We start from the raw sequence: 57,671 nt of genomic DNA, 5'->3' as shown, positions 1-57,671 counted from the left end.
CATGTGCCAGCGCGTGATGGTGGCGATTGCGATTGCCTGCAATCCCAAGTTGCTGATCGCCGATGAGCCAACCACCGCGCTCGACGTCACGGTGCAGGCCCAGATGCTGGACCTGCTGCTGCAGTTGCAACGCGAGCGCGGCATGGCCCTGATGCTGATCACGCATGACCTGTCGGTGGTCGCGCAGACAGCACAGCGCGTGGTGGTGATGTATGCTGGTCAGGTGGTCGAGACCGGCCTGGTGCCGGACATCTTTAACGCACCTAAGCATCCCTACACCCAGGCACTGCTGGCCTCGCTGCCGGAACACAATATCGGTCGCGACCGCCTGCAAACCATACCCGGCGTCGTGCCCGGGCAATACGACCGGCCGAGCGGCTGCCTGCTGAGCCCGCGTTGCGCCTATGCCACCGACAAGTGCCGCGAGCTGCGGCCGGCGCTGGAAGGCGATGCCGTCGCCAAGGTGCGCTGCCATTTTCCGCTGGACCGTGCTGGCCACCCAACCAACCAGTGGTCACAACAGAAGGCTGCATGATGAGTAATCCGAACATTCTGCTGGAAGCGAAGAGTCTCGCCAAATACTATAGCGTGTCGCAAGGCTGGATGAAGCCGAAGGCCACGGCGCGCGCGCTCGACGGTGTCTCGTTTACGCTGACGCGCGGCAAGACATTGGCCGTGGTGGGCGAATCCGGCTGCGGCAAGTCGACCCTGGCGCGCCAGATCACGATGATCGAGCCGCCCAGCGGTGGTGAGCTATGGATGGACGGCGCCAATATTGCCCGCGCCAGCAAGGCCGAGCTGAAAAAAGTACGTCCACTGGTACAGATGGTGTTCCAGAATCCATATGCCAGCCTGAATCCGCGCAAAAAAGTCGGCGCGATGCTGGAGGAGCCGCTGATCATCAATACCAGCCTGAGCAAGACTGAGCGTGCCGCCAAGGCGCAGGCGATGATGGCGAAGGTCGGCTTGCGCCCGGAATTTTATGGCCGCTATCCGCACATGTTCTCCGGCGGCCAGCGCCAGCGCATTGCAATTGCGCGCGCGCTGATGCTCGATCCGAAAGTGATCGTCGCCGACGAGCCGGTTTCGGCGCTCGACGTGTCGATCCAGGCCCAGGTGCTGAACCTGCTGATGGATTTGCAGCAGGCGTCAGGCGTTGCCTATCTGTTCATTTCGCACAATCTGGCGGTGGTCGAACATATTGCCGACGAGGTGCTGGTCATGTATCTTGGCAAGACCGTCGAACACGGCAGCAAGCAGGAAATCTTCAGCCGCCCGCTGCATCCTTACACCAAGGCACTGCTGGCGAGCACGCCGCGCATCAACCCGGCGCAACGCCAGCAGAAAATCATGCTGAAAGGCGAACTGCCGTCGCCGCTGGCACCGCCGCCCGGTTGCGCGTTCAACAACCGCTGCCCGTATGCGATCGAGCGCTGCCGCCACGAGATTCCGGCACTGCTGCCATTTGAAGGCCGACTGGTGGCCTGTCACCGGGTGGCCGAGATTTCCTGATATTTCGTAATCGTGGCAGACTGACGCCAGTCTGCGACGATGGTCGCCGTTGTATCTGTAACATTGCTGCATTCATTCAGGACCAGGCCATGTTTTCATACTGCATCAGCGACCGCCATCGACTCCGGCTACTGGAAGCGCATCATGCAGCCGAGCTGTTCGCGCTGGCCGACGCCAATCGCGATCATCTTCGCAACTGGTTACCCTGGCTCGATCTGACGCGTACGCCGGCCGATTCGCTGGCGTTTATCCAGTCCGGCTTGCGCCAGTTTGCCGACGGCAGGGGTTTCATCGCCGGGATCTGGATCGACGACAAGCTGGCCGGCATAGTCGGGCATCACCCGATCGACTGGTCCAGCCGCACTGCGGCGATCGGTTACTGCTTGGCCGAGTCGCACCAAGGCCAAGGTTTCGTCACGGCATCCTGCCGCGCCGTAATCGACCATGCCTTCAATACCCTGGAATTGAATAAAGTCGTGATCCGCTGTGCGCCGCTCAATGGCCGCAGCCGCGCGATTCCGGAGCGGCTTGGCTTCGTGCATGAAGGCACCCTGCGGGAGGCAGAGCAGCTGTACGGACGCTATATCGACCTTGCCGTCTATGGCTGTCTGCGTCGGGAATGGGATGGCGGAACACTGACTTAATTGCCGGTCGGCACATCAGACAGGACATCCGGAGAATTCCCCGACACCGATCCCATGACCGATTTGAGACTCTCACTGCGCGCCGCCCGCGCGCTCCATCTCGCGGCGCAGGGTTTATTGCAGCCGCGCCGGAAAATGGCGGTCAAGGCTGACGTGCTGGCCGCGATCCGCAACATGGGCGTGCTGCAAATCGATACCATTCATGTGGTCGCCCGCAGTCCCTATCTGGTACTGTGGAGCCGACTCGGTGCGTATCCGCAGGTCTGGCTGGAAGAATTGCTGGCCGAATCGAAATTGTTTGAATACTGGGCACACGAAGCCAGTTTTGTCCCGATCGAGGATTACGCACTGTATCGACACCGCATGATCGACCCCGGCTCGCTGGGCTGGAAATATTCGGCCGAATGGATGATTGAGAGGCGCAAGGAAGTCGATGCGGTCATCGCCCACATCCGTGCCAATGGCCCGGCCCGCTCGGTCGATTTTGAACGCGCCGACGGCGCGGGCGGCGGCTGGTGGGCGTGGAAGCCGGAAAAGCGTTCGCTCGAAATACTGTTTACCGCCGGCCACCTGATGATTGCGCGCCGGCAAAATTTTCAACGGGTCTACGACCTGGCGGAGCGCATCTTGCCCGATTGGGACGACCAGCATTTGCCGCCGCTGCCCGAGACCCGGCGCCGATTGCTGCTGCAGGCGGTGAAGGCGATGGGCATCGCCAAAGCAAGCTGGATCGGTGATTATTTCCGCACTGCCAAAAGCCAGCCGACACCGAATCCGGAGTCGTTGGTGGCCGAAGGTGCGCTACTGCGGGCGCAGGTTGATGGCTGGAACGCGCCAGTGTATATCCACCCGGATCACGCTGCACTGGCACTGGCAGCCGCCGCCGGCACGCTCAAGCCGAGCGTGACCAGTCTGCTGTCGCCGTTCGATCCGGTAGTATGGGACCGGCGTCGCGCGCTGGAACTGTTCGGTTTCGACTACCGCCTGGAATGCTATACGCCGGCCGAGAAACGCCGTTACGGCTACTTCACGTTGCCGATCCTGCATCGCGGTGCGCTGGTTGGCCGTCTCGACGCCAAGGCGCACCGGCGCGATGGGGTGTTCGAAGTCAAGATCGTGCATCTGGAACCGGGAGTGCGCGTCAGTCAGCGCCTGACCGATGAACTGGCCGCGGCGCTATTACGTCTGGCCGGCTGGCACGGCACGCCGCAGGTACGCGTGCTGCTGAGCGATCCGCCGACGTTTCGCGCCGCGTTGACAGCGGCAGTCGACAAGAAAACAGAAATCGCCAGATGAAGCAAAAAATGCTGTCCGCCGGTGTGGTCATACTACGGCGCGGGCCGGACGGTTGCCGGTATCTGTTGTTGCGCTGTTATCACTACTGGGATTTTCCCAAGGGGCGGGTCGAAGCCGACGAAACGCCATTTGACGCGGCGCGCCGCGAGGTGCTTGAGGAAACGGCGCTGGACGCCCTCGATTTTGCCTGGGGCCAAACCTATTGTGAAACCCCGCCCTACGGCGCTGGCAAGGTAGCGCGTTATTACCTCGCAGTCGCACACGATCCGGTAGTGCAGTTGATGATCAACCCGGAACTGGGTTTTCCCGAACACCATGAATATCGTTGGCTGGAATACGCCGGCGCCCGCGCGCTGCTGGCGCCGCGACTGTTGCCTGTACTCGACTGGGCCCACGACACCAGTCTTTGCTGATCCCTCAGCGGGTCTTGTTTTTCTTGCAAATGTTTTGCGGACAATCGGAACTTTTGTCAAAAGTTCTACTCCCAAGATTGCGATGGCGCAAACATCAATTGATTGTGCCTTCTATACTTCTTCCACGTCTTGATTTTCGGTATCAAAAACAACGATTATTTGTTGCTTATGAATGCACTGCTCCATCGATGCATATATTTATAAGGGCAGCAATACCATGAGGAGAAAAGATGTTGACTGCAACTTATGCCTTGGTTGCCTTGTCTGTTGAACAAGCCAGCATACGCAAAAACTTAACCACCTTCCGCGATAGTATTTCGAATAATGACAACGATCGGCGAGCGACCGATCAGGCCACCCTGAAATCCTTGCTCAGTAAAATTAACCAGCTGCATCAACGCTGCCACTGGCGCAAAGTGGACATCTACCTCATCCCCGCGATACGCAAAGCGACCAAACAGGCCGATTTGCTATTGGCGGAACTTGAATCGCTCAGCCTGCTGGGTCTGAGCGTGCTGAGATCGATTCGCGATCGATTGCAGCAGGGCATCACACACAGCGCCGTCAAAATTGAAGAATTGGGTGCATCGGTTACGCTGTACTGCAACACGATGCTGAAAAAAATGGACCGGGAAGAGGGAGAACTCTTTACCGTGGCGCGCCATGCGATACCGTCCGAACAATGGTTCGATATGGCGCAACAGTTTCTGGTGCATGATCGCTTGGTGTTCGAGCATGATGCGTTGATGATGGCGCGAGCGAGAGCCGAGGCGGGCCCGGCAATGCAGGCACAAGCATTTTTTGCAGAGCAACTGTGCGATCCGTTGCTGGCATTGAATCGCAGCAACTGGAACGATGACCTGAGCGACATCGAGCCCGTTCGTGCTGCACCACCGGCCTTGATGCAGGCGCAGACGGCAGCGGACGGTGGTCGACGGGGCAGGTAGCCGCGCGACACGGGCGATCAGTCCTGAGTGCGTAGAGTGTAAGAATTGGCACAACATGGTTGTGCCATTTTTTTGTCCATTTTTGAGAAAAATTGCCAGTATCTTAATTAGTCTATTAATATCATTGCGGAATTGGCGTATCACCATATGAGTATATGGTGGATTCCATCTCTCGCATCGAACCGTAAAATCCTGGGCGGACCGGCAACCGCACATCACTGTCAACACCAAGGTCAACAAGATGACGGCGAATTGATATGATGGCTGCCTCGACCAAACCACTGACCGCCACTCCATGTTCGACTTCCTGTTCAAGCGCACTTCCAAAAACACCGCCACCAAATTAAATCCATCGCGCGGCACGCAGCAAACCGCCCAGCCGCAACAGTCGATCGTGCCGGCCGTCGCGGACAGCGCAAAGCAAGCCGCGCTGGCGCAAGCGCAACACTTCGAAAACGACGAGGCCGCCGCGGTCGCCTTTATCCAGCAAAATGAATTCGCCGACGCCCGGCTGAAAGCGGCCCAGTATGTGCATAGTGAGCCGATGCTGGAGCAGCTGTACCAGGCGATGCGCAACGCCGACCGACGCGTCGCCAAGCTGATGCAGACGCGGCTCGACGCAATCAGACACCAGAGTGCAGTCGCGAGCAAGGCGCAGACCTGCATCGCGCGGGCACAGGCCTTGATCCAACTGCCGTCGCTGATGCCGAATCAGGTCGCACAGCTGGATCGTGACTGGCAATCGGCCGGCGCCGCAACACCAGTCCTGCAGGAGTCATATCAGGCGGTCCGTACGCAACTGGCACAGCGCCTCGCTGCGCAGGCCGGCTTGCAGCGCGCCGTCATCGATGCACGCGTTCGATTGCAGCGGCTGATTGAGAACATCGAGGGCATCGACACACTGGCGCCGGACGAGCTGGCGCGGCAAAGCGCGCAGATCGAAGCAGAACTGGCACAGCATCGGGCTTCACCGGAAGCGCCGTCGTTGCCCCAACCCTTATTGACCGAACTGACGAATCAGCAACAGCGGCTGGCAGGGTTGCAGCTTGCACATGAGCAGCGCTTCGCCGCACGCATGGCGCGACAACAGGCGCTGACGGACTGGGAGGCGGCGGATGATCAACTCGATGTCGACAGTTTGCATCGCAACTGGCGTGCATTGCCCGCGCCTGACGACGCGGTGCTGCAGGCGCGTTTCGATACGCTAATCGCGCGAGTGGGCAGATCGAGCGGACTGTCAGCCAACGCGTCGCCGGTGCTGCCGGCATTGCGACCGCAGGCAAGCGCCGACCAGCAGCGCCAATTTTCCAGCGCGCTCGATGCCATGGAGCAGGCACTGCAGGACGGCTTGCTGCATGCCGCCGCCGACCAGGACAAACTGCTGCGCTCAAACGATCTGAAAGCGTTGCGGCCGGCACCGGCACAGGCCACGCGCCTGGGCGTGGCGCGCGCCGAATTGAGCCGCCTGCAGGATTGGGCCAAATGGGGCGGCAACGTGTCGCGCGAGGAATTGATCAAGGCGGTGGAAGACTTGGCAGGACAAAACTTGCCGGTCACCGAACTCGCCAAGAAGGTCGGCAGCTCGCGCGAGCGTTGGCGCGCGCTCGACACGGCTTCCGGTGCGGCGCCGAAAAATTTATGGGAGCGTTTCGATAGCGTCTGCACGACGGCCTATGCGCCGGCCGCCGCGCATTTCAAACAACTGGCCGAACAGCGTCAGGAAAATGCCGGCAAGGCGCGCATGCTGATTGCCGAGCTGGTGAAATATGCCGATGACCACAAATTGTCCGCGACGGTCGATGCCGATCCTGATCCCGATTCCTCCTCGTTTGACTGGAAGGGCATAGCCGCCTATTGTCAGCAATACAGCCAGGCCTGGCACCAGGTCGGCCCGCTCGATCGCAAGGAGAAAAGGACTCTGCAAGCGGAGTTTGACTGCGCGTTGCGGCGGCTGATGGGGCCGCTGACGCAGCAACGTCAGCACGAATCCGCGCAGCGCGAAAAATTGATCGCCGAAGTGACACGACTCGACCCCGACCAGCGCAGCAGTGTCGACCAGCTGCGTGCGCTGCAGGAGCGGTGGCAGCAGCATGCCAGATCCCTGCCGCTGGATCGACACGAAGAGCAAGCGTTGTGGCAGCGTTTCCGTAGCGCCTGCGATGCGGTTTTTGCCAAGCGCAAAGCGTCGTCCGACGCGGCCGATGCCGAACGGCGCCAGAATCTGCAGGCCAAGGAAGCGCTGTGTGGCACGCTGGAGGCGACCGGCCAGGGCGGCCCTGACACTGATGCCGGGAGCCTGGCCGCCGCATTGCATGATGCCACGGCCGCCTGGAACCGGATCGGTCCGGTGCCGCGCACCGCCGAACGTCAGATCGAACAGCGCCATCAGGTCGCAGTGGCGGCGCTGCAAGCGAAAATCGATGCCGTAAAACGGGCCGCAGCTCAGGCCCAAGCCAATGTATTGCGCGACAAAATCATGTTGTGTCAACAATTGGAAGCCGCCTTGCAGCAACCGGTTGAGCGGAACTGGGCGGACAGCTGGCAAGCGCTGCCCGCCATGCGCTCGCCATGGGAGGCAGCGATGCGCAATCGCTTCGACGCCGCGCTGCGGGCCTTGCAAGCCGGCGACGCTGACTATGTACGAACGCTGCAAGACAACCAGACGCCGTTGGCGCAGCAACTGCTGCGACTGGAAATTGTGTGCGGTCTGGCCAGTCCGGCGGCGCTGTCCGGCGAGCGTCTGAAGATGCAGGTCGAAGTGTTGCAGTCGTCCTTGAAGTCAGGGCAAAGGGAAATGAGCCGGGAGCAGCTGTTGCAGGATCTGTTCAGCCTGCCGGCCCAGGCCGATGCGCAGACGACCAGTCGCATGACGGCTGTGATGAACACGGTTAACGGCAGCGAACCCGGTAACTAGTGGTGTGCTCAGCAAGGGCGGCCGGCGGAACTCTTGGCTGCCCGCATCAACTTCAACAACCGTGACAACGCCATGCATCACCATCAATTGTTCGACGAAAAATCCGATTGGTACGCCAGCAGCCGGCCGGTCTATCCGGATGCGCTGTTTTCCTGCCTGGTGGGGTTATGCCCCGCAACCAGGCAGGCGTGGGACTGCGCTACCGGTGCCGGCGTGTGTGGCTCGTCGGAGTGCCAGCGGGCGGTACAGATGGATCAGAGGTTACTGGCGGGACGCAAACCGCCAGTGGCCGGCGACTTGACGGATTTCACCGCGTAGCAAGTCAGACTACATAAGGAGATTTTCATGCAATTTGTTTTTCCATCACCCCCGACGGTTGTGGTTCCGGTCGCCGCTAGTAATGATTTTTTCCCGGTGCATTGTATCTACTGCGTCGGTCGCAATTATTCCGAGCACGCGAAGGAAATGGGCGGTAGCGGCCGCGAGGCGCCATTCTTTTTCATGAAACCTGCAGATGCGGTGCTGCCGGTGCCGGCCGGTACCGTCGGCGAGTTGCGCTATCCATCGATGACGCAGGATCTGCATCATGAAATCGAACTGGTGGTCGCGATTGGCAAAGGCGGCAAAGATATCGCCGCTGCCGACGCGTCGCAGCACATCTGGGGTTATGCGATCGGACTCGACATGACGCGGCGCGACTTGCAGGCGGAGGCCAAAAAGACCGGCCGGCCGTGGTGCACCGGCAAGGGTTTTGAACAGTCGGCACCGCTGGGGCCGATTTATCCAGTGGAGGCTACCGGCCAGCTGCACCAGGGCGCCATCGGGTTGCAGGTCAACGGCGCGCCGCGCCAGCGCGGCAATATCGACCAACTGATCTGGAACGTACCCGAAACCATCGAACATTTATCGCAGTATTTTGAACTGCAAGCCGGCGACCTGATTTTCACCGGTACGCCAGCGGGCGTTGCCGCGGTGGTGCCGGGCGACTTGATGGAGGCGACCATTGATGGCCTGGGAGAATTAAAGCTGCGTGTGTTGTCGAGCTGAGGCGGGCTTGATGAAAAAATTGCCGGGACTACCAACATCATCGTTGTTATGGAAAACAATATGCAGCTCTACACGTATTTCCGCAGCTCGGCATCGTATCGGGTGCGCATCGCGCTCAATCTGAAGGGTTTGTCGTATGAGTCGGTGCCGGTGCACCTGCTTAAACACGGCGGTGAACAATTATCGCCCGATTATCGGAAACTGAATCCGGAAGCGCTGGTACCGGCGCTGGTCGATGACGGCATGGTGCTGACCCAGTCGATGGCGATCATCGAGTATCTGGAAGAGACCCATCCCGCACCGCCGCTGTTGCCGGCGACGCCGATCGACCGCGCCTATGTGCGCGCCATCGCACAGGCGATTGCCTGCGACATTCATCCGATCAACAACTTGCGCGTACTGCGCTATCTGGTCAGGGAATTGAAGGTCAGTGAAGACGACAAGAACGCCTGGTACCGCCACTGGTGTCAACTGGGGCTGGCAGCGATCGAAGCGACGCTGGCGCGGGATCCACGGGTTGGAAAATTCTGCTTCGGCGATACGCCGATGCTGGCTGACTGCCTGCTGGTACCGCAGCTATTCAATGCGCAGCGTCTGAACTGCGACCTGTCGCAGATGCCCACCATCATGCGCATCAATGCGGCCTGTTTGCAGCTCGATGCGTTCCTCAACGCGGCGCCGGACCAGCAGCCGGACGCCGAGTAACTCGACCGTTTGTCCGCTGGGGGCGGCCTAGCTGTGTCGGCCCGACTCCTGGCCGACTTCCTTGTTGCATTCGCGCCGGTTATTTGCGATGCGCAACCACAGCTTGCTGCTGTTCGCCCAAACCGGCAATCCCCAGCGTGATCTGGTCACCCGGCTGCAGGTAGCGCGGCGGCTGCATCGCCATGCCCACGCCTGGTGGCGTACCGGTGCAGATGATATCGCCCGGCATCAGCGTCATGAACTGACTCAGGTAACTGACAATCTGGGCGACCGAAAAAATCATGGTTCGGGTACTGCCGCCCTGCATCCGTTCGCCGTTCACGTCGAGATATAAGTCGAGCCGCTGCGGATTCATCACCTCATCGCGCGTCACCAGCCACGGTCCGACCGGGCCGAAGGTATCGCAACCCTTGCCCTTGTCCCATTGCGGGCCGCGCTCGAGCTGAAACTCGCGTTCGGATAGATCATTGACCACGCAATAGCCGGCCACGTGCAGTAGCGCATCCTTGACGCTGACATATTTTGCCTGGGTGCCGATCACGACGCCGAGTTCGACTTCCCAATCGGCTTTTTTCGATCCTTTTGGCAGCACCACGTCATCGTCCGGGCCGGACAGGGAGGTGATCGCTTTCATGAATATGATCGGCTCTTTCGGAATCGGCATGCCGGCTTCCTTGGCGTGGTCCGAGTAATTCAGGCCGAGGCCGATGATTTTTCCAACCTGTGCGATCGGTACGCCAAAGCGAGGATTGCCGCGCACCAGTGGCAGTGACGCCTCCTTTATTTTGGCCAATTTGGCCAGCGCCTTGTCGGACAGTTGCAGCGCGCCGATGTCATCGATCACGCCGGACAGGTCGCGTAGCTTTCCTTCTTCATCGATCAGGCCGGGTTTTTCCTTGCCGGGGCGGCCATAGCGGACCAGTTTCATGCTTTCTCCTTGATTGATCAGATTTTGATGCGCGCTGCCGCGCAGCGTGTCATGTGTGGTGGTCGGCGCCACACTGCGTCGTGCGAAGCAGGCGCCTGAAGTGCGCAATTGTACTTGAGCGCCTTCAGCCCACGGGCTGGCTAGCCCGCCAGTTCGTCCAAAATCGCGCGCCAAGGCACCAGTTTTTCCTCAAACGACCATTGCGCGTTGGCCGGTGACGACGACGGCAGCACCAGCGTGTCGAACCCCGCAGCGGCAAACTGCGGCGCGAATTTGCCGGAGGTCTTGCCGTTGAAGCAGACGCGCTGCAAAGCCGGGCACAACCGGCGCAACTGATCGAGATCGTTGGCGCGAGGCTGACGTATCGCCGCATCCAGGCTGCCGTTGCGGTGACAGGCGCCGATCACGTCCCACACGCCGATCCGATGCGCGAGCAAAATCGCCAGCCGCTGCGGGTACGGCAGTCCGGCCAAGTCCTCGCCGATCACCGCCGATAGCAAGCGCCAGAACTGGTTGCGCGGATGTGCGTAATATTGCTGCGCCACCAGGGACGCCTGGCCGGGGAAGCTGCCGAGGATCAGAATGTGGGTATCGCTGGCGATGACGGGCGGAAGTCCGATTAATTGCATAGCGGCGGTCGCGGCGGACGGAGTGGAGACAGGCATGGCGCTATTCTAATGCGTGACCGGCGACTTGGCGTTGGCGCTTGCGGGCACGGCGGTATCGGCATCAAAACATATACTCGTTGCATGGTAGCCAGGCGCTGCTGGTAAGAATTACGGAAAGTTAATATACTCCGCCACTCCTGGTCCGAACTACACTCAAGGGCGGACCAGCTGATCCGGCCCGAAAAGGTATGCGCGCCTGCAGCCGAGCGTTGCAAACCCTGATATTGTGAGATCAATCCCAACCATAAATACAACATTGATACGACATTCCAGGAGGCAGACATGCATCAAGACACCACCCACAGCGCAGCCAAACCCAGGACAATCGACATCCTGCTCGCCAACTATGCCGACAGCCATCGCAACCAGACCAACGAAATCATCCATTGCGTATGCGTGCCCGCCATCGTGTTCAGCGTACTGGGTTTGATCTGGGCGCTGCAGCCTTGGCTGGCACTGGCGGCAGCGGTGCTGGCATTGATTTACTACTGCACGCTGTCGCTGTTCTTTGCGGTCGGCATGCTGCTGATGTCGGGCCTGTTCCTGGCGCTGCTGTATGCGTTGCCGGTGGGACTGGTGCTGCCCGTGTCGATCGGGGTGTTCGTGCTGGCGTGGATCGGGCAGTTCATTGGTCACAAGATCGAGGGAAAAAAGCCATCGTTTTTTGACGATTTGCGCTACCTGCTGATCGGGCCGCTGTTCGTGCTCGGCTTCTTGTACCGACGTTTGGGGATCAGTTATTGAGCTCGCATGTACACGCATCTAATCAGGTATGGGTACTGACCGAACTGAGACACACTAACCGGCTACCGATGAAAAAAGAGCGACCTCGGTCGCTCTTTTCGTTTGAACCGGGCGCGCAATCTTGCCCGATCTGTGCCGTTTATTTGGACGACAGTCCCAGCAACATCTCGTTCAGACGCCGCACGAATCCGGCCGGGTCGGCCAGCGCGCCGCCTTCGGCCAGCATGGCCTGGTCGAACAGGATGTTGGACCAGTCGCCGAACTTCGCATCCTCGTATTTCAGGCGCTGGACCAGCGGATGGTTTGGGTTGATTTCGAGAATCGGCTTCGATTCCGGTGCGGCCTGACCAGCGGCTTTCAGCATCCGCAACAGGTTGCCGGACAACTCATTCTCATCGGCCACCAGGCAGGCCGGCGAATCGGTCAGGCGGAAGGTGACGCGCACTTCCTTGGCCTTGTCGGTCAGCGCATCCTTCATCTTGGCGACCAGATCGTGGTATTCGGTCTCGGTTTCCTGGTGCTGCTTTTTCTCCGCCTCATCTTCCAGCGCACCGAGGTCGAGGCCGCCTTTGGCCACCGACACCAGTTCCTTGCCGTCGAAATCCTGCAGGAAAGACAGCATCCATTCATCGACGCGATCGGTCAGCAGCAATACTTCGACACCTTTCTTGCGGAAGATTTCGAGGTGCGGGCTGTTCTTGGCGGCGCCGTAGGATTCGCCGGTGGCGTAGTAAATCTTGTCCTGGCCTTCTTTCATGCGCGCCACATAGTCGGCGAACGACACGTTTTGTTGGTCGCTATCGTCGCGGGTCGAGGCAAACCGCAGCAGCTTGGCGATGCGTTCCTTGTTGGTCGCGTCCTCGCCGATACCTTCCTTGAATACCTGGCCGAATTCCTTCCAGAATGTGGCGTACTTGTCCTTCTTTTCCTGCTCGTCGGCATTGGCCAATTCTTCCAGCATGCCCAGCACGCGCTTGGTCGAGCCTTCGCGGATCACCTTGACGTCGCGCGACTCTTGCAGGATTTCGCGCGAGACATTCAGCGGCAGGTCGTTGGAGTCGATCACGCCCTTGACGAAGCGCAGGTAGACCGGCATCAATTGGTCGGCGTCGTCCATGATGAACACGCGCTTGACATACAGCTTGAGTCCGCCGCGCTTGTTGCGATCCCACAGATCGAACGGTGCGTGCGCCGGCACGTACAGCAGTTGGGTATATTCGCTGCGGCCCTCGACCTTGTTGTGGGTAAGCGTCAGCGGCCCCTGGAAATCGTGCGACACATGCTTGTAGAACTCGTCGTACTGTTCGGGGGCGATGTCGGCCTTGTTGCGGGCCCACAATGCGCTGGCCTGATTGACGGTTTCAAACTCGTCCTTCAGCACCGTTTCTTTTTTCTCTTCGTCCCATTCCTCTTTCTGCATCAGGATCGGCAGTGAGATATGGTCGGAATATTTGCGGATGATCGATTTCAGCTTCCAGCCGGACAGCAGCTCGTCCTCGCCTTCGCGCAGATGCAGGATGATCTCGGTGCCGCGGGTCGGTTTGACGATAGGCTCGATGCTGTACTCGCCTTCACCGGTCGACTCCCAGCACACCGCGTCTTCCGGTGCGGTGCCGGCACGGCGGGTATTGACGGTGATCTTGTCGGCCACGATGAAGCCGGAGTAAAAGCCGACGCCGAACTGGCCGATCAGCGCCGCATCCTTTTGCTGGTCGCCGGACAGCTGGCCGAAAAATTCCTTGGTGCCGGATTTGGCGATCGTGCCCAGATGCGAGATCGCCTCGTCGCGGCTCATGCCGATGCCGTTGTCGGCGATGGTGATGGTGCGCGCCGCCTGGTCGAACGACACATTGATCTTCAACGCATGGTCATTGGCATACAGCGCATCATTGTTGATTGCCTCGAAGCGCAGCTTGTCGGCCGCGTCAGATGCATTTGACACCAGCTCGCGCAGGAAGATTTCCTTGTTGGAATACAGGGAATGGATCATCAATTGCAACAGCTGCTTGACTTCAGCCTGGAAACCCAGGGTTTGCTTTTCGGTTTTGTTGTCGGAAACGGTCATGTTGTCCTCGTGGAGCGATGTTGTTGACGATGTTGTGGAATGCGTGGGACGGAGGTGGGGGCGGTTAAGATGATTTCAAGACTGAAATGAGTTTGCGCCGACAGCGGCGCGGTCCGCGTCGAGAGCGGCATCATCGCGCATGTTGACCCGTTATTGACGCAATTTCGCGCTTTCGCGCTCTAAAAACTGCAATAGTCCCGGGTCCGACATGGTCGCCACATTGACCCGCATGCGGGTAGACGGCAGCTGGTTCGGGGAAAACAGGCTGCCCGGCGCCAGCAGATAACCTTCGGCCATCGCCCTTTCGGTCAATACATTGGTATCGCAACCGGTATCGACCCACACGAACATGCCGGCCGGGGTCGGCGCGTCGATGGTGAGGCCGGCCCGTTCCAGCTGCCTGATGGCCTTGCCGCGCATGGTGTCAAGCTTGGCGCGGATGCGGTCGACGTGTTTGCGGTAGTGGCCCTCGGACAGGATCTTGTAGACCACGCGTTCGCCGATTTCGGTCGTGGTCAGGGTGGTCAGCATCTTGCGATCCGACAATCGCTGTGCCAGCTCATGCGAGGTGGCAATAAAGCCGACCCGCAGGTTGGCGGCCAGGGTCTTGGAAAATCCGCCGAGATAGATCACGCGCTGCAACTGGTCGAGCGTCGCCAGCCGGGTCGCCGGCTGCACCGCGGGGCCGGGATGCATGTCGCAATAAATGTCGTCCTCGACGATCGTGATGTCATGTTCGGCCGCAATGCGCAGCACCTGGAACGCCTTGGCGGCCGACAGCGAGGTCGAGGTCGGGTTGTGCAATACCGAGTTGACCACATACAGCCGCGGTTTGTGCAGCGCCGCCAGTTCCGCCAGCTTGGCGACGTCCGGGCCGTCGGCCAGGCGCGGGATGCCGACTACCTTGGCGCCAAGGGTGGCAAACGAGCCGAACATCAGGAACCAGGCCGGATCGTCGACAAAGATCGTGTCGCCGGGCTGGGTGAACTCGCGCGCCACCAGGTCCAGCGCCTGCGTCACGCCCGAGGTGGTGACGATCTGGTCCGGCGTGGCGGCGATTTCCAGCTCGGCCAGTTTCAGCTGCAGTTGCTGGCGCAGCGGCAAGAAACCTTGCGGCGTGCCATATTGCAGTAGCGGATTCTGGTTCTGCCGGCTGACTGCGCGCAGACCGTTGGCAATCAGTTCGCCATCCAGCCAGTCGTTGGGCAGCAGACCGGTGCCCGGCATCTTTTGCGGCGGCAATTGCCGGAACATATTGCGGATCAGCCAGACCACATCCAATTGCTGTGTCGGGCGCGGGTCCGTGTCCTGCCCGGAGCGCGATGCAGCCATCATCTGCGCGCGTTCGCGCACGAAAAAGCCGGAACCGCGGCGCGATTCAAGATAGCCGTTCGCGACCAGCCGGTCGTAAGCCTCGACCACAGTGAAGCGCGACACCTTGTACTGCTCGGCGAACTGGCGGATCGATGGCATTCGCGCTGCGGTGCGCAGCAGCTTGTCGTCGATGCGGGAGGTGATCGAGCGGACGATCTGTTCCACCAGCGATTCGCCGGAGCCGCGCGAAATAAGTGCAGTCGGTTGGGTAGGGGGCAAGGTCATTGTGTATTGGTCGCGTCGCCGTGACAGTCTATTCAATTATATGGTGAATTGTACTGGTACTGTATTGGTTTTGTCGATTAGCATACATCAAACAAGCTCATCAATTCAATCCGGAGTCGTCATGAAAAATATCGCCGTCAATGATTCTCTTGTTTTGCAGCCGGGGCAGGTAATTTCTGTGACAAGCGATGCCGGACAGTTGATGCGTATCGATTGCGGCCGCGTCTGGGTCACGATTGAGGGGGATTCTGACGATCACTGGCTTTTCGGCGGCGACAGCTTGCTGCTGGCGTCGGCACGGCATGTGGTGATTGAGGCGGACAAAGTGTTTAGCCGTATCGATTTCCTGCCATCGCCGCAACCTGGTGATCGGCAATCCATGCAGGTAGCGTCGTCAGAAGGCGGTCGCTTGGCGACTGCTAATTTCGCCGTTGAATAATCCATTCTGAGGTATTTATGACAATCGCACTACCGAACAAAGCCGAACTCGACACTGCCGTGGCCATCGTCTATGCGGCGATGCCGCCGACCCCGCAGTATTCCTGGCCCTTGCTGAACGAGGCGTTGGGCACCGAAGTCTGGGTCAAGCACGAGAACCACACGCCGACCGGCGCCTTCAAGGTGCGCGGTGGTCTGGTGTACATCCATGAACTGGTGCAGCGGTCGCCGGAGGTCAAGGGCGTGATTTCGGCCACGCGCGGCAATCACGGCCAGTCGGTCGGCTTCGCAGTGCGCCGCCACGGTTTGCAGGCGACCATCGTGGTGCCGAAACACAACAGCAAGGAAAAAAATGCCGCGATGCGCGCGCTCGGCGTGCATCTGATCGAACATGGCGAAGAATTCCAGGACAGCCGGGTACATGCGGCCCAGCTTGCGGTCAGCCAAGGGCTGCACATGATTCCGTCGATGCACCGCGACCTGGTGCGCGGCGTGGCGACCTACTGGGTTGAATTACTGAATGCACAGCCGGATCTGGACGTGATTTTTGTGCCGATCGGGCAGGGGTCCGGCATCTGCGGCGCAGTCGCCGCGCGCAATGCACTCGGCTTGTCGACTAAAATCATCGGCGTGGTGTCGGCCCATGCGCTCAGCTACAAGCTGTCGTTCGAGGCCAAGCGCAAGCTGGAATCGCCGGTCACGGCCCAGATCGCCGACGGCATGGCGTGCCGGGTACCGGATGACGAGTCGCTCGCGATCATCCTGCGTTATGTCGACCAGGTGGTCGCGGTCACCGATGATGAAGTGTCCGCTGCGATGAAGCTGTATTACGTCGCCACCCACAACTTGGCGGAAGGTGCCGGCGCGGCGCCACTGGCCGCAGCGATGCAGATGAAGCAGCAATTGAAAGGCCAGAAGGTTGGCCTGCCTTTATGCGGCGGCAACGTCGATCATGACCAGTTTGCGCGGATTTTGAGCGCGTGTTGAACATTACGATCACCTGAAGGGGTACCAATGGCTGCGGATCAAGCAATCACCATGCAAATGAGCAATGAAACCCGCGGCATGTGGCTCGGCGCGGTCGGCGTCGCGTTGTTCAGCCTGACCTTGCCTTTTACCCGCCTGGCGGTGGCTGAACTCAATCCGGTGCTGGTGGCGCTGGGGCGCGCGGTGGTCGCCGCGCTTTGCTCGGCGCTGCTGTTATGGCGCAGCGGCGCGGTACGCCCGAGCACTGGCCAGTGGCAATCGCTGATCATCGTCGCGCTCGGTGTGGTGGTCGGGTTCCCGGTGTTCTCGTCGGTGGCGATGCGCTATGTGCCGGCGTCGCACGGCGCCATCGTGCTCGGGATCCTGCCGCTGGCAACGGCGTTGTTTGGCGCACTGCGCTTCGGCGAGCGGCCGTCGATCGGGTTCTGGCTGGCGGCGCTGGTCGGCAGCGGCATCGTGGTCGGGTTTGCGCTGCAGCAGGGCGGCGGCCAGTTTCAGCTGGCCGATCTGGCATTGTTGGCAGCCGTGCTGGCGGCCGCCATGGGCTATGCCGAAGGCGCCCGCCTGTCGCAGACGATGGGCGGCCAGCAGGTGATCTCGTGGGCCTTGATCGTGTCGATGCCGATATTGCTGCCGGTCACGATCTGGCTGGCCTTGCGCTACGGCATGTCCGCGTCACCGCAAGCCTGGTTCGGCTTTGCCTATGTGTCCTTGTTCTCGATGTTCATCGGTTTCTTTTTCTGGTACCGGGGGCTGGCGCTGGGCGGCATTGCGCGGGTGGGGCAGGTGCAACTGATCCAGCCGTTCTTGACACTGCTCGGCGCCGCCCTGATCAACGGCGAATTGTTGGAAATGCGGAACATCATGTTTGCGCTGGCGGTGATCGCGGTGGTGGCAATCGGCAGGCGGATGGCAATCCGGCGTTGATTTCAATTACTTTATTGGCGCCAATATTATCCATGGTCACGGATTTGGTTCATCGTCGGTCGCCGGCGGTGATACGGCATCGGCGCTGGCCGCTGGCTACCCGGTGATCGCCAAGGCCAATTCGGCGCATCCGGGCACATCTGAAGATGTCGGACGCGCGATCCAATAAGCGGTCAAGGATTGCGCTTTGCCGGAACGGGCGTTTTTCCCTTCTTTTCGAGAACGGACGAACCATTGGGCTAGGCCAGGTGTCCGACCGTCGCATCGAGGGGGCGGCTTTACCGGATCGGGTGACGGCGCTTGGAGCGGCCCGTTAATGGCACACCGTGACCGCGAGACCCCCACCTATTGCACAACTGCATGGCCAAAATTTGACATGCACCCCTAGTTCACAGTCTGCGTTAAATGCGCTGTATCAGTCGTGTTTTTCCTTGGCGCGCAGTTTATCTACATAATCGCGTCACGCACCAGGTTCCGCGCCAACTCGCCGCCATCACCGCGCCAGAATTCGCGATCGGCCTGACGCACCCGCTCGGCGGCATGCGCCATATGCTCAGCCGCTGCGATACGGGCCAGTTCCGGGTCGCCGGCGGCAATCGCGCTAACGATTTTCTCGTGTTCCTGGCGTACCTGATTGGAAAAATCCGCGCGCCGCGCCTCGTTGGCGCGCGTCACCTTGACCGCAGAGCGGGTCGGCTCGGCGAACATTTCCACGAATTTGACCCAGTAGGGATTGCCGGTCGCTTCGGCAATGCTCAGGTGGAAGCGCACGTCTTCCTCGACCCCGCTGACGCCGGCCGTCACCGCTTCCTCGATGCGCCGTAAGGCATGCTCGATTTCCGCCAGTTGCCCCGGCGTGCGGCGCACCGCGGCCAGCGCCGCCGTTTCCGACTCCAGCCCGCGCCGCACTTCGATCAGGTTCAGCAGCGATTGCACCGACTGCTCGGTCAGCTCGTCATCCTTGGCGACATGCGGACCCTCCATCTTGCAGATGAAGGCGCCACTGCCCTTGCGGGTGCTGAGTATGCCCTCGGCCTTGAGCAACGCGATCGCTTCCCGCAACACGGTACGGCTGACGCCGAAATGCTGGGCCATCGCCTGCTCGGATGGCAGACGGGTACCCGGCGCCAGGCCGTCGCCACGGATTTTCTGCAGCAGCTTGTCGGCCACGCGCGAGCCCAGCGTGCCTGCGGCAAAGCCACCATTGTCGGTATCCGGATCGGGCAGGGTAAAAATCATCGTTTGGTCCATGGGGTCCATCCTTTCTCGCAGCCAACTGGGAAAACCGCTGCAAGTGCATTGATCTAGCTAAACCTAATTATACAAACATACAGCTTGATACAGCTTGACATGCGTTAGTTCGACACATAATATACATCTACACATCTTTTATACAACTTGCCAACCGCACCCTGCGGTCAATAAAAATCAGGCGAGAGAGATATTCATAACCGATATCAGGAGACAATGATGGCGATTTCCGGAACACGCCCAGCCGATCTGGGCGGCATTGCTTCACCCCATTCGAGCGCTGACGAAGCCTCGGTCTATCGCAAAGTAACCTGGCGCATCGTGCCATTTCTGATGCTTTGTTACGTCGTGGCTTACCTTGACCGTGTCAATGTCGGCTTCGCCAAGTTGCAAATGCTGACCGACCTGAAGTTCAGCGAAACCGTGTTCGGCCTGGGTGCCGGCGTCTTCTTCCTCGGCTATTTCCTGTTCGAAGTGCCCAGCAACGTCATCCTGCACAAGGTCGGCGCGCGCGTCTGGATTGCCCGCATCATGATCACCTGGGCCCTGATTTCCGGCTCCTTCATGTTCGTCACCACGCCGACCACCTTTTACGTGATGCGTTTCCTGCTCGGTCTGGCTGAAGCGGGCTTCTTTCCCGGCATTATTCTGTATCTGACCTACTGGTATCCGGCCGAGCGCCGCTCGCGCATCGTCAGCACCTTCATGACGGCGATCCCGTTGTCGGGCGTGATCGGCGGGCCGCTGTCGGGCTGGATCATGGAGTCGTTCGCGGGTGTCCAGGGCTGGACCGGCTGGCAGTGGATGTTCATCCTGGAAGCGGTGCCGGCCATTATTCTGGGCATTGCGGTGCTGCTGTATCTGGACGATGGCATCCGCTCCTCGAAGTGGCTGAGCGAAGGCGAAAAGCGCTTGCTGGAAGAACGCATTGAGAATGACGCCAAAGGCAAGGTAGCCCATCCATCGTTGCGCGCCATGTTTGCCGATGCCCGTGTCTGGGTCATGGCGCTGATCTATTTCTGCTGCGTGATGGGCCAGTACGGCCTGACATTCTGGATGCCGACCCTGATCAAGACGGCGGGCATCAAGGGTGTCTTCAACATTGGCATGTTCACCGCGATTCCGTATTCGGCCGCCGTGATCGCCATGCTGCTGCTGGGGCGCAGCTCGGACAAGCGCCGCGAGCGCCGTTGGCATCTGGTGACCCCGATGCTGCTGGGCGCGGTCGGGCTGGTCGGCAGTGCGCTGGCCGGCACCACCAACACTGAAATCGCGATCATATTCCTGGCCATTGCAGCCGCCGGCGTGCTGTCCTCGGCGCCGCTGTTCTGGAGCCTGCCGACCTCCTTCCTGAACGGCGTGGCGGCCGCCGCCGGCATTGCCGCGATCAACTCGGTTGGCAATCTGGCCGGTTTCGCCGGCCCGTACCTGATCGGCGCGATCAAGGACATGACGCACTCGACCAACATCGGCATGTATGTGCTGGCCGGCGTGCTGGTGGCCGGCGCGGCGGTTGTGCTGAGAGTGCCGGCCCGTCTGGTGAGCCGCTAACGAGGCACCGCGCCTTCCGTGAGGCATGGTCCCAGTTTGTAGCGCTCGGCGCCCCCGGCGGCGTCGAACCTACTTAAACCGCATTAAAGTCACAATTTTCTGAAGCAGGAGCAAATCAAATGGCACAGCAAATAAGCCGCGTCGGGGTCGTCGGCCTCGGTGCGATGGGTATGGGCATGGCGCAATCGTTGTTACGCGCGGGTTTCGAAGTGCATGCCTGCGACGTGCGGCCGGAAGCCGTACAGAAACTGGTCAATGCCGGCGCGCATGCGGCGGCCTCGCCGGCGCAGCTGGCCGGCAAGGTGCAAGCCTTGCTGATCGTGGTGGTCAATGCGCAGCAGACCGAGCAGGTGCTGTTCGGCGAGAACGGCGCGGCGGCCCGTTTACAGCCGGGCGCAGTCGTGATCGCCAGCGCCACCGTATCGCCCGAGTTCGCCGAAGCGCTGGGCGCGCGCCTGCTGGCGCTGGGCCTGCGTTTTATCGACGCGCCGATCTCGGGCGGCGCCGCCAAGGCCGCGTCCGGCGAGATGTCGGTGATGGCGGCCGGCGCGCCGGAAACCTTCGCCGTCTGCGCCAAACTGTTCGATGCGATCTGCGCCAAGCTGTACCGACTGGGCGACCAGCCGGGGCAGGGCTCGAAGGTGAAGATGATCAATCAATTGCTGGCCGGCGTGCATATCGCGGCGGCGGCGGAAGCGATGGCGCTCGGCCTGCGCGCCGGCTGCGACCCCGATGCGCTGTACGAAGTCATTTCGAACAGCGCCGGCAGCTCCTGGATGTTCCAGAACCGCGTGCCGCACATTCTCAAGGGCGACTACACGCCGCTGTCGGCGGTCAATATCTTTGTCAAGGATTTGGGCATCGTGCTGGACTACGCGAAGAAAAGCGTGTTCCCGCTACCGCTGTCGGCCGCTGCACACCAGATGTTCATGCAGGCGTCCGCGGCCGGTCACGGCGGCGAGGACGACTCGGCCGTGGTGAAAGTATTCCCGGGCATCACGCTGCCAGCCGCCAAAGCCGCTGCCAAAGCGGCCTGAGGGGGATGACATGACTGTCTTACTTGGATGCATCGCCGACGATTTTACCGGCGGCACCGACCTGGCGGGGATGCTGGTGAAAGCCGGCATGCGCACCGTGCAGCTGATCGGCATCCCCACCGAGCCGCTGTTCCATGATGCCGATGATGTCGATGCCATCGTGATCGCGCTAAAGTCGCGCACCAGCCCGGTCGATCAGGCCGTCGCCGAATCGCTGGCGGCGCTACGCTGGCTGCAGCAGGCCGGCTGCCAGCAGTTCTATTTCAAATACTGTTCGACCTTCGATTCCACGCCGCGCGGCAATATTGGCCCGGTGGCCGAAGCGCTGATGCAGGCGCTGGACACCGGTTTCACGATTGCCTGTCCCGCTTTTCCCGCCAACGGCCGCACGATTTACAAGGGTTACCTGTTCGTCGGCAACGAGTTGCTGAGCGAATCGGGCATGCGCAACCATCCGCTGACGCCGATGACCGACGCCAGTCTGGTGCGGGTGCTGCAGCAGCAGGTGACCAGCAAGGTCGGCCTGGCCGACTATGGCGTGGTCGAGCAGGGCGCAGGCGCCATCGGCGAACGCTTTACAGTGCTGCGCGAACAGGGCTGCAAATTCGCCATCGTCGATGCGGTATCGAACCGCGATCTGGAGTCGATCGGCGCGGCCTGCGCCGACCTGCCACTGGTCACTGGCGGCTCCGGCATCGCGCTGGGCTTGCCGGAAAACTTCCGTCGGCGCGGTTTGCTGGCGCGGCATCATGCGGCCGACGAGCTGCCCGCCACCGGCGGCCTGCGCGCCGTGATCGCTGGCAGCTGCTCGGTCGCCACGCAAAAGCAGGTGGCCGTGATGCGCGAGCGGGCCCCGGCCTTCCATGTCGATCCGCTGCAACTGGCGTCCGGCGCCGATGTTGTCGCCGCTGCGCTCGACTGGGCAGCGGCCCATGTTGGTCAGGCGCCGGTGCTGATCTATGCCACGGCCACGCCGGAAACGGTGCGTGCAGTGCAAGCGCAACTGGGCGTTGAACGTGCCGGCAGCCTGGTCGAAGAGGCGCTGGCCGCCATCGCTCTCGGCCTGGTCAAACTGGGCGTCGGACAACTGATTGTCGCCGGCGGTGAAACCTCGGGCGCGGTGGTCAAGGCGCTGGGCGTGTCCGGCTTGCGCATCGGCCCCGAAATCGATCCGGGCGTGCCCTGGACCGCGGCGCTGCAGAAACAACACGCCGGCCCGCCGCTGGCGCTGGCGCTCAAGTCCGGCAATTTTGGCAGCGACGATTTCTTCCTCAAAGCATGGAGCCGCCTGTCATGAGCACTGCAATTCACACCAAGCCGGAAGAGGCGCGCCAGCGCGAGCAGATCGTCGAGTTCGGCCGCTCGCTGTTCGAGCGAGGCCTGACCGCCGGCAGCAGCGGCAACCTGAGCGTGCGCTTGGACAACGGCTGGCTGCTGACGCCGACCAACGCCAGCCTGGGCCGGCTCGATCCGGCGCGCCTGTCCAAGCTCGACTGGGACGGCCGTCTGATCGGCGGCGAGGCGCCGTCGAAGGAAGCATTTTTGCACCGCGCCATGTACCAGCAGCGCAGCGGCGCCGGCGCCATCGTGCATCTGCATTCGACCCATTCGGCGGCGGTGTCCTGCATGTGCGGCCTGAACCATGCCGATTGCATTCCGCCGCTGACGCCATATTTCGTGATGAAGATCGGCCGCCTGCCGCTGGTGCCTTACCACCGGCCGGGCGACCCCGCGCTGGCCGGCGCCATCGGCACGCTTGCGCGCAAGCACTCGGCGGTGCTGCTGGCCAATCACGGGCCGGTGGTGTCCGGCAGCACGCTCGAGGCGGCGGTGTATGCCGCCGAGGAGCTGGAAGAAACCGCCAAACTGTTTCTGCTGCTGCGCGACGTGCCGACCCGGCCGCTCGACGCCCAGCAGATCGATGAACTCAAGTCGGCCTTCGGGCTCGACATTTAACCCAGAGGTGCACCGTGCCAAAATTTGCCGCCAATCTGACCATGATGTTCAATGAGGTCGCCTTTCCGCAGCGCTTCGCCGCCGCGGCGGCGGCCGGTTTCAAGGCTGTCGAGTTCTTGTTCCCATACGAGCACACGCCGCAACAAGTGGCGTTGTGGCTGAAGGAAAACCGCCTGGAAAATGTACTGTTCAATTTGCCGCCCGGCGACTGGGCGGCGGGCGAACGCGGCATTGCAGCGCTGCCCGGGCGCGAAGCAGAGTTCCGGGCCGGCATCGCGCGCGGCATCGAGTATGCGCTGGCGCTGGGCACCAAGCGGGTGCACATGATGGCCGGGCTGATTCCTGCCGGCGCGGATCTGCGCGTCCATCGCGAGGTCTATCTGGGCAATCTGCGCCACGCGGCTAGGGAAGTGGGCCAGCATGGCATCAGCCTGCTGATCGAGCCTATCAACGGGCGCGACATGCCCGGTTATTCCCTCAATTCGCAGGCGCAGGCGCATGCGCTGCGCGAAGAGTCCGGCGAGCCGAACGTCAAGGTGCAAATGGATTTCTATCACGCGCAAATCGTCGAGGGCGATCTGGCGATGACGTTCAAGAAGTATTTCGGCGGGATCGGCCACGTGCAGATCGCCAGCGTCCCCAGCCGCAACGAGCCGGACGACGGCGAAGTCAATTACCCCTACCTGTTCCGCCTACTCGACGAGCTCGGATATGAGGGCTGGATCGGCTGCGAATACCGTCCGCGCGGGCGCACCGAGGACGGCCTCGGCTGGCTCGCTGCGGCAAACACACAAGGAGTTCGAAAATGAAAGTTCTCATCACCGGCGGCGCCGGATTTCTCGGGCAGCGCCTGGCGCGCCAACTGCTGACGCGTGGCCAACTTAGCGACAGCCAGGGCAGGGCGCACACCATAGCTCAGATCGTGCTGGCCGATGTGGTCCCGGCGCATGATTTCGGCGATCCGCGCGTGCGCGTGGTCACCGGCGACATCGCCGACCGCACGCTGCTGCGCCAGACCATCGATACCGATACGACATCGATTTTCCATCTGGCGGCGATTGTGAGTGGCCAGGCCGAAGCCGATTTCGACCTCGGCATGCGCATCAATCTCGACGCCTCGCGCCTGTTGCTGGACATCTGCCGCGAGCTTGGGCACAAACCCAAGGTGGTGTTCACCAGCTCGGTCGCGGTCTACGGCGGCAAGCTGCCGGACGTGGTGCAAGACACGACGGCGCTCAACCCGCAATCATCGTACGGTGCGCAGAAGGCGATCGGCGAATTGCTGCTCAACGACTTCAGTCGCAAGGGTTTCGTTGACGGCCGCGTACTGCGCCTGCCGACCATCAGCGTGCGTCCCGGCAAGCCGAACAAGGCGGCGTCTTCCTTTGCCAGCGGCATCATCCGCGAACCATTTAATGGCGAAGCAGCGGTCTGCCCCGTGTCACCCGAATTGCGCTTGTGGCTGTTGTCGCCGCGGCGCGCGATCGACTCGCTGATCGCGGGGCATGAACTGTCGGCCGAGTCGCTGGGCGACAGTCGCACCGTCAACCTGCCGGGCCTGTCCGTCAGCGTCAGCGAGATGGTCAGCGCACTGGGAACGGTGGCGGGGGCGGACGTGGCCTCGCGCATCAGCTTCACGCCCGACCCGGCGATTGAGCGCATCGTCAAGAGCTGGCCGGGCGCTTGGGATGTGGCACGGGCACAGGTGCTGGGTTTGTCTGCCGACAAGGATTTTGAAACAATTATCGAGGCCTATATCGAAGACGAGCTAAGGTAAGAGCGGCAGGCCGGTCGTGGTGGACCGGATTTAAGGATGATTTTTCATAGGAGAAACAAATGGCAGCGAAGAAAATTCTATTCTTGGTCGGTGATTTTGCCGAAGACTATGAAACCATGGTGCCGTTCCAGGCGCTGCAAATGGTCGGCCACACGGTGCACGCAGTCTGCCCCGGCAAGCGGAGCGGCGACAAGATCAAGACCGCGATTCACGACTTCGAAGGCGACCAGACCTATACCGAGAAGCCGGGCCACCTGTTCGCGCTGAATGCAAACTTCGATGACGTCGATGTCGGCAAGTACGACGCGCTGATGATCGCCGGCGGCCGCGCACCGGAATACCTGCGCCTGAACACGCGGGTGATCGAGATCGTGCGCCAGTTCGCCGCCGCCAGCAAACCGATCGCCGCGGTCTGCCATGGCGCGCAATTGCTGGCCGCGGCCGACGTGATTCGCGGCAAGCGGATTTCCGCCTATCCCGCCTGCGCGCCGGAAGTGCGGCTGGCCGGCGGCGACTATGCGGACATCGAAGTGGATCAGGCAGTCACCGATGGCAACTTCATCACGGCGCCGGCCTGGCCCGCCCATCCGCAGTGGCTGGCGCAGTTCCTCAAGGTCCTCGGAACCGAAATCGCGCTCTGAGCTGTCATGCAGATCGGGCCTCGCGGACCGGCACGCCGGGCCGCGAGGCTGTCCTTACCGCTATCGCACAGGCTGAATACCCATGCTCCTGAATCCTCCCCGTTACAGAATCGGCCTGGCTGCAAGCCGGGCCCATCAAGATGCTGCCGACTCGGCATTAGTACGCTTGCTCCAGGGCGGGCAGGCGGCGATCGAGACCCTACAGCCGCAATTCATCGTCGTCGGTAGAACCCTGGATGCGATCCGCAGTCACGGGCTGCTGCCGGGCTATCCATCATTCGAGCGATTTCCTTATGGCCGCGATGGTGGCATGATGATGCTGGTGTCGCGCGTCGTCGATACCGATCCGGCAAAAACCCTGGATGCGGTGATTTACCTGATGGATCCGGTCGATCCATCGTCCAATTTCCCCGAAGCGCAGGCGCTGAAACGCCAATGCGTCATCCACGGCAAACCGCTTCTGTCGACCCTTGCCGGCGCCCGCGAGTGGCTGGAACTGGAAGCGGTGGCCGCCGGCGCGGCGCCCGATCCGACGCTCGATGCCAGCTTCGATCTGGCCAATGAAAGCATCGCGCTGATTGCGCACGACGCGATGAAGGGCCGCATGCTGGAACTGGCCGAACAACATTTCGCCTTGCTGGACAGCTTCGCGATGCGCTGCGCGACCGGCACCACCGGTGGCTTGCTCAATCAGCTTGCGCAAAAGATCAAGGGCCAGGATGCCGGGCGCAATTGGGTCAGGCCTTTCCTGAGCGGTCCGATGGGCGGCGATGCGCAGATTGCCGAACTGATCCTGAATCGCCAATGCCGCCGTGTGCTGTTTCTGGAAGACCCGCATGTTGCGCGTCAGCATGAAGCCGATATTCAGCTGCTGGAGCGCGCAGCGCGCACCGTCACCGATTATGCCTCTTGCAGCAGCGATGCCAAGGGCGTGGTGCGCTGGCTGAGTTTGCTGACCGGGCGGAGCCAGCGCACTGCATGAACGCCACTGCGGGACAGGTCGGGCTTCTCGGCCGAAACGGGCCGACCTTATCGCTCCATCGCCTGGCTGCTGGAATTGTGCAGCCGCCTGCCGGAAGAAAAGCTGAGGTAAAACAACAAGAGGCGCTCAGGAAAACCTGAGCGCCTCTTGTCATATTTACTGCAGAAGGAGGAAGGCTGTTGCGGTAGACCTCAGCAGCCGAGACTGCGCCATGGGCGGCGCACTCCCCGGAAAAGCGTTATTAGCCAGCACCCAAATAAATGAATTTGAACAGGAATACAGCAGCGATACCCCAGACGATGAGTTTCACTTCCTTGGCACGGCCGGTCAATAGCTTCAGCGCCGCGTATGAAATGAAGCCGAAGGCGACGCCTTGCGCGATCGAATAGGTGAACGGCATGATCACTGCAGTAATCGCCGCCGGTACGCTTTCGGTAGTATCGGTCCAGTCAATATCAACCAGTTCGCGCAGCATCAGGCAAGACACATAGAACAGTGCCGGTGCAGTGGCGTAACCAGGCACTACACCCGCCAGCGGAGCGATGAACAAGCACGCCAGGAACAGCAGACCCACCGCGACGGCGGTCAGGCCAGTGCGGCCACCCGCTTGCACACCGGCGGCACTTTCGATGTAGGCGGTGGTGCTTGAGGTGCCAAGGAAGGAACCGGCAACGATTGCGGTGCTATCGGCCAGTAAAGCCTTGTTCAAGCGTTCCATCTTGCCGTTGACCAACAAGCCAGCGCGGTTCGCGACGCCCATCAGGGTGCCGGTGGCGTCAAACAATTCCACCAGGAAGAACACCAGCACCACGTTCAGGATACCCACCGACAACGCGCCCATGATGTCGAGCTTGAACAGGGTTGGATCGAGCGATGGCGGCATCGACACGATGCCGTGGAATGTATTGCCGGCGAAGAAGAAGCTGAGCACCGTGACCGCCAGAATACCAATCAGGATCGCGCCTTTGACTTTCAGGCGATCGAGCGTGACGATCAGGAAAAAGCCGATGACGGCCAGTATCGCCGGAGCCTTGTGCAGGTCACCGATCGCCACCAGGGTGTCTGGATTGGCGACCACGATGCCGGCGTTCTTCAGCGAGATCAGTCCCAGGAACAGACCGATACCGACCGTGATCGCAGTGCGAATCGAATGCGGGATGCCGTTGACGATCATTTCGCGCAGTCTGAACACGCTGACTGCAACGAACAGACAACCGGAAATGAATACCGCGCCCAGTGCGGCTTCCCAGGGAATCCCCATGCCTTTGACCACCGCATAGGTGAAGTAGGCGTTCAAACCCATGCCGGGAGCCAGCGCCATCGGGTAGTTCGCATACAAACCCATGATCAGCGTACCGATCGCGGCGGCCAGGCAGGTCGCGACAAAGACCGAATCCTTCGGCATGCCGGCATCGCCCAGGATCGACGGATTGACGAAGATGATGTATGCCATCGTCAGGAAGGTGGTCAGACCGGCGAGTAATTCGGTACGCACGTCGGTACCGTTTTCTTTCAATTTAAAGTATTTGTCCAACAACGACGCGTTCAACTGCTCGGTACGCACATCCGTACCGCCCTCTTTCGACTTAGACAACTTTTCCAATGCCAACACGTTCATCTCCTTGTTCATTGCTCTGATTCGATCCGATCGTCTGCAGGCAGACATTTCTTGGCTATACGACAGATCCGCGACAATATCCTACAAAGTCGGTGTTCAAACGTTGATCATTTGAATAGGTGATATCTGATATTTCTTATGTTGGTCGTCGACTTCTTTGGATCGCGGCGCAGGCTCTCGCATTGGCTCCGTCGCATTAACCGGTGTAAGGTAAATTCCGGACGCGCGATTTCGCTGGCCTTTGCAACTAGGCTGATTTGTCTTGCCAACGAATTCGCTTCATATTCCATGCAAGGGCGGCCAGATCCATTCCGATCTGAGCAATTAGTTTCCAGGAAGTAATCCGACAGATTCCTAGGGCTAACAACCAGTCGGAAGAATTAGCCGAGCGCTATCGTGGGGGCATTTGCAAAAATCGAGAAGCAGGTGCAGGAAGAAGGGACGCAATTAATGGCAATAGCCGAGTCGGCAGATCCTCAAAATTTGCCGGATGGATTGGCGGTTCCCGAGGAGATAGCGTGCCGCCAAGGACGACTGGGCGTGCTCGACGAAGCCAAACGCAAGCTTGATGCGCGCGCCCATGAACGCGATATCGCGGCACAAGCCGAATATGAAGCTAGGGTGACACCGATTCTGGTGCGCGCGCTGGCGCGGGTCGGCCATGAATGGAACCTGTTATTCATGTTGATGCCGTCGGCGTGTGAGGATCTTTGCTTGACCGGCTCTCAGCCATCCTGAACCCTTGCGGGGGAAGTCGTCCATTCCATTCATCAAGATGCCGATAACCAAACGGATGCGCTGCGCACCCTCTGACACACGGCAGAATAATGTCGATCGGGACTCACATTCTTTCAGGCCGTTAATCGGGAGCAACAAAGGGCGCGGAGCAAAGCAAGTTGAATCGTCCTCCCATCAATTACCACGACACCCGTTTTTCATCCGCCTGCTGTGCTTCAGATAGGAGTTCACTTACTCTGCAGCCAATAACCCGGTTGTGCATAAATCGCTTTCAGCGCGTCGATGAAGAAACGTGTTTTGGCCGGCAGGTGCCGCTGCTGTGGGTACACCGCCATGATGTCGTATTGTGGCAGCGCATATTCGTCCAGCACCGTAATCAACTCGCCCGAGGCCAGTTGCGCCTGAATTTCCCAGGTCGAGCGCCAAGCCAGTCCCAGTCCCTCGCTGGCCCAGTGGTGCAATAACTCGCCGTCATTGCAGTCGAGATTGCCGGCGGCTTTGACGATCACCGGCTTGCCATTGTCCTGAAAATACCAGCCGCGCTGCTGGCCACCCTGCAGATTGAAGGACAGACAATTGTGCTGGGCCAGATCGTCGAGCGTGCGCGGAATCCCGTTGCGGACGAAATAGTCTGGCGTGCCGCAGACCACGCGCCGATTGCTGGCTAGTTTGACCGCGACAAAGCTGGGGTCGATATTGCCGCCGATGCGGATGCTGAGGTCGTAGCCTTCACGCACTAGATCAACCACGCGATCAGTCAGGTTGAACGAAATCTGCACTTCGGGGTTGGCCTTGACGAAGGCCGGGGCATGCGGCGCCACATGCTTGCGGCCGTAGGCGGCCGGCGCCGACACGATCAGGTGCCCGGTCGCCTTGTGGCGGCCCTCGGAGATGAGCTTGTCTGCATAGCTGAGGTCGCTCAATAGCTTGCGGCAGTGGTCGAGGTACACCATGCCTTGTTCGGTCAATGTCAGGTGACGGGTCGTGCGGTGCATCAACTTGACGCCTAGCCGTTTCTCCAGGGCATCAATGCGGCGTCCCAGCATTACCGGGGTAATGGCTTGCTCCAGCGCGGCACGCGCCAGGCTGCCTTTTTCGGCCACATCGACGAAGGCTTCGATTTGCGTAAGTTTATCCATACAGAGATTATTCCATACGCTGAGTATCGAATAAAGCGATGTTTTGTCTTCTTATCAAAGAAGAGTTTTAACTATAGGATGCAAATCATCCAATCAGGTCTCTTCACAAATCAACGTATCCGGGGAATCAACATGGCAAAGATGACGGCAGCACAAGCAGCTGCATATGTATTAGAAAAAGAAGGCGTTAGCCAAGCATTTGGTGTTCCAGGTGCCGCAATCAATCCATTTTACTCTGCGCTGAAAAAGCAAGGCACCATCAAGCATATCCTGGCGCGCCACGTCGAAGGTGCTTCGCACATGGCCGAAGGCTACACTCGTGCCAAGGCCGGCAACATCGGTGTCTGTATCGGTACTTCCGGCCCAGCCGGTACCGACATGATCACCGGTTTGTATTCGGCCCAAGCAGATTCGATACCAATTCTGTGTATTACCGGCCAAGCACCACGTGCCCGTTTGTACAAAGAGGATTTCCAGGCTGTCGATATCGAATCGATCGCCAAGCCAGTCACCAAATGGGCCGTGACCGTGCGCGAACCGGCCTTGGTGCCGATGGTATTCCAGCAAGCTTTCCACCTGATGCGTTCCGGTCGCCCTGGTCCAGTGCTGATCGATTTGCCGTTCGACGTGCAAATGGCCGAAATCGAATTCGATCCGGACACTTACCAGCCACTGGAAGTCTATAAACCAAAAGCAACCCGCGCTCAAATCGAAAAAGCGCTCGCGATGCTGAACGACGCCGAGCGTCCGGTGATTACCGCTGGTGGCGGCATCATCAATGCCAACGCAGCCGATTTGCTGGTCCAATTCGCTGAATTGACTGGCGTACCGGTGATCCCGACGCTGATGGCATGGGGCGCGATCGCTGATGATCACCCGTTGATGGTCGGTATGGTCGGTCTGCAAACTAGCCATCGTTACGGCAATGCCACCATGTTGGCGTCCGACTTCGCACTCGGGATCGGTAACCGTTGGGCGAATCGCCACACCGGCTCGATCGACGTCTTCACCAAAGACCGCAAATTTGTCCACATCGATATCGAACCGACCCAGATCGGTCGCGTGTTCGGCCCGGACTTCGGTATCGTGTCCGATGCAGGCGCTGCGCTGAAACTGTTCATCGAAGTCGCGCAAGAATGGAAAGCCGCCGGCAAGCTGAAAGACCGTTCCGCCTGGGTTGCCGAATGCCAGCAACGCAAACGCACGATGCTGCGCCGCACCCACTTCGAAGACGTGCCGGTCAAGCCGCAACGCGTGTACGAAGAAATGAACAAGGCTTTCGGTCGCGAAACCTGCTACGTCAGCACCATCGGCCTGTCGCAAATCGCTGCCGCCCAGTTCCTGCACGTGTACTACCCGCGTCACTGGATCAACTGCGGGCAAGCCGGCCCGTTAGGTTGGACCATCTCCGCCGCATTGGGTGTCTGCGCTGCTGATCCGAAGCGTCAGGTCGTGGCTATTTCCGGGGATTATGACTTCCAGTTCATGATCGAAGAATTGGCCGTCGGTGCGCAGTTCAATATTCCTTACCTGCACGTGGTGGTGAACAACTCTTACCTCGGCCTGATTCGTCAATCGCAGCGCGGTTTCGACATGGATTACTGTGTTCAGCTGGCGTTCGAAAACATCAATGCGCCGGAACTCAACGGTTACGGTGTGGACCATGTTGCCGTGGTCGAAGGTCTGGGTTGCAAAGCGATTCGTGTCACCGACCCGGAACAGATTCAGGCAGCGTTCACCCAGGCCCGTGCCTGGATGGAAAAATTCCGGGTGCCGGTGGTGGTCGAAATCATCCTGGAGCGTGTCACTAACGTCTCGATGGGCACCGAGATCAACAGCATCAACGAGTTTGAACCGCTGGCGACCGAACCTGGTCACGCACCGACCGCAGTCGGAATCTCGATACTGGATTAAGATTAAGCATCAAGATATGAAGGAAATTAAAATGACAAAACTGGCCGCTAATTTGACCATGCTGTTTACCGAGCGTGCATTTCTGGATCGTTTTGAAGCCGCTGCGCAGGCAGGGTTCCGAGGCGTCGAGTTCCTGTTTCCGTATGCCTTCCATGCTGATCAGATTGCCGACAAGCTGAACCTGTATCAGCTGGATCTGGTGCTGCACAATTTGCCGGCCGGTAATTGGGAAGCGGGCGAGCGCGGTATTGCCTGCCATCCTGATCGCGTCGGCGAGTTCAAGGAAGGTGTAGACGAAGCGATTCGTTACGCCAGGGTACTGGGCGTCAAACAGCTGAACTGTCTGGTTGGCATCGTGCCACCGGGGGTGAGCCAGGAATCGGCCTATAACACGGTGGTCAGCAACCTGAAGTTTGCGGCTGACAAACTGAAGGCTGAGGGCATTCGCCTGCTGATTGAGCCAATCAACACTTTCGATATTCCCGGCTTTTTCCTGTCGCATACCAAACAGGCGGTCGAGATCATCAAGGCGACCGGTTCGGATAACCTGTTTGTGCAGTATGACATCTACCACATGCAACGTATGGAAGGCGAGCTGGTCAACACGATCAAGGCGAACTTGCCACTGATCAAGCACGTGCAGCTGGCGGATAACCCGGGCCGCTTTGAACCGGGCACCGGTGAAATCAACTATCGCTACTTGTTTGCGCAACTCAATGAAATGGGTTACGACGGCTGGATCGGTTGCGAATACAAACCGAAGGCGGGCACGGTTGAGGGATTGGGCTGGCGCGCTGCACACGGCGTTTGAGCGAGTACCACGGTCGCGCACGCAGTGTTCATCGACAAAAAATCGACATATTGACAAGTAACGGAGAAAATCATGGCAAAAATTGGATTTATCGGATTAGGCATCATGGGCGCGCCGATGGCGGCGAATTTGCAGGCGGGCGGACACAAGCTGTATCTGCACGACATCAAAAACCCGCCTGCGACGCTGATCGACGGGGGCGCCACGGTCTGCACCTCGGGTGCGGAAGTCGCCAAGCGCGCCGACATCATCATCGTAATGGTGCCGGATACCCCTCACGTCGAAGCCGCGCTGTTCGATGAGAACGGTGTCGCCAAAGGTTTGACAGCTGGCAAGATCGTGGTCGACATGAGTTCGATTTCCCCGATTGCGACCAAGGGTTTCGCCAAGAAAATCAATGCACTGGATTGCCAGTACCTGGATGCGCCGGTTTCCGGCGGTGAAGTCGGCGCCAAGGCGGCATCGCTGACCATCATGGTTGGTGGTTCCGAAGAAGCGTTCAATACCGTCAAACCGCTGTTCGACCTGATGGGTAAGAACATCACCCTGGTCGGTGGCAACGGCGATGGCCAGACCACCAAGGTCGCGAATCAGATCATCGTGGCGTTGAACATTCAGGCCGTGGCTGAAGCGCTGTTGTTCGCCTCCAAGGCAGGTGCTGACCCAGCCAAAGTGCGTCAGGCATTGATGGGCGGTTTCGCCGCATCGCGCATCCTGGAAGTGCATGGCGAACGGATGGTGAAACGCACGTTCAACCCGGGTTTCCGGATTGAATTGCATCAGAAAGATTTGAACCTGGCCTTGCAAGGTGCTAAAGCACTCGGCGTCTCTTTGCCAAACACGGCAATGGTACAAGAGCTGATGAACGCTTGCGCTGCCAACGGCATGAGTGGTCTGGATCATTCGGCCTTGTGCCGCGCAACCGAGCTGATGTCCAATCACGAGATTGCTCAAGCTTAAATTGTGATGCGGGGGCCGCCCGGCTCCCGCTGATTCATCTGGCCTGGAAAGCGCCTGGGGCATCCTGCCGCATTGGTCGCCACAGGCCTTTTATGAAAGTTTTCCGGCATGAGTACGCTTGCCCCCCGTCAATTTTTACGCGATTTATATTCCAGTGCAGTCAATGCCGTCAGTGCCGAGAAGTGTCTGCCGGCCTTTCTGCCAGAACCTTCACCGAATGGCCGTACGTTGGTCATCGGTGCCGGTAAAGGTGCCGCCGCAATGGCGAAAGCGGTAGAAGATCGTTGGCAAGGTGATATTTCCGGCCTGGTCGTCACGCGCTATGGCCATGGCGCTGATTGCAAGCGGATTGAAGTGGTCGAAGCTGCGCATCCGGTACCGGATGAAGCCGGTCGTGCTGCCGCTGGCCGCATGATGGAGATGGTGCAGGGCCTGACTGAAAACGATCTGGTGCTGTGCCTGATTTCCGGCGGTGGCTCGGCCTTGCTGGCCTTGCCGGCAGAGGGCATCACTTTGGCCCAGAAACAGGCGATCAATAAAGCGCTGCTGAAAAGCGGTGCGGCGATTTCCGAAATGAATTGCGTGCGCAAGCACTTGTCGGCCATCAAGGGCGGTCGCCTGGCGCTGGCCTGCGCACCGGCGCGCGTAGTGACCTTGCTGATTTCCGATGTCCCGGGCGACGACCCTGGCATCATTGCCAGCGGCCCAACCTTGCCGGACGCGACGACCTGCGCCGAAGCGCTGGCCATTTTGCGCAAATACGACATCGAAGTGCCTGCCAATATTCAGCAACATCTGGAGTCCGGTGCTGGCGAGACACCGAAACCTAGCGATCCGCGCTTTGCGCGCAATACCCACCATGTGATCGCGACCGCGCAAGAAGCGCTGGAAGCGGCGGCCGCCACCGCGCGTGCCGCAGGCATCACGCCGTATATTTTGTCGGACGGGATCGAGGGCGAGGCCCGCGATGTCGGTATCGTGCATGCCGCCATTGCCAAGCAAGTAGAGCAGCGCGGCCAACCTTTCAGCAAGCCGTGCGTACTGATTTCCGGCGGTGAAACCACGGTAACGGTGCGCGGCAAAGGCCGTGGCGGACGTAATGCGGAATTCTTGCTGAGTCTGGCAGTAGCGCTGGACGGACATCCGAATATCCATGCGATAGCCTGCGATACCGATGGCATCGATGGCTCGGAAGACAATGCCGGCGCCTTGTACCACCCCGACTCGGTAACCCGCGCCGCCGCCCTGGGTCTGCGCGCGCGGACCATGCTTGAAAATAATGATGGTTACGGATTTTTCAGTGCACTGGAGGACTTGGAAGTGAGCGGTCCGACGCGCACCAATGTCAATGATTTCCGGGCGATCTTGATTCTCTAAGCGCCAATAGTTCTCAGTCCCATTGATATCCATTCGACACGGCCGCAAGCGTATTTCTCACTTGCGGCCGTGCTTGCAAGTGGCATTTGAATTGCTGTGGTCAATGGGTATCGCAGCAAAAATGCCCAATAATGATGAAAAAGGAAAGACAAGATGCGACGTCAACGTAAGGCCAAAATCGTAGCGACACTCGGCCCTGCCAGTAACAGCAAGGAAGCGATTCTGGCGCTATTCGAAGCGGGAGCAGATGTGTTCCGTTTCAACTTCAGTCACGGCTCTCATCAGGATCATCAGGCGCGTTGCGATATCGTGCGCGAGATTGAACGCAGTGTCGGTCGTCCGATCGCCATTCTGGCCGACCTGCAAGGCCCCAAACTGCGCGTCGGCCAATTTGCCGAGGGCAAGATCACGCTGGCAGCCGGTGCCGAATTCGTGCTCGACCGCGACCCCACGCCTGGTACTGCGCGACGCGTATGCCTGCCGCACCCCGAATTGTTTGAAGTCATCGCGGCTGGCCAATCCCTGCTGCTGGATGACGGCAAGCTGCGCCTGGAAGTATTGGGCAGCGATGGCCACAGCATCCGTACTCGCGTCATCAATGGCGGAGTGTTGTCGGACCGCAAGGGCGTTAATGTGCCGGACGTGGTGTTGCCGATTCCCGCGCTGACAGAAAAAGATCGACGCGATTTGACCTTTGCGTTGGAAATGGGCGCGGATTGGGTCGCGTTGTCTTTCGTGCAGCGCCCGGAAGATGTACTGGAAGCGCGCGCCCTGATTGGCGACCGGGCCGGTGTGCTGTCCAAGCTGGAAAAACCGGCGGCACTCGATCGGCTCGAAGAAATCGTGGCCGTGTCGGACGCGATCATGGTCGCGCGTGGTGACTTGGGTGTGGAACTGCCGCCGGAGCGTGTGCCTGGCGTGCAAAAGCGGATTCTGCGCGTTTGCCGCAAGCACGGCAAACCGATCGTGATTGCGACCCAAATGCTGGAGTCGATGATTTCGGCGCCGGTACCGACGCGCGCTGAAGCTTCGGATGTCGCCAGTGCCATTTATGACGGTGCAGATGCTGTGATGTTGTCGGCTGAATCGGCCAGTGGTGCCTATCCGGTGCCGGCAGTGGCGATCATGGACCGCATCATCAACGAAGTCGAGCGCGATCCGCTATACCGCAACATGATTGATGCCCAGCACGAAGCACCATTGCCAAACCGCGGCGATGCGATTTGCTCGGCCTTGCGCGACGTCACGCAAATTGTCGGCGCGGTCGCCACCGTGACTTACACCACCTCCGGCCACACCAGCCTGCGCGCTGCACGCGAGCGGCCGATGGCGCCGATTCTGAGCATCACCCCGAAGCTGGCGACTGCACGCCGTTTGGCCTTGGTGTGGGGGGTACATTCCACGGTCAGCCCGGACGTACATGATGTGGATTCGATGGTGGCAGCAGCTTGCCGCACCGCGTTGAAAGAAGGGTTCGGGCAAGTAGGCGATCAAATCGCCATCACCGCTGGGGTGCCATTTGGTCAGCCTGGCACGACCAATCTGCTGCGCATCGCCGAGATCTGGCCGCCAGCCGCCTAAAGCAGTTTCTGCCGTAGGTACGGGAGCTAAGGTCGGGCCCGAGCAGCGCAACTGTATTGACTGTACGGTGAGCGTCGCAGATCCGAGATTGGCTCAGCACGTGCGGCAGAAACTGCTCTAACACCACTGTAGCCGTTTGATCGCTCCTGCCCGGCAGGAGGAGCGGGAGCGTTCGTCCAGATTTGTTCAGCCATCATGTTCAGCCAGCCTACCGATCTACCGACACGCCTGCAAAATACCGTTCTCAGCTTGCTGCAAAGCCTACTGGCAGGCATAGGACAAATCTATTTCCAGGCGGCGCCGCTGACCGGTGCTGTGCTCTTGTTGTGCCTGTACCTGAGTCGCCCGGTATTGGCGCTGGGCTGCCTGCTGGGCGCGATCGCTGCGACTGCGACCGCCTGCGTGGCAGGTTTTCCGAGAGAACAGCGACAACAAGGTTTGTACGGTTTCAACGCCGCACTGAGCGGGATCGGGCTGTGCAGTTTTTATCAATTCGAGCCGGCACTGCTGGCCTGGATAGTGCTGGCCGGAGTGCTGATGGCATTCGTCACGCATGCCTTCCTGCGCTGGTGCAAATTGCCGGCGCTGACATTGCAATTCGTATCGCTGATGTTGCTGGCAGCGGTCTTTGGGCCGCAATCGGGCTTGCATGGCTTGCCGCCGCTGCAAATGTCCGGCACCTGCAGCTTAGCCCTGCTGAATTATCCATTTTGCGTCACCGGGCAAATCGGCTTTATCAGTTCTGTGCCGCTGGGCATGCTGATGTGGACTGCCCTGGCGCATCATCGGTGGCATCTGGGTGCATGGGCGCTGCTGGGAGCTTTAATCGCCTGGTATGCACTGGTGCTGGGCAACAGCCTGTGGCCGCAGGCATACATCACAACGCAAGCGGCAGGCATGGGTACAAATTGCATCCTGGTGATGCTGGGCTTGAGCGTACACCAGCGCGCTTGGCCGCTGCGCGTTCTCGGTAGTGGCTTCAGCATCGTGCTGTGCCTGGTCTTCGGCACGATGGCGTTGCCGTATTTCACGCTGCCTTTTGTGTTGGCGACCTGGACTGTCTTACTGCTGTCCAGGCCGAGCCGGGTCCCTGAAAGCTTGCTGAAATCACGTCGCGCAAGGGCGTAAATAAATATACTCCCCAATAAATTTTTTAAAATATGGCGATTCCCGCAATTATTTAGCGGGATGTATTTATATACTGCCTACCAGTATATTGATTGCAAGATTGTTGCGAACACAAGCAGGATAGCCACAAAAATGTAACCTGCTAAGGTGGGCGAACAAATCGCGATTAGCGCTGACCTACCGTTTGGTCGGCCTGGTACGACCAATCTGCTGTGCATTGCAGAAATCTGTCCAGAAACCAAGTACGCAATTAATAAAAAAGGTCGGGGCAATCGTCCCGACCTCTTTTTTGTTGGTCTGCCCAGTCAGGGCAAAAATGCTCAGGTGCTACCAACTAGTTGCCAAGCTTTAAAATTCTTCCCAAACCGAACTATCGATGCCTGTTTTTGATGCAGCGGAAGACGTGCCCAGTTTGCGGACTGTCGCTGAGACGATCTTGGGCTTGGCCATCATGATCGGCTTTCTTGGGGCAAGTTTCGACGCCATCGTGCTGTGGCTGTCATTGTGGGCAAGTTTGAAGAAGCCCACCACTTGCGTCAGTTTGACGGCCTGATCCTGCATGCTTTCCGCGGCGGCGGCAGCCTGTTCCACCAGGGCGGAATTTTGCTGCGTCATTTCATCCATGTGGCCGATTGCACGGCTGATTTCTTCAATCCCTTCGCTTTGTTCATGGCTGGCGGCGGTGATTTCGCTCATGATATCGGCCACCCGTTTCACCGAAGTGACGATCTGATCCATCGTTTGGCCTGCTTCGTCGACCAGTTTGCTGCCCGCATCGACTTTTTCAACCGAATCGCCAATCAGCCCCTTGATTTCCTTGGCCGCTGCGGCCGAGCGTTGTGCCAGGTTGCGCACTTCAGTTGCGACCACCGCAAAGCCACGTCCCTGTTCGCCGGCACGTGCCGCCTCCACCGCGGCATTCAGGGCCAGGATATTGGTCTGGAACGCGATGCCGTCGATGACGCCGATGATGTCGACGATCTTGCGCGAACTATCCTTGATCGACCCCATCGTGTCGACCACGTTGCTGACCACGGTGCCGCCTTTCACCGCGAAGTCGGTGGCCGAGATCACCAGCTGATTGGCTTGGCGCGCATTCTCCGCATTTTGCTTGACGGTCGTGGTCAGTTCTTCCATCGCGCTGGCGGTTTGTTCCAGCGAGCTGGCTTGCGACTCGGTGCGCGAAGACAAGTCGGCATTGCCGCTGGCGATCTGGCTTGATGCGGTGGCAATCGTTTCGGTGCCAATGCGTACCTCGCCGACGATGCGCACCAGGCTTTCATTCATCGTCTTCAGCGCCTGCATCAGTTGCCCGATTTCATTCTTTGTTTTGACCTCGACGTTGGTGGTCAAGTCGCCATCGGCGACGCGTTTCGCTATGCCGACCGCCTTGATCAAGGGCACCGTGATGCTGCGCGAGACCCGAAATCCAACCAAGATCGATAAAGCAATGGCAGCCAGCGCCAGGATAGCGATGAACATGCGCGCGCTGCGTGATTCGGCGCTGGCGGTAGCACCGGCTCTGTCCATCAATTCGCCATGAAAAGCGAACATTTTGTCGAGCGCTATATAGTAGTCAATCTGGGGTCCGGAAAACTGCGTCAGCAGGTACTCACTTGCCTTGTCCTGCGAGCCTTCATTGAACAGTTTCAAGACAACATCCCGAGCGGGAAGATATTTTGCGCGCGCCTCGAGCGCCTCTTTCACAAAACGCTTGTCTTCTTCCGTGTCGGCCACTTTTTCTAGCTTGTCGAAGTTTTCATTGATGATCTGATTGGATTTTTCAATGATGGAGAACTGTTTCTTGATCTGGGCCGGATCGTTCAGCAGCATCATGTCGTGCATGGCTAACGCGGTTTTATTGACTTCGATCTGAATCAGATTGGCCATTACCGTCTTCGGATAACGGTTCTTGACGATGAGATCGATGCTGTCATTGAGTTTGCCGACCTGGGTGGTGCCGAGCAGGGTAATCGCAATCAACAATGTGATGACAATACCGAAGCCAATCGCTAGGCGCTGGCTGATTCTCGAGTTTGGGATGTTCATGTTCTTCTCTCTCTATTGAACCGCTATCTGGGGCTGGATGGATATGGGTTGCTGAGTGTCTCAGAAATTCAAGGTTGGCGCTGGATAGGCACGATCGATAGTTGGCATGATCAGAATGTACCGAGTGAGCGCATGATGTTTGCGGCATTCTTTTTTCAGAAGCGATTAGCGTGCTGCTTCTGCCAAGTTAAATGCAAGCTGGTTGTGGCGTTCGAGAACGACGGGTAAGTCCACCGACGCCAATTCGCCGTTGCGTACCACGACGCGGCCATTGATGATGCTGTAGGCGACGTTGGACGGGGTGCAGAACACCAGCGCTGCGACCGGATCATGCCAGGCACCGGCGAAGCCGATCTGATCGAGGCTGAACATCACGATGTCCGCCGCCATGCCGGGTTTCAGGGCGCCGATATCGTCGCGGTTCAAGACTTTGGCACCGCCCAGCGTCGCGATTTCCAGCGCCTGGCGCGCGGTCATCGCATCCGGCCCTGTCGTTTGCGAATGCGCGACACGCTGCAACAGCATGGCCTGGCGCACTTCGCCCAGCATATGGCCGGAATCATTCGAGGCGCAGCCGTCCACCCCGAGACCGACCGCGATGCCGGCATCAATCATCTTGCGGATCGGCGCGATGCCGGAAGCCAGCCGCATATTCGAGCAAGGGCAGTGCGCGATCCCGGTACCGGTGCGGGCGAACATGTAAATGCCATCATCGTCCAGCTGCACGCAATGGGCATGCCAGACGTCGTGGCCGACCCAGCCGCAATCTTCCGCGTATTCGGCCGGCGTCATATTGAATTTTTCTCGGCTGTACGCGATGTCATTGGCATTTTCAGCCAAGTGGGTATGCAGCGACACGCCGTGGCTGCGCGCCAGCAAGGCCGCTTCGCGCATCAGGTCGCGCGACACTGAGAACGGTGAGCAGGGCGCGACCACGATGCGCTGCATCGCATAGCGCTCGGCATCGTGATAGGTTTCGATCAGGCGTTGCGTATCTTGCAAAATCGCGCGCTCATCCTCGACCACGCGATCCGGCGGCAAACCGCCCTTGGATTGGCCGACGCTCATCGAACCGCGTGCCGCGTGGAACCGCATGCCGATTTTTTGCGCCGCTTCGATGCTGTCGTCGAGCTTGCAACCATTCGGATAAACGTACAAATGATCGCTGCTGGTGGTGCAGCCGGACAGCATCAGCTCTGCCATTGCGGTCAGGCTGGAGACGTGCACCATCTCCGGCGTCAAATTGGCCCAGATCGGGTACAGATTGGTCAGCCAGTTGAACAGTTCGCCGTTTTGCGCGGTCGGAATCACGCGCGTCAGGCTTTGGTACATATGGTGATGGGTATTGATCAGGCCCGGCATCACCACATGGTTGGTGGCGTCGATAATTTCATCGGCACTGTGCGGCAAATCGGCGCTGTTGCCGACTTGTTCGATCACGTTGTCACGGATGAAAATCGCGCCGTTGGCGATTTCGCGGCGATCGGCATCCATCGTCACGAGGACGCGGGCATTCTTGATGAGAAGAGTTTTCGTCATGGCAGGGTGGGCACCGCGGTTATGCGGTGCCGGATCAGAACATCAATAAAAAAGGGCGGAGGACAAGGGGGGACGGATTATCCGTTGCCACGTTGTCCTCCGCCCCATGCTGTGGTGCAGAGTGTGCCTAAATCAAAAAAAGTTAATGTTCGGAACTGTGTGCCGCTGCCATTGCATAATTTCTTACATCTTCTTCGGCGCCTTTGCCGTTGAAGAACAGGTTCAGCAATACGGCGCTGATGGTTGCCAGCAAGATGCCGCTGTCAACCACGGTGGACAACCAGTGCGGCAATTGATGGAAGAAGCGCGGTGCGACCAACGGAATCATGCCGGCGCCGATACTGATCGCGACGATGAACAGATTGTTGCGATTGTGATTGAGACCGGCGTTGCCCAAGATCTTGATACCGGTGGCCGCCACCATGCCAAACATCACGATGCCGGCACCACCCAGTACGAATACCGGAATCGATGCAGCCACATGGGCCATTTTCGGAAACAGGCCGAAGCCAGCCAGGATCAGCCCGGCGGCGACGCAGACGTAACGACTGCGGACACCGGTCACACCGACCAAGCCAATGTTCTGTGAGAACGAGGTGTAGGGGAAGGTGTTGAACACGCCGCCGATCACGGTGCCGATGCTGTCTGCGCGCAAGCCGTTCGCGAGTTCCTGGTTGCTGATTTTTTTGCCGGTCAGCTCGGACAGCGCCAGAAACATCCCAGTCGACTCCACCATCGTGACGATCATCACCAGGCACATGCCGACGATCGCGCCCAGATCGAAAGTCGGCATGCCGTAGTGAAATGGCGTGATGAACGCGAACCAGCCCGCTTCGCCCAGTCCCTCGAAACTGACTTTGCCCATGGCCAGCGAGATCACGAAGCCGAGCACCATGCCGAGCAAGACCGAGATATTGCCGAGAAAGCCTTTCAGATACTTGGTCATCAGCATGATAGACACCAGCACGATCAGCGCGATCGCGAGATTTTCCGGCGCACCGTAGTTCGGGTTGGCGACCATCGTTTTCGATGCGGCATCGAAGATGGTGGGTTGTCCGCCCGCGGCCCAGTGGATGCCGACCCGCATCAGCGATACACCGATCACCGTGATGATGGTACCGGTTACGACCGGCGGGAAATAGCGCACTGCACGGCTCATGAAGGGTGTGATGATCAGGCCGAATAGCCCGGATGCGATGACCGCGCCGTAAATGCTGAGAATGCCGAGGTCAGGGTTACCCGCCATCGCGACCATCGGGCCGACTGCGGCAAAGGTCACACCCATCATGACCGGCATGCGAATACCGAATTTCCAGATGCCGAGCGCTTGAATCAAGGTGACCAGGCCGCAACAGAACAGATCGGCATTGATCAGAAAGGCGATTTGGTCTTTCGGCAAATGGAGTGCGCCGCCGATGATCAGCGGTACCGCGATGGCGCCGGCGTACATCACCAGCACATGCTGCATACCGAGTGCAAATAGTTTTCCTGCAGGCAGCTTTTCATCTACCGGGTGGGTGGTGGCTTGCATTGTCTCTTCCTTGAATGGTGGAATATTTTATGTTTCTTGATCTGAACCAAGTTGTCCCTCTTGCGGGGCTAATAAATGCTGTGCCTGCAAAACAGGCTGTTTTGTCAGGCTTTGTCTGCGCCGTAAAAAAATACTGGTGAGATTATATTTTGTTGCGTCGCCTGCGACTGCCAGCCGCAGGCACCGCACATGAGGCGCCATCAGCCAACAGCAGCAGGCTCAAGCTCAGGGTTTGGGCTGAAAGTGGCGCAAGAAATCGAGCAAGATCTGGGCCGAGACTTCCGCATCGTCGGCCGTCATGGTTTCCAGCGGATTGTGACTGATACCGCCATTGCCGCAACGGGTAAACAACATCGCGACATCGGTCAATTTGGCCAGCGCCATCGCATCGTGTCCGGCGCCCGACGGCAATTCGAACGCCGGCACCCCGGCGCGTTCGGTGGCGGCAGCGAATTGCTGCATCAACCACGGTGCGCACGGTGCGGCCGGCTCCGACACTGCTCGGTTCAGCGTGACTTCGATATTGCGGCGCTGGCAAATCGCTGCGATCGCATTCACGATATCGGTGACTGCGGCGTCGCGCGTGGCATCATCTGCGGCGCGGATATCCAGCGACAATTGGCAAGCACCCGGGATCACATTGACCGAACCGTTCGGCACCTGCAACTGGCCGACGGTGCCGACCAGTGATGGTGCCTTGCCGCAGCGTTGCTCGACATACAGCACGATTTCTGCGGCGGCGGCGGCGGCATCCTTGCGCATCGCCATCGGCGTGGTGCCGGCATGGCTCGCCACACCTTTCAGGTCCACCAGATAGCGGGAGCTGCCGGCAATCGAGGTCACGATGCCGACTTGCAAATCGCGTCCCAGCAAGACCGGTCCCTGTTCGATATGCACTTCGACGAAGCCCAGCACATCGGCTGGATTGCGGGCGATGGCGGGAATCTGGGACACGTCGTGGCCGGCGGCGGTCAAGGCTTCGCGCATCGTCACGCCATCGGCGTCGGTCTTATCCAGCAGCGCCAGGTCGAATTGGCCGATGATGGCGTTGCTGCCGAGGAAGGTACTCTTGAAGCGGACCCCTTCTTCCTCCGAAAAACCGATGATTTCAAAATGGAAAGGCAGCTTTTCACCGCGTTCATGCAAATGCTTGACGATAGCAATCGGCAACAGAATACCCTCACGGCCGTCGTATTTACCGCCGTTGCGCACGGTATCGTAATGCGAACCGGTCAGCAGTGATTTGGCGTTCGGATTGTCGGAGAGATAGCGGCCGACCACGTTGCCGACTGCGTCGATTTCCACCTGCATACCCGCGTCCGTCATCCAGCTTGCGAGTTGCGCTGCGGTTTTGCGATGCGCATCGGTCATGTAAGCGCAGGTCAGGTTGCCCTCATCGTCGCTCCAGGCGCCGATGGTTTCCGACCATTCCATGATGGTATTGCCGAAATGTGGCGTGTGGCTGAGCAAGTCGTTCAGGCGCAACTCGGCGATGCGGCTGATCTGGCGCAGACATTCGGCCAGCTCATCTTCACGCTGGTTCTTGAAGCGGCGGGTGAAGGTGCTGATGATGGTTTGGCGGGTAAAGCCCTTGCCATCCGGACCCTTGACCGCGACGATGAAGGGGAAGCCGAACTTGGCGTTGTAATCGGCGTTCAGTTTGTGCAGCGTCGCGAATTCTTCCGGGCTGCAACTGTTCAGGCCGGCCTTGGCCTGTTCGCCAGTCGATTCCTTGGTCAATTCGCCGGCGATCGCGGCTTTACCCGCTAACTCCGGGTGGGCCCGGATCAGGCCGAGTTGCTCGTCTTCAGTGGCGTTGGCGGCCACACCTTGCAGCGCCAGCTTGAGCGCGGTCAGCGAGGCGAACGGGCGCTGCGTTGCGGCCCGTTGCGGGATCCAGGGTGAGTGTTCGTAAATGCCATGCAGGATTTCGACGAATTCGGTTGCTGTGCAGCTGTTCAGATGTTGCAGAGTTGTAGTCATATGCTCTCGAGGCAGGTCCCACCCGCCTTTGTCCTCGTCATGAATTGGATGGCGGGTGGGACCCGCCGGAGTTCATTTGGAGAAAGGATGTGTGTTGCGCCAATGTTCGGCAATGTCGATGCGGCGCGTGACCCAGACCTTGTCGTGCGACTGCACATAGTCGAGGAAGCGCGCCAGCGCGGCGGCCCGGCCTGGCCGTCCGACTAGGCGGCAATGCAGCCCGATCGACAGCATTTTCGGCTGGTTCAAGCCATTCGGATCGCCTTCTGTATACAGCACATCGAATGCATCTTTCAGGTAATCGAAAAACTGGGTTCCGGAATTGAAACCTTGCATCGCGGCAAAACGCATATCGTTGGTATCGAGCGTGTAGGGCACCACCAGATGCGGTTTGAGCGCCGGCTTGCCAGCCGCATCGGTGATCGCGACTTCTTGCCAGAACGGCAGGTCGTCGCCGTAATGGTCGGCGTCGTAGCTGAAGCCGCCATGTTCGACCACCAGCTTGCGCGTGTTCGGGGAATCGCGTCCGGTGTACCAGCCAGCAGGAGCGACGCCAGTCAACTCTTTGATGATCTGTACCGCTTCGGCCATGTGCGCGCGTTCGGTGGCCTCGTCCATGTGCTGATAGCTGATCCAGCGCAGCGCATGACAGGCGATTTCGTGGCCGAGTTCCTGGAAGGCGGACAGCGCTTCCGGATTGCGTTTCAGCGCCATCGACACGCCGAACACCGTCAATGGCAGCTTGCGTTCTTCAAACATGCGCAACAGCCGCCACAAGCCGGCGCGCGTGCCGTATTCATAGATCGATTCCATGCTCATGTGGCGCATTTCGAACGCTTGGGCGCCGATGATTTCGGACAGGAAAGTTTCCGAAGCCCGGTCACCGTGCAACACGCAATTTTCGCTGCCTTCTTCGTAATTCAACACGAATTGCAGCGCTACGCGTGCGCCGTCTGGCCATTGTGCGTGTGGCGGAGTGCGACCGTAGCCGATCAGATCGCGAGGGTAATTCTGGTACGTATCAATCACGCATCACCTGAAAATAACAGTTAATCAATGGTTGCCATAGAAGGCCTCGGCCATGTTCTTGTATTGCCATGGTTTGTATATGTTGGATAGTATATTGATCGACTTCTAGCGGTATATGATTTGGCTGATAGCTATTTTCAACGTGGCGATATAGGAGAAAAGATGGGAAAGCTCAGTACACATGTATTAGATATCACGCTAGGCAAGCCTGGGGTAGGTGTCAAGGTCGAGTTGTACGCGGTAGAAGCAGGCGGCAAGACTTTATTGAAAAGCGAAGTCACCAACCTCGATGGTCGCTGCAATGCGCCATTGCTGGAAGGCGCGGCGGTGAAGGTCGGCCAATACGAACTGGTATTTGCGGCCGGCGATTATTTCGATGCGCAAGGCGTTACTTTGCCCAGCCCGAAATTCATCGACCGCGTCACGCTCGCGTTCGGCATTGCCGATCCGGAACAAAATTACCACGTGCCACTGGTCGTCTCGCCATGGGCTTATTCTACCTACCGCGGCAGCTAACAGACGTGTAGGATGCAAGCAGGCTAGACAGCTGCCTGCGGCATCATTTCACGATCAGGGATTTGGCTGCGGCACTGATTTGATCGCGCAGCCATTTGTGTTCGGGCGCCTGATGTACGCGTTCGTGCCAGAGTTGATAGAAGCGCATCGGTGGAAATTTGATCGGTACCGTAAACGTCTTCAGCGGCAGATTTCTTTCGTAGAAGCGCATGTATTGCTTGCCGGTGGTCAGCACCAGATCGGTTTGCGTCAGCATGTGCGGCATCAGGCCGAAATAGGCGGATTCCACCACCACATTGCGATGCAGGTTCTGGCGTTCCAGGAAGGCATCGATGACGCCATGGTAGCCGGGCAGCATTTGCGAGGGCGCCACATGCGGCAGACTCAGGTAGTCCTCGACCGTCATCTTGTCGGCCCCGGTCCGTTTCGCATACGGACTGTCGGCCCGCATCGAACAGACGATCGGGTCTTCGAATAATTTCGACAAATGCAGGTGTTGCGGCGGTTCATCCCAGTTGGCAATCACCAGATCGAGGTCGCCATCGGACAGCAGGCGGATATAATCGACTTCAGCCCCAAGGCCGTGAATCACGATCCGGCTTTTCGGCGATTCGCGTCGCAGGCGCGCCACTACGGTTGGTAAAAACTGGATGTCCAGATAATCCGGCGCTGCGATATGAAAGGTTCGGCCCTCTTGTTGCGAGACGAAGGGTACTTTGCGCACGAACAGCAGTTCGGTTTCATCCAGAATCCGCTTGGCCGGTTTCATCAGGCTTTCGCCATGCAGGGTTGGCACCATGCCGCGCCCACCGCGCACCAGCAGTTGGTCGCCGGTCAATTCACGCAGCTTGCGTAGCGAGGCGGAGATGGACGGTTGCGGCTGGTTCAGCTTGACCGCGACTCGGGAGACATTCCGTTCACACAGTAGCAGATACAGTATCCGTATGAGATGCAAGTCGAGGTGGTCCGGTAAGTTTGCCATGGCTGTCTATATATCGAAATGAGTATTTTTAATATACGGCTATTCCGATGTAAAAAGCTATTAATAAGTTTATCTTGCATCGACTTCATAAATGCTGTTCCGGGCGTACGCTCGGATTGCACGTGCAGTATGGCAACAGATGGAGACCTGTCGCTGATAATGTCCAGTCCGGCTAGGAATTTGCCAGCGAAGCACTAAAATTATTATTCATTTCGGTCGCAGCGGAGCCTTTACAAGTTCGCGACCACTTTAGGAAAATTTTCCTTTCGTCTGAAGCGCCCGCGGTGGCAGACGAGCTTCAATCAGGAGGATACATGGAAGCTTTTTTGCTTACGTATGGCGTTGAGTGGCTCAATTTAATTGTGCGTTGGTTGCATTTGATCACCGGGATTGCGTGGATCGGTGCGTCGTTTTATTTCGTTTGGCTCGACAACAGCATCCGGCCGCCAAAACCGGGCTCGGAGCTGGCCAACAAAGGCGTGTCGGGCGAGTTGTGGGCGGTGCACGGCGGTGGTTTCTACAATCCGCAAAAATACCTGGTGGCGCCGCAAGAGTTGCCGCAAGAACTGCACTGGTTCAAGTGGGAAGCGTACTGGACCTGGCTGTCCGGTTTCACGCTGCTGTTCATCGTCTACTACTTCAATGCTTCGGCCATGATGATCGACAAATCGGTCGCCGATTTGACCAGTTGGCAGTCGATTGGCATTGGCTTGGGGACGCTGGTGGTGGGTTGGACCGTGTACGATTTGCTGTGCCGTTCGCCGCTTGGTAAGCGCGAAGGATTGCTCGGTATCATCATGTATGTGTTCATCGTTGCGGTTGCTTTCGTCCTGTCCAAACTCCTGAGCGGTCGTGCTGCCTACATCCACGTCGGCGCGATGATCGGTACCATGATGGTGGGTAACGTGTTGATGTTGATTATTCCTGGTCAGCGCAAACTGGTGGAAGCGATGAAGATCGGTCAATCACCGGATCCGATCCACGGGCAGAAAGCGAAACAACGCAGCGTACACAACAACTACTTTACGTTGCCGGTGCTGTTCATCATGATCAGCAACCACTATGCGATGACATACAACCATGCCTACAACTGGCTGGTGCTGGCAGTCATCATCGCAGCCGGCGTATTGATTCGCCACTTCTTTAACCTGCGCCACAAAGGCCAAGTGGCCTGGGCTTTCCCGGCGGCTGGTGTGGTCTTGTTGCTGGCAGTAGCGGTAGCGATTGCACCGAAGCCAACGGCCAAGCCGGCTGTTGTCGAAGGCGCGGCGCCTGCAATCTCGGATTTCGTGCGGGTTCAGGGCATCATCAGTCAGCGTTGCGCCACCTGCCACTCGGCCCAGCCGACACAGCCTGGTTTCGCGACCGCACCGGCCGGCATCATGTTGCAGTCGCCCGAATTGATTCATCAAAATGCGGCGAAGATTTATCAGCAGGCAGTACAGTTGAAAGCGATGCCGATCGGGAATCTGACCAAGATCACTGACGACGAACGCGCGGTCATCGGTGCCTGGTTTGAGGCTGGTGCAAAATAAGGCGGTAGATCACGGGTTGCGCGACGCAGACGGAAAATAGAGGACTATGAAAACTATTACCAACGACGTCATGCAACTCGCCACCGAAGCCTTTGCCCTTTTGTTGCAATAACTCGCGCAGCAATCCGGTCCCTGAGCTACCACTGTCATTTTTTTACTGAGAACTCAACCCATGAATAGCTACGAAAAACTCGACGCCTGGATCGACGCACACTTTGACGAGCAAGTGCAGTTTTTGCAGGAACTCATCCGCGTACCCACTGACACACCGCCCGGTAACAATGCGCCGCATGCAGAGCGAACGGCCGAGCTCCTGCAAAAGTTTGGGCTGGACGCCGAAAAACACCCCGTTCCTGAGGCCGAAGTTCGGGCGGCGGGCCTGGAGACCATTACCAATCTCGTGGTGCGCCGCAAGTACGGTCCGGGCAAAACGGTTCTCCTCAATGCGCATGGCGATGTGGTCCCCCCCGGAGACGGCTGGACCAAAAAACCCTACGGCGGCGAGATCGAAAACGGTAAAATCTATGGCCGCGCCGCAGCGGTGAGCAAGTGCGATTTTTCGACGTATACATTCGCGGTTCGGGCACTCGAAGCGGTTGCCAAACCTCAGGCGGGTAGCGTCGAGTTGCTGTTCACCTATGACGAGGAATTTGGCGGCGAAGTCGGGCCCGCGTGGCTGCTTCAGCACAAAATCATCAAGCCCGACCTGATGATTGCCGCAGGTTTTTCTTACCAGGTCGTCACCGCACACAACGGTTGCCTGCAAATGGAAGTTACCGTTCACGGCAAGATGGCGCACGCCGCCATTCCTGAATCGGGAGTCGACGCGCTGCAAGGAGCGGTGCATGTGCTCAATGCCCTATATGCCCAAAACATCCTGTACAAGCAAGTGCGCTCACAAGTCGAAGGAATCACCCATCCTTATCTCAATGTGGGCATGATTGAAGGCGGAACCAATACCAACGTCATCCCGGGTCGGGTCACGCTTAAGCTGGACCGCCGCATGATTCCTGAAGAGAATCCCGCCGAGGTGGAAGCCACCTTGCGGCAGGTGATCGCAGACGCTGCAGCAAGCATGCCCGGCATTACCGTGGACATCAAGCGGATGTTGCTGGCAAATGCATTGCAACCGCTATCCGGCAACAGGCCCCTGGTGGACGCCATTCAAAAGCACGGCAAACAGGTGTTTGGCGAAGAAATTCCGGCCTTGGGGACCCCCTTGTACACAGATGTACGCCTATTTTGCGAGGCGGGAATTCCCGGTGTCATTTACGGAGCTGGCCCCCGCACCGTGCTGGAATCTCACGCCAAGCGCGCCGATGAGCGACTCGATCTGGAAGACCTGCGTCGGGCGACAAAAGTGATCGCTCGCACCTTGAACGACCTGCTCGTCGAGTCGGCCGGTACTCGCTGACGACCCAGCCCCAATTAGTTGGGGCTAGGTCCCGCAAATTCGGCAGCGCTTGCCTCATTCTGGGCGCTTCGCTGTCAAACGCAGCGACCGGCTAATTACCGTGGCGGATTCAAGTCTGAAGTACCGCGTTGTCATGGGAGTCCAATCTTCTATACGGATTGCGCCTTCCGGGGGCGGTTCTAGGAATCAGTTTGGGAAAAGGAAGAGAGCATGGATTTCCTGCTCAGGCAAAGAGTGATCCTCAATACTTCAACATCATTGGCATGACAGCCAGCTCCAGGCCATTGCGTGCTGCAGCCAACACCGCTTACAAGTTGTTGACGCGCGGTCGCCCTTCCTGGGAATCGTGACCGTATCGCGCTTGGGTCAGTCCAACGCCAGAGTCATCCCCTTACAAATACACCTATCAACTTGATTACGTATTAAGAGAGTAAAACATGCCATTTATACGAGTTGCAGTAAAAAAAGGTACCAGCCCAGTCCAAAAAAAAGGCATCGTGGACGGTGTCCACCAAGCCTTGGTGGACAGCATCAACATGCCTACGGATGAACTTTTCAACCTGATCACTGAATATGAACCGGAAGATTTTTTCTACAACAGAAAATTCAACGGGATTGCACGCTCTGATAATTTGGTTGTCGTAGAAATTACCATGCGTCGCGGTCGCAGTGATGCAATGAAAAAAATGCTATACGCAAAAATTGCAGAAAACCTTGAGAAATATGCAGACGTCTCACCCAAGGATGTCTTTATTTTTACCCACGAGAACGATTACTCGGATTGGTCCGTCGGCAATGGTCAGTTTGCTATGGGACTAGTCCAACAACCAGGCACAGACGCCTGATTTTCTCGCAAAAATTAAAGTCGGCCGGAAGCCGTAGGGATTCGAAGTGGTTTTGCAATACTCTCGCTCTAAAGCAAATCCCCGCCATCGCTGCTATCCGGTAACTTAACGTGTTGCTGGGAATGTGCGGAGAATTCAAAAGGACGAGCATGTTGGTCGTCCTTTTTCAATCGGTGGCCTCGGATGGCGGCGGAACAAATGTACAGAATGTCCTCGGGTGCTACCGGCCGCTGCGCTAATCCAAGACGCATTGCAGGGGTCTTTCTGCCAGCGCCGATCCCGCAGAAATTGTAATAGACGCGAAATATTTCCAGTGCGTGCGAGGTTTAGACCGCGTATCCGTTCCATGCGCGGCCCTTGTTGCCCGCTGATGAGATAGGCGTAGTCCTGTGGCAGCCATACGGTACCAAGCAATCATCGGTCCGCAACTTCGGGCGCGCTGTCTGGATGGCCAGCGCAACGTAGCCGCCATCGGCGTGGTGGTCCTCAATTGGATGCTGGAAGCCGGTTCGCAGTGTGCAAAAAATTTCATGACGATCGGCGGATGCACGGACAAATTGCGCCCGTTCTTATCCCCGCAACAACGACGAGCGCACCCCGATAAGAATCAAGAAAGCTAGGCCAGCAACGCCTTGATGAAATCTTTTTTATTGTTTCCGGGTTGTTGTTTAAATTGAAGGGCAGATTCGACGTGATGCAAGTGATGCAGCATCAATTCGACGGCAGTTTCAGTATCCCCCGCTTTTGCTGCCCGCATAAATGCCACGTGTTCATCGGATGAACAGGTGGCATCACGGCTGGATTGATACAGCATGGTAATCAAGGAGCTGCGGCCGGCAAGTTTCATCAGGATGTCGGTTAGTACCTGATTGCCGACCGTCTTGGCCAGCAGGATGTGGAAGTCGCTGAGCAGTATGGAGCGCACCTGCACATTGTCATCCAACAGCGCCTTGCGTTCCTGCTCAAGATGCTGATCGATCTTGCGGTAGTCTTCCGCTGTTGCCTTGGCGATGAATTCGCGCACCAGCGCCGCTTCAAGAATACGGCGCACAAAAAATATTTCATGCGCTTCCTCTTCCGTTGGCCGGCTGACAAAAGCCCCTTTTTCGGGCACCAGATCAATCAGCTTGTCTTTTGCCAACATCACCAGTGCGGCGCGAATCTTGGTGCGACTCACCGAATACAAACGTGCCAATGCTTCTTCCCGCAGCTTGGTGCCTGGCGGAAGTCGCTGTTCGGCAATTGCCATCGTAATATCACTGGCAATCGCTTCAGAGCTGTCTGCGCTGGCTGAACTTGTCGGCGTAACCATAATTTCATCTACCTTTAAAGCTGGGGGAATCGCGCAAAGGCCGAAATTGTACTCGCATAAGCTTTAACGCCCAAAGATTTGGCTGTGGGCGTTATTAACAAAGTCTATCTAGCGAATATCAGGCCTGGACCTTCAAGGGTGCCTTGGCCCGCGTCTTCTCCTCATCATATTCCCATATAGCAACACTATCGCCGTTCAATACCGCGTGCGCCCGTGTTCTATCGATATCTTTCTCCCACGAGGCAACGACGACCGTTGCAACGCAGTTTCCGATCAAATTACCTAGTGCGCGGGCGATGCCCATGAACCAGTCGACCGACAGCACGAGCACCAGGCCAACGACTGGAATGGCGGGAATCGCCGACAAGGTAGCCGCTAAAATCACAATCGCCGAGCCGGGTACGCCATGCGCCCCTTTTGACGTAATCAACGCCACTGCGAGGATCGCCAGCAAGTCGGAGAGTGCCAGCGGGGTATTGGTGGCTTGCGCGATGAACACCGCAGCCAGGGTCAGGTAAATCGAGAATGCATCCAGATTGAATGAATAGCCAGTCGGAATCACCAACCCGACAGTGGAATCCTTGATGCCCATGTACTCGAGCTTCCTCATCACCTGCGGCAGGACGCTATCTGACGACGCGGTAGCCAATACCACCAGCAGTTCTTCGCGTAAATATTTGATGAATTTGAAAATATTGAATCCCGCAATTCTCAGGATGGTGCCCAAAATTGCAAAAACAAAAATAATCACGGCACCATAAAACAGGAAAACCAGGAAGCCGAGTTGCTTGAGCGAGCCAATGCCGTATTTACCCACCGTGAAGGCAATCGCGCCAAACACCCCCAGCGGAGCGAGTTTGATGATGAACGACATGCACTTGAAAAATGCCTCGGACATGCTGTGAATGAGGCTTGCGATTGGCGCTGCCTTATCGCCGATCAGCGACAGGGCGCAACCAAAGATGACGGAGAACAACAACACTTGCAGCACATCGCCCGAGGTAAAGGCGCTGATTACCGTTGTCGGGATTATTTTCATCATGAAATCGGCAAAACCGGCGCCTTTGACCTTATTGGCGGTGTCCACGTACGTCGCCAGCGAACTGGCGTCGAGCGAGTCCGGATTGATATTCATGCCCTCGCCGGGATGAAAAACAAAGGCCAGCACCAGACCCAACGCCAACGCAATAGTGGTCACAACCTCAAAGTAGATCAAGGCCTTTAAACCGACCCGCCCGACCTTCTTTAATTCCCCCGCACCGTAAATGCCATGCACGACGACGCAGAAGACGATCATTGGAATGATCATCTTGACCAGCTTGATAAAGCCATCGCCGAGCGGTTTCAGGCTCACGCCAAACTTGGGATACCACACCCCGACGATGATGCCGACTGCCAGTGCAATGAGTACCTGGCCAAAGAGTGATTTAAATAAGCGCTGCATGTTTGTCTCCTGTTTTATATGGTTAACACCAATTGGTCTCACCGCAATTTATGCATAAAAAAGTGGCGGCCTGCAGACAATATAGTGCATCCACATTTTGTATGCAATAAATGAATTCAGTAGTAGAATTCAAAAAACACTTAAGGAGACAATCATGCAATCCAACCTAGATTCCAACGCAAGTTGTGGCACTCAAATCATGCGATGGGCTGATGAATTAGCGCAACATACCGATACGCCGGGCGTCATGACACGGACCTACCTGACGCCAGCCCACCATGGCGCCGCGGCGCAGTTGGCCGAATGGATGTGCGCGGCGGGCATGAACGTTCGGCGTGACGCGGTCGGCAATGTGATTGGCCGTTATGAAGGCCTGACGCCAAATGCCCCCGCCCTGTTGACCGGCTCACACTTCGATTCGGTACGCAATGGCGGCATCTTTGACGGCAATCTCGGCATTCTGCTGCCGATTGCCTGCATTCAACAATGGCATGCCGAGGGCAAGCGCTTCCCGTTCGCGATCGAAGTCATCGGCTTCGCCGAAGAAGAAGGGGTGCGCTTCAATGCCACGCTGCTCGGCAGCCGCGCGGCGGCCGGCACCTTTGACATGGCGGTGCTGGACAACCGGGATGAGGGCGGCCACACGATGCGCGAAGTGATGGCCGCCTCTGGCTTGCATGCGGTCGGACTGGCCAAAGCCGCCTATGATCCTGCGACCGTGCTGGCGTTTGTCGAAGTCCATATCGAACAAGGCCCGGTGCTGCTCAACGAAGGCTTGCCGCTGGGCGTCGTGACCGCCATTTCCGGCGCCTCGCGCTTCATGGTTGAGGTCGAAGGCCTGGCCGGACACGCCGGCACCGTGCCGATGGAAATGCGGCGCGATGCGGCCATGGCAGCGGCCGAAATCGGCTTGTATATAGAACGACGTTGTTACGGCACGCCGGGACTGGTCGGTACTGTCGGCCAGTTCAACGTGCCGAATGGCGCGACTAACGTGGTATCGGGGAAAGCGGTCTTCTCGATCGACATCCGCGCCGGCGACGATGCGGTGCGCCAACGCGCGGTGGCCGACGTGTTGGCCGAAATCGACCGGGTCGCACAACGGCGCAACGTCGCCATTGCGGCGCGCAAGATGCACGAGGCCAGCAGCGTGCCTTGTGCGCCGTGGCTGCAAGCGCAACTGGCGACGGCACTCGAACGGTGCGGCTTGCCGTTGCGGCATCTGCCATCGGGTGCCGGGCATGACGCGATGGCGATGGCCGCGATCGCCGATGTTGCGATGCTGTTCGTGCGCTGCGGCAACGGCGGCATTAGTCATCATCCGGATGAAATCATGACGGCAGAAGACGCGGCATTGGCGGCCCAGGTATTCGGCAATTTCGTCGAGCACTTTGGCAGCTCGTTCCCTCGCGTTTGAAAGCAAAAGCATCAAACTGGCTGGAAATTACCAAGTGATTGATACATCAAATTTTTAAACGGAAAGCAAAGCACTATGACAACCATCACCATCGACGGCTTCACGCTGAGCGCAGCGCAAGTGATTGCGGTGGCACGCGACAGTCGCGTGCCAGTGCGCCTGGCCCAGTCCTCGCGCGATGCGCTGAAACAAAGCCGCGACTATATCGAAGCCACCTGGATGCACGACGAAGCGCCGATGATGTACAGCTTCAACACCGGCGTCGGCATGCTGAAAGACACCCGCATCAAGGTGCAGGACACCGTGCTGTTCCAGACCCAGTTGATCAAGGCCCACGCGGCCGGCATGGGCGAGCCGTTTTCGGAGGAAGTCAGCCGCGCCACGATGCTGTTGCGCGCCAACGCCTTCGCCAGCAACTACTCGGCGCCGCGGGTCGAAGTGGTCGATCGCCTGCTGGCGTTCGTGAATGCCGGCATCCACCCGATCATGCCGCAAAAAGGTTCGGTCGGCGCCTCCGGCGACTTGGCGCCGCTGGCTTACTTGGCGGCCGCGATCGCCGGTTTCGACGAAGCAGAAGTGATGTATCAGGGCCAGCGCATGTCGGCGCCGGAAGCGATCACGCTGGCCGGCGTCGGTCCGGTGCTGTTTGAACTGAAAGCGAAAGACGCGTCGGCGCTGATCAACGGCTGCACCGTGTCGCTCGCGGTCGCGGTGCTGGCCGCGCACGATGCGCGCAACTTGCTGTCCGACGCCTGCCTGTCGCTGGGCCTGACGCTGGAAGCGATGCGCGCAGAAATGGCGGCGTTTGACGACCGCATCCACCAGGCCCGTCCGCACGCCGGCCAGATCAAGACCGCGGCCATCATGCGCAACCTGCTGGACGGCTCGACCCGCACCACGCATGAAGCGCGCGCCGTGCAATTCCCGGAAGAATTGCGGCGTACCGACATTCCATACACCGCCCGCATCCAGGACGTCTACTCGCTGCGCTGCGCGCCGCAAGTGTATGGCCCGGTGTTCGATGCGCTCGACTACATCGACACCATCGTCGCCAAGGAAATCAATTCCGCCACCGACAATCCGCTGATATTCGGCAAGGATGGCGGCGGCTTTGAAATCATCTCGGGCGGCAACTTCCATGGCCAGTATCTGGCGCAAGCGATGGATCTTTTGGCGATGGCGGTGACCGACCTTGGCAGTATTTGCGAACGCCGGGTGGCGCGCCTGATCGACCCGACCCTGTCCTGGGGCTTGCCACGCAACCTGATGTCGGGAATCAGGGGCGTTAACACCGGTTACCCGGTGGTGCAGTGCTCGCTGAGTTCGCTGGTGATGGAAAACCGCACGCTGTGCATGCCGGGCAGCGTCGACAGCATCCCGGCCAAGGGTAACAGCGAAGACCACGTCTCGAATTCAACCTGGTGCGCACGCAAGGCCGCCACCGTGGTCGCGAATACGCAATACATCATCGGCGTCGAAATGCTGCTGGCGGCACAGGCGCTGACGATGACCGAGGATTGGGTGCCGGGCTTCGTACTGGGCAAAGGTACGCAAGCCGCGTATGACGAAGTGCGGCGCCAGATCTCGGCCTGTCTGGATGGCGATCGCTGGTTCCATAACGATATCGCGGTAGCGCAATCGTTTGTCACCAGCGGCTCGGTGCGGGTAGCGGTCGAGCAGAAAATCGGCACATTCGTTTAAGCAGTTTGTAGCAAAGCAGCTTATTTCTTGATAAGACAGTACAAAAAGGGGAGGTCGGGGAGGCCACCATGGCGACTTC

The 57,671-nt window shown here is 58.8% G+C and carries 50 protein-coding genes (1 of these 50 only partly in view); 35 read left to right on the top strand and 15 right to left on the bottom strand.

Going from position 1 to position 57,671, the window contains the following annotated elements; all coding sequences use genetic code 11:
- The 10 genes from ACFOFO_RS09415 to maiA form a co-directional block, all read left to right on the top strand.
- Positions 1–535, top strand: the 3' portion of a protein-coding gene (locus ACFOFO_RS09415) for an oligopeptide/dipeptide ABC transporter ATP-binding protein (protein ID WP_390325981.1). It extends 470 nt beyond the left edge of the window; the window shows 535 of its 1,005 coding nt (coding positions 471–1,005); its start codon lies beyond the left edge, outside the window; the stop codon is at positions 533–535.
- Positions 532–1,512, top strand: coding sequence for a dipeptide ABC transporter ATP-binding protein (locus tag ACFOFO_RS09410; RefSeq protein ID WP_390331423.1), 981 nt, complete (start codon positions 532–534; stop codon positions 1,510–1,512). The genes ACFOFO_RS09415 and ACFOFO_RS09410 overlap by 4 nt, the downstream gene beginning before the upstream one ends.
- Positions 1,513–1,601: 89 nt before the next feature.
- Complete coding sequence (locus tag ACFOFO_RS09405) at positions 1,602–2,156, top strand: GNAT family N-acetyltransferase (protein ID WP_390325977.1); 555 nt, start codon at positions 1,602–1,604, stop codon at positions 2,154–2,156.
- Positions 2,157–2,210: 54 nt separating this feature from the next.
- On the top strand, positions 2,211–3,452 hold the full coding sequence (locus ACFOFO_RS09400) for a winged helix-turn-helix domain-containing protein (protein WP_390325975.1): 1,242 nt from the start codon (positions 2,211–2,213) through the stop codon (positions 3,450–3,452).
- Positions 3,449–3,865, top strand: a complete 417-nt coding sequence (locus ACFOFO_RS09395) for an NUDIX domain-containing protein (RefSeq protein WP_390325974.1) — start codon at positions 3,449–3,451, stop codon at positions 3,863–3,865. The genes ACFOFO_RS09400 and ACFOFO_RS09395 overlap by 4 nt, the downstream gene beginning before the upstream one ends.
- Before the next feature lie 230 nt (positions 3,866–4,095).
- On the top strand, positions 4,096–4,812 hold the full coding sequence (locus ACFOFO_RS09390) for a hypothetical protein (RefSeq protein WP_390331422.1): 717 nt from the start codon (positions 4,096–4,098) through the stop codon (positions 4,810–4,812).
- A 295-nt stretch (positions 4,813–5,107) separates the two neighbouring features.
- The gene (locus ACFOFO_RS09385; protein WP_390331421.1) at positions 5,108–7,726 is read left to right on the top strand and encodes a DUF349 domain-containing protein; all 2,619 of its coding nucleotides are present in this window, start codon (positions 5,108–5,110) and stop codon (positions 7,724–7,726) included.
- A gap of 33 nt (positions 7,727–7,759) precedes the next feature.
- Complete coding sequence (locus tag ACFOFO_RS09380) at positions 7,760–8,044, top strand: hypothetical protein (protein WP_390331420.1); 285 nt, start codon at positions 7,760–7,762, stop codon at positions 8,042–8,044.
- Positions 8,045–8,071: 27 nt separating this feature from the next.
- Positions 8,072–8,773, top strand: coding sequence for a fumarylacetoacetate hydrolase family protein (locus ACFOFO_RS09375; RefSeq protein WP_390325967.1), 702 nt, complete (start codon positions 8,072–8,074; stop codon positions 8,771–8,773).
- Positions 8,774–8,833: 60 nt separating this feature from the next.
- Positions 8,834–9,478 carry a maleylacetoacetate isomerase gene (maiA, locus tag ACFOFO_RS09370; RefSeq protein ID WP_390325964.1) on the top strand — a complete coding sequence of 215 codons (645 nt, stop codon included), beginning with the start codon at positions 8,834–8,836 and terminating at the stop codon, positions 9,476–9,478.
- Between the two features lie 79 nt (positions 9,479–9,557).
- On the opposite strand, the gene ACFOFO_RS09365 is transcribed toward maiA, so the two are convergent.
- Both ACFOFO_RS09365 and ACFOFO_RS09360 read right to left on the bottom strand, forming a co-directional pair.
- On the bottom strand, positions 9,558–10,406 hold the full coding sequence (locus tag ACFOFO_RS09365) for a fumarylacetoacetate hydrolase family protein (protein WP_390325962.1): 849 nt from the start codon (positions 10,404–10,406) through the stop codon (positions 9,558–9,560).
- Between the two features lie 140 nt (positions 10,407–10,546).
- The gene (locus ACFOFO_RS09360; RefSeq protein ID WP_390325961.1) at positions 10,547–11,071 is read right to left on the bottom strand and encodes a DNA-deoxyinosine glycosylase; all 525 of its coding nucleotides are present in this window, start codon (positions 11,069–11,071) and stop codon (positions 10,547–10,549) included.
- A 285-nt stretch (positions 11,072–11,356) separates the two neighbouring features.
- Between ACFOFO_RS09360 and ACFOFO_RS09355 the strand changes: the two genes are divergently transcribed.
- Positions 11,357–11,818, top strand: a complete 462-nt coding sequence (locus tag ACFOFO_RS09355; protein ID WP_390325959.1) for an Mpo1 family 2-hydroxy fatty acid dioxygenase — start codon at positions 11,357–11,359, stop codon at positions 11,816–11,818.
- 139 nt (positions 11,819–11,957) lie between these two features.
- On the opposite strand, the gene htpG is transcribed toward ACFOFO_RS09355, so the two are convergent.
- Both htpG and ACFOFO_RS09345 read right to left on the bottom strand, forming a co-directional pair.
- Entirely contained in the window at positions 11,958–13,883 is a 1,926-nt protein-coding gene (htpG, locus tag ACFOFO_RS09350; protein ID WP_390325957.1) for a molecular chaperone HtpG, read from the bottom strand.
- A gap of 150 nt (positions 13,884–14,033) precedes the next feature.
- The gene (locus ACFOFO_RS09345; protein ID WP_390325955.1) at positions 14,034–15,482 is read right to left on the bottom strand and encodes an aminotransferase-like domain-containing protein; all 1,449 of its coding nucleotides are present in this window, start codon (positions 15,480–15,482) and stop codon (positions 14,034–14,036) included.
- A 121-nt stretch (positions 15,483–15,603) separates the two neighbouring features.
- Here ACFOFO_RS09345 and ACFOFO_RS09340 point away from each other — a divergent pair, with 121 nt between their 5' ends.
- The 3 genes from ACFOFO_RS09340 to ACFOFO_RS09330 are packed head-to-tail and all read left to right on the top strand — an operon-like array spanning position 15,604 to position 17,834.
- Positions 15,604–15,921, top strand: a complete 318-nt coding sequence (locus ACFOFO_RS09340) for a DUF2917 domain-containing protein (RefSeq protein ID WP_390325952.1) — start codon at positions 15,604–15,606, stop codon at positions 15,919–15,921.
- Positions 15,922–15,938: 17 nt separating this feature from the next.
- Complete coding sequence (locus tag ACFOFO_RS09335) at positions 15,939–16,907, top strand: threonine dehydratase (protein ID WP_390325950.1); 969 nt, start codon at positions 15,939–15,941, stop codon at positions 16,905–16,907.
- Between the two features lie 57 nt (positions 16,908–16,964).
- The gene (locus ACFOFO_RS09330) at positions 16,965–17,834 is read left to right on the top strand and encodes a DMT family transporter (RefSeq protein ID WP_390331419.1); all 870 of its coding nucleotides are present in this window, start codon (positions 16,965–16,967) and stop codon (positions 17,832–17,834) included.
- Between the two features lie 447 nt (positions 17,835–18,281).
- Here ACFOFO_RS09330 and ACFOFO_RS09325 read toward each other — a convergent pair whose 3' ends face one another.
- On the bottom strand, positions 18,282–19,085 hold the full coding sequence (locus ACFOFO_RS09325) for a FadR/GntR family transcriptional regulator (protein WP_390325947.1): 804 nt from the start codon (positions 19,083–19,085) through the stop codon (positions 18,282–18,284).
- A gap of 216 nt (positions 19,086–19,301) precedes the next feature.
- Between ACFOFO_RS09325 and ACFOFO_RS09320 the strand changes: the two genes are divergently transcribed.
- The 8 genes from ACFOFO_RS09320 (at position 19,302) to ACFOFO_RS09285 (ending at position 27,029) form a co-directional block, all read left to right on the top strand.
- Complete coding sequence (locus ACFOFO_RS09320) at positions 19,302–20,636, top strand: MFS transporter (RefSeq protein ID WP_390325945.1); 1,335 nt, start codon at positions 19,302–19,304, stop codon at positions 20,634–20,636.
- Positions 20,637–20,767: 131 nt separating this feature from the next.
- Positions 20,768–21,673: an L-threonate dehydrogenase gene (ltnD, locus tag ACFOFO_RS09315; RefSeq protein ID WP_390328201.1), complete on the top strand. Its 906-nt coding sequence runs from the start codon at positions 20,768–20,770 to the stop codon at positions 21,671–21,673.
- A gap of 10 nt (positions 21,674–21,683) precedes the next feature.
- Positions 21,684–22,970, top strand: coding sequence for a 3-oxo-tetronate kinase (otnK, locus tag ACFOFO_RS09310; protein ID WP_390325943.1), 1,287 nt, complete (start codon positions 21,684–21,686; stop codon positions 22,968–22,970).
- Positions 22,967–23,629, top strand: coding sequence for a 3-oxo-tetronate 4-phosphate decarboxylase (otnC, locus tag ACFOFO_RS09305; RefSeq protein ID WP_390325940.1), 663 nt, complete (start codon positions 22,967–22,969; stop codon positions 23,627–23,629). Before otnK ends, otnC begins: the two co-directional genes overlap by 4 nt.
- 14 nt (positions 23,630–23,643) lie before the next feature.
- Entirely contained in the window at positions 23,644–24,438 is a 795-nt protein-coding gene (otnI, locus tag ACFOFO_RS09300) for a 2-oxo-tetronate isomerase (RefSeq protein WP_390325938.1), read from the top strand.
- Positions 24,435–25,406 carry a D-erythronate dehydrogenase gene (denD, locus tag ACFOFO_RS09295; RefSeq protein WP_390325936.1) on the top strand — a complete coding sequence of 324 codons (972 nt, stop codon included), beginning with the start codon at positions 24,435–24,437 and terminating at the stop codon, positions 25,404–25,406. The genes otnI and denD overlap by 4 nt, the downstream gene beginning before the upstream one ends.
- 59 nt (positions 25,407–25,465) lie before the next feature.
- The gene (locus ACFOFO_RS09290) at positions 25,466–26,047 is read left to right on the top strand and encodes a DJ-1/PfpI family protein (RefSeq protein WP_390331418.1); all 582 of its coding nucleotides are present in this window, start codon (positions 25,466–25,468) and stop codon (positions 26,045–26,047) included.
- Positions 26,048–26,129: 82 nt separating this feature from the next.
- Positions 26,130–27,029 carry a methylglyoxal synthase gene (locus ACFOFO_RS09285; RefSeq protein ID WP_390325934.1) on the top strand — a complete coding sequence of 300 codons (900 nt, stop codon included), beginning with the start codon at positions 26,130–26,132 and terminating at the stop codon, positions 27,027–27,029.
- A 241-nt stretch (positions 27,030–27,270) separates the two neighbouring features.
- Here the strand turns inward: ACFOFO_RS09285 and ACFOFO_RS09280 are convergent, their stop codons facing one another.
- Positions 27,271–28,563 (bottom strand): NCS2 family permease, encoded by a 1,293-nt coding sequence (locus ACFOFO_RS09280; RefSeq protein WP_390328197.1) that lies wholly within the window; start codon positions 28,561–28,563, stop codon positions 27,271–27,273.
- A gap of 480 nt (positions 28,564–29,043) precedes the next feature.
- On the opposite strand from ACFOFO_RS09280, the gene ACFOFO_RS09275 reads away from it, so the two are divergent.
- The gene (locus tag ACFOFO_RS09275; protein ID WP_390325931.1) at positions 29,044–29,385 is read left to right on the top strand and encodes a hypothetical protein; all 342 of its coding nucleotides are present in this window, start codon (positions 29,044–29,046) and stop codon (positions 29,383–29,385) included.
- Positions 29,386–29,612: 227 nt separating this feature from the next.
- On the opposite strand, the gene ACFOFO_RS09270 is transcribed toward ACFOFO_RS09275, so the two are convergent.
- Positions 29,613–30,524: a LysR family transcriptional regulator gene (locus tag ACFOFO_RS09270; protein WP_390331417.1), complete on the bottom strand. Its 912-nt coding sequence runs from the start codon at positions 30,522–30,524 to the stop codon at positions 29,613–29,615.
- A 132-nt stretch (positions 30,525–30,656) separates the two neighbouring features.
- Between ACFOFO_RS09270 and gcl the strand changes: the two genes are divergently transcribed.
- From gcl to ACFOFO_RS09240, 6 genes are all read left to right on the top strand, one after another.
- Positions 30,657–32,438 (top strand): glyoxylate carboligase, encoded by a 1,782-nt coding sequence (gene gcl, locus ACFOFO_RS09265; RefSeq protein WP_390331416.1) that lies wholly within the window; start codon positions 30,657–30,659, stop codon positions 32,436–32,438.
- A 31-nt stretch (positions 32,439–32,469) separates the two neighbouring features.
- Positions 32,470–33,249 (top strand): hydroxypyruvate isomerase, encoded by a 780-nt coding sequence (hyi, locus tag ACFOFO_RS09260; protein ID WP_390331415.1) that lies wholly within the window; start codon positions 32,470–32,472, stop codon positions 33,247–33,249.
- 72 nt (positions 33,250–33,321) lie between these two features.
- On the top strand, positions 33,322–34,209 hold the full coding sequence (gene glxR / locus ACFOFO_RS09255) for a 2-hydroxy-3-oxopropionate reductase (protein ID WP_390331414.1): 888 nt from the start codon (positions 33,322–33,324) through the stop codon (positions 34,207–34,209).
- A gap of 108 nt (positions 34,210–34,317) precedes the next feature.
- Entirely contained in the window at positions 34,318–35,586 is a 1,269-nt protein-coding gene (locus ACFOFO_RS09250; RefSeq protein ID WP_390331413.1) for a glycerate kinase type-2 family protein, read from the top strand.
- 153 nt (positions 35,587–35,739) lie between these two features.
- Positions 35,740–37,167: a pyruvate kinase gene (pyk, locus tag ACFOFO_RS09245; RefSeq protein WP_390331412.1), complete on the top strand. Its 1,428-nt coding sequence runs from the start codon at positions 35,740–35,742 to the stop codon at positions 37,165–37,167.
- A gap of 195 nt (positions 37,168–37,362) precedes the next feature.
- Entirely contained in the window at positions 37,363–38,295 is a 933-nt protein-coding gene (locus ACFOFO_RS09240) for an urea transporter (protein ID WP_390325929.1), read from the top strand.
- A gap of 348 nt (positions 38,296–38,643) precedes the next feature.
- On the opposite strand, the gene ACFOFO_RS09235 is transcribed toward ACFOFO_RS09240, so the two are convergent.
- The 5 genes from ACFOFO_RS09235 to puuE form a co-directional block, all read right to left on the bottom strand.
- Entirely contained in the window at positions 38,644–40,344 is a 1,701-nt protein-coding gene (locus ACFOFO_RS09235) for a methyl-accepting chemotaxis protein (RefSeq protein ID WP_390331411.1), read from the bottom strand.
- Between the two features lie 165 nt (positions 40,345–40,509).
- Positions 40,510–41,883 (bottom strand): 8-oxoguanine deaminase, encoded by a 1,374-nt coding sequence (locus ACFOFO_RS09230; RefSeq protein WP_390325926.1) that lies wholly within the window; start codon positions 41,881–41,883, stop codon positions 40,510–40,512.
- Positions 41,884–42,025: 142 nt separating this feature from the next.
- Positions 42,026–43,414, bottom strand: a complete 1,389-nt coding sequence (locus ACFOFO_RS09225) for a nucleobase:cation symporter-2 family protein (protein ID WP_390325924.1) — start codon at positions 43,412–43,414, stop codon at positions 42,026–42,028.
- A 225-nt stretch (positions 43,415–43,639) separates the two neighbouring features.
- Positions 43,640–45,397 (bottom strand): allantoate amidohydrolase, encoded by a 1,758-nt coding sequence (locus tag ACFOFO_RS09220; protein ID WP_390331410.1) that lies wholly within the window; start codon positions 45,395–45,397, stop codon positions 43,640–43,642.
- 72 nt (positions 45,398–45,469) lie between these two features.
- A complete protein-coding gene (gene puuE / locus ACFOFO_RS09215) occupies positions 45,470–46,423 on the bottom strand; it encodes an allantoinase PuuE (RefSeq protein WP_390328196.1) in 954 nt (317 codons plus the stop codon).
- 165 nt (positions 46,424–46,588) lie between these two features.
- Between puuE and uraH the strand changes: the two genes are divergently transcribed.
- On the top strand, positions 46,589–46,942 hold the full coding sequence (gene uraH / locus ACFOFO_RS09210; protein WP_390325923.1) for a hydroxyisourate hydrolase: 354 nt from the start codon (positions 46,589–46,591) through the stop codon (positions 46,940–46,942).
- A 43-nt stretch (positions 46,943–46,985) separates the two neighbouring features.
- Here the strand turns inward: uraH and ACFOFO_RS09205 are convergent, their stop codons facing one another.
- Positions 46,986–47,924 (bottom strand): LysR substrate-binding domain-containing protein, encoded by a 939-nt coding sequence (locus ACFOFO_RS09205; protein ID WP_390325921.1) that lies wholly within the window; start codon positions 47,922–47,924, stop codon positions 46,986–46,988.
- Positions 47,925–48,238: 314 nt separating this feature from the next.
- Here ACFOFO_RS09205 and ACFOFO_RS09200 point away from each other — a divergent pair, with 314 nt between their 5' ends.
- The 3 genes from ACFOFO_RS09200 (at position 48,239) to ACFOFO_RS09190 (ending at position 51,718) form a co-directional block, all read left to right on the top strand.
- The gene (locus ACFOFO_RS09200; RefSeq protein WP_390331409.1) at positions 48,239–49,459 is read left to right on the top strand and encodes a urate hydroxylase PuuD; all 1,221 of its coding nucleotides are present in this window, start codon (positions 48,239–48,241) and stop codon (positions 49,457–49,459) included.
- Between the two features lie 172 nt (positions 49,460–49,631).
- Positions 49,632–50,873, top strand: coding sequence for a M20 family metallopeptidase (locus ACFOFO_RS09195; protein ID WP_390325919.1), 1,242 nt, complete (start codon positions 49,632–49,634; stop codon positions 50,871–50,873).
- Positions 50,874–51,310: 437 nt separating this feature from the next.
- Positions 51,311–51,718: a tautomerase family protein gene (locus ACFOFO_RS09190; protein WP_390331408.1), complete on the top strand. Its 408-nt coding sequence runs from the start codon at positions 51,311–51,313 to the stop codon at positions 51,716–51,718.
- 616 nt (positions 51,719–52,334) lie between these two features.
- Here the strand turns inward: ACFOFO_RS09190 and ACFOFO_RS09185 are convergent.
- Both ACFOFO_RS09185 and ACFOFO_RS09180 read right to left on the bottom strand, forming a co-directional pair.
- Positions 52,335–53,030 carry a GntR family transcriptional regulator gene (locus ACFOFO_RS09185; protein WP_390331407.1) on the bottom strand — a complete coding sequence of 232 codons (696 nt, stop codon included), beginning with the start codon at positions 53,028–53,030 and terminating at the stop codon, positions 52,335–52,337.
- Between the two features lie 118 nt (positions 53,031–53,148).
- Positions 53,149–54,474, bottom strand: coding sequence for a C4-dicarboxylate transporter DctA (locus ACFOFO_RS09180; protein WP_390325912.1), 1,326 nt, complete (start codon positions 54,472–54,474; stop codon positions 53,149–53,151).
- 154 nt (positions 54,475–54,628) lie between these two features.
- Between ACFOFO_RS09180 and ACFOFO_RS09175 the strand changes: the two genes are divergently transcribed.
- Together ACFOFO_RS09175 and ACFOFO_RS09170 are read left to right on the top strand one after the other, a co-directional pair.
- Complete coding sequence (locus ACFOFO_RS09175) at positions 54,629–55,891, top strand: allantoate amidohydrolase (protein ID WP_390325911.1); 1,263 nt, start codon at positions 54,629–54,631, stop codon at positions 55,889–55,891.
- Positions 55,892–55,966: 75 nt separating this feature from the next.
- On the top strand, positions 55,967–57,592 hold the full coding sequence (locus ACFOFO_RS09170; protein WP_390325908.1) for an HAL/PAL/TAL family ammonia-lyase: 1,626 nt from the start codon (positions 55,967–55,969) through the stop codon (positions 57,590–57,592).
- The last annotated feature ends 79 nt before the right edge of the window (positions 57,593–57,671 follow it).

Source organism: Pseudundibacterium arcticum (assembly GCF_042646465.1).
GTDB classification, from domain to species: Bacteria; Pseudomonadota; Gammaproteobacteria; order Burkholderiales; family Burkholderiaceae_D; genus Undibacterium_A; species Undibacterium_A arcticum.
This window is presented reverse-complemented; position numbering and strand designations above follow the sequence as displayed.

Coding starts and splice junctions, on each gene's coding strand:
- ACFOFO_RS09230 (WP_390325926.1), bottom strand. CDS start 41,883: ATGACGAAAACTCTTCTCATCAAGAATGCCCGCGTCCTCGTGACGATG.
- ACFOFO_RS09335 (WP_390325950.1), top strand. CDS start 15,939: ATGACAATCGCACTACCGAACAAAGCCGAACTCGACACTGCCGTGGCC.
- ACFOFO_RS09200 (WP_390331409.1), top strand. CDS start 48,239: ATGGAAGCTTTTTTGCTTACGTATGGCGTTGAGTGGCTCAATTTAATT.
- ACFOFO_RS09235 (WP_390331411.1), bottom strand. CDS start 40,344: ATGAACATCCCAAACTCGAGAATCAGCCAGCGCCTAGCGATTGGCTTC.
- ACFOFO_RS09355 (WP_390325959.1), top strand. CDS start 11,357: ATGCATCAAGACACCACCCACAGCGCAGCCAAACCCAGGACAATCGAC.
- ACFOFO_RS09185 (WP_390331407.1), bottom strand. CDS start 53,030: ATGGTTACGCCGACAAGTTCAGCCAGCGCAGACAGCTCTGAAGCGATT.
- otnC (WP_390325940.1), top strand. CDS start 22,967: ATGAGCACTGCAATTCACACCAAGCCGGAAGAGGCGCGCCAGCGCGAG.
- pyk (WP_390331412.1), top strand. CDS start 35,740: ATGCGACGTCAACGTAAGGCCAAAATCGTAGCGACACTCGGCCCTGCC.
- ACFOFO_RS09220 (WP_390331410.1), bottom strand. CDS start 45,397: ATGACTACAACTCTGCAACATCTGAACAGCTGCACAGCAACCGAATTC.
- ACFOFO_RS09325 (WP_390325947.1), bottom strand. CDS start 19,085: ATGGACCAAACGATGATTTTTACCCTGCCCGATCCGGATACCGACAAT.
- glxR (WP_390331414.1), top strand. CDS start 33,322: ATGGCAAAAATTGGATTTATCGGATTAGGCATCATGGGCGCGCCGATG.
- ACFOFO_RS09170 (WP_390325908.1), top strand. CDS start 55,967: ATGACAACCATCACCATCGACGGCTTCACGCTGAGCGCAGCGCAAGTG.
- ACFOFO_RS09250 (WP_390331413.1), top strand. CDS start 34,318: ATGAGTACGCTTGCCCCCCGTCAATTTTTACGCGATTTATATTCCAGT.
- hyi (WP_390331415.1), top strand. CDS start 32,470: ATGACAAAACTGGCCGCTAATTTGACCATGCTGTTTACCGAGCGTGCA.
- ACFOFO_RS09345 (WP_390325955.1), bottom strand. CDS start 15,482: ATGACCTTGCCCCCTACCCAACCGACTGCACTTATTTCGCGCGGCTCC.
- ACFOFO_RS09175 (WP_390325911.1), top strand. CDS start 54,629: ATGCAATCCAACCTAGATTCCAACGCAAGTTGTGGCACTCAAATCATG.
- otnK (WP_390325943.1), top strand. CDS start 21,684: ATGACTGTCTTACTTGGATGCATCGCCGACGATTTTACCGGCGGCACC.
- ACFOFO_RS09195 (WP_390325919.1), top strand. CDS start 49,632: ATGAATAGCTACGAAAAACTCGACGCCTGGATCGACGCACACTTTGAC.
- ACFOFO_RS09405 (WP_390325977.1), top strand. CDS start 1,602: ATGTTTTCATACTGCATCAGCGACCGCCATCGACTCCGGCTACTGGAA.
- ACFOFO_RS09340 (WP_390325952.1), top strand. CDS start 15,604: ATGAAAAATATCGCCGTCAATGATTCTCTTGTTTTGCAGCCGGGGCAG.
- gcl (WP_390331416.1), top strand. CDS start 30,657: ATGGCAAAGATGACGGCAGCACAAGCAGCTGCATATGTATTAGAAAAA.
- ACFOFO_RS09290 (WP_390331418.1), top strand. CDS start 25,466: ATGGCAGCGAAGAAAATTCTATTCTTGGTCGGTGATTTTGCCGAAGAC.
- ACFOFO_RS09225 (WP_390325924.1), bottom strand. CDS start 43,414: ATGCAAGCCACCACCCACCCGGTAGATGAAAAGCTGCCTGCAGGAAAA.
- ACFOFO_RS09180 (WP_390325912.1), bottom strand. CDS start 54,474: ATGCAGCGCTTATTTAAATCACTCTTTGGCCAGGTACTCATTGCACTG.
- ACFOFO_RS09330 (WP_390331419.1), top strand. CDS start 16,965: ATGAGCAATGAAACCCGCGGCATGTGGCTCGGCGCGGTCGGCGTCGCG.
- uraH (WP_390325923.1), top strand. CDS start 46,589: ATGGGAAAGCTCAGTACACATGTATTAGATATCACGCTAGGCAAGCCT.
- ACFOFO_RS09395 (WP_390325974.1), top strand. CDS start 3,449: ATGAAGCAAAAAATGCTGTCCGCCGGTGTGGTCATACTACGGCGCGGG.
- ACFOFO_RS09365 (WP_390325962.1), bottom strand. CDS start 10,406: ATGAAACTGGTCCGCTATGGCCGCCCCGGCAAGGAAAAACCCGGCCTG.
- ACFOFO_RS09390 (WP_390331422.1), top strand. CDS start 4,096: ATGTTGACTGCAACTTATGCCTTGGTTGCCTTGTCTGTTGAACAAGCC.
- maiA (WP_390325964.1), top strand. CDS start 8,834: ATGCAGCTCTACACGTATTTCCGCAGCTCGGCATCGTATCGGGTGCGC.
- ACFOFO_RS09385 (WP_390331421.1), top strand. CDS start 5,108: ATGTTCGACTTCCTGTTCAAGCGCACTTCCAAAAACACCGCCACCAAA.
- ACFOFO_RS09410 (WP_390331423.1), top strand. CDS start 532: ATGATGAGTAATCCGAACATTCTGCTGGAAGCGAAGAGTCTCGCCAAA.
- ACFOFO_RS09240 (WP_390325929.1), top strand. CDS start 37,363: ATGTTCAGCCAGCCTACCGATCTACCGACACGCCTGCAAAATACCGTT.
- ACFOFO_RS09270 (WP_390331417.1), bottom strand. CDS start 30,524: ATGGATAAACTTACGCAAATCGAAGCCTTCGTCGATGTGGCCGAAAAA.
- ACFOFO_RS09360 (WP_390325961.1), bottom strand. CDS start 11,071: ATGCCTGTCTCCACTCCGTCCGCCGCGACCGCCGCTATGCAATTAATC.
- ACFOFO_RS09400 (WP_390325975.1), top strand. CDS start 2,211: ATGACCGATTTGAGACTCTCACTGCGCGCCGCCCGCGCGCTCCATCTC.
- ACFOFO_RS09375 (WP_390325967.1), top strand. CDS start 8,072: ATGCAATTTGTTTTTCCATCACCCCCGACGGTTGTGGTTCCGGTCGCC.
- htpG (WP_390325957.1), bottom strand. CDS start 13,883: ATGACCGTTTCCGACAACAAAACCGAAAAGCAAACCCTGGGTTTCCAG.
- ACFOFO_RS09320 (WP_390325945.1), top strand. CDS start 19,302: ATGATGGCGATTTCCGGAACACGCCCAGCCGATCTGGGCGGCATTGCT.
- ACFOFO_RS09285 (WP_390325934.1), top strand. CDS start 26,130: ATGCTCCTGAATCCTCCCCGTTACAGAATCGGCCTGGCTGCAAGCCGG.
- denD (WP_390325936.1), top strand. CDS start 24,435: ATGAAAGTTCTCATCACCGGCGGCGCCGGATTTCTCGGGCAGCGCCTG.
- ACFOFO_RS09190 (WP_390331408.1), top strand. CDS start 51,311: ATGCCATTTATACGAGTTGCAGTAAAAAAAGGTACCAGCCCAGTCCAA.
- ACFOFO_RS09205 (WP_390325921.1), bottom strand. CDS start 47,924: ATGGCAAACTTACCGGACCACCTCGACTTGCATCTCATACGGATACTG.